Annotated in this window: 42 protein-coding genes and 1 rRNA gene (1 of these 43 only partly in view); 17 read left to right on the forward strand and 26 right to left on the reverse strand. The window is 34.3% G+C overall.

The window, feature by feature from the left end:
- The 11 genes from CGC48_RS02900 to CGC48_RS02955 form a co-directional block, all read right to left on the reverse strand.
- Positions 1-1,381 (reverse strand): 16S ribosomal RNA (locus CGC48_RS02900); it reaches 135 nt to the left of the window's first position.
- A 604-nt stretch (positions 1,382-1,985) separates the two neighbouring features.
- Positions 1,986-3,584, reverse strand: coding sequence for a lipocalin-like domain-containing protein (locus CGC48_RS02905; RefSeq protein ID WP_098028405.1), 1,599 nt, complete (start codon positions 3,582-3,584; stop codon positions 1,986-1,988).
- A gap of 28 nt (positions 3,585-3,612) precedes the next feature.
- Positions 3,613-4,050, reverse strand: coding sequence for a hypothetical protein (locus CGC48_RS02910; RefSeq protein ID WP_098028406.1), 438 nt, complete (start codon positions 4,048-4,050; stop codon positions 3,613-3,615).
- Positions 4,051-4,422: 372 nt separating this feature from the next.
- The gene (locus CGC48_RS02915; RefSeq protein ID WP_098028407.1) at positions 4,423-4,983 is read right to left on the reverse strand and encodes a hypothetical protein; all 561 of its coding nucleotides are present in this window, start codon (positions 4,981-4,983) and stop codon (positions 4,423-4,425) included.
- Positions 4,984-5,671: 688 nt separating this feature from the next.
- Positions 5,672-8,371 carry a TonB-dependent receptor gene (locus CGC48_RS02925; RefSeq protein ID WP_098028408.1) on the reverse strand — a complete coding sequence of 900 codons (2,700 nt, stop codon included), beginning with the start codon at positions 8,369-8,371 and terminating at the stop codon, positions 5,672-5,674.
- Between the two features lie 264 nt (positions 8,372-8,635).
- A complete protein-coding gene (locus CGC48_RS02930; protein ID WP_098028409.1) occupies positions 8,636-11,551 on the reverse strand; it encodes a TonB-dependent receptor in 2,916 nt (971 codons plus the stop codon).
- Positions 11,552-11,774: 223 nt separating this feature from the next.
- Positions 11,775-12,839 (reverse strand): lactonase family protein, encoded by a 1,065-nt coding sequence (locus CGC48_RS02935; protein WP_098028410.1) that lies wholly within the window; start codon positions 12,837-12,839, stop codon positions 11,775-11,777.
- Positions 12,840-12,920: 81 nt separating this feature from the next.
- Entirely contained in the window at positions 12,921-13,664 is a 744-nt protein-coding gene (locus CGC48_RS02940; protein ID WP_018279740.1) for a succinate dehydrogenase/fumarate reductase iron-sulfur subunit, read from the reverse strand.
- A gap of 34 nt (positions 13,665-13,698) precedes the next feature.
- Complete coding sequence (locus tag CGC48_RS02945) at positions 13,699-14,070, reverse strand: four helix bundle protein (protein WP_198537150.1); 372 nt, start codon at positions 14,068-14,070, stop codon at positions 13,699-13,701.
- Between the two features lie 37 nt (positions 14,071-14,107).
- Complete coding sequence (locus CGC48_RS02950; RefSeq protein WP_098028411.1) at positions 14,108-16,138, reverse strand: fumarate reductase/succinate dehydrogenase flavoprotein subunit; 2,031 nt, start codon at positions 16,136-16,138, stop codon at positions 14,108-14,110.
- Between the two features lie 2 nt (positions 16,139-16,140).
- Positions 16,141-16,830, reverse strand: coding sequence for a succinate dehydrogenase cytochrome b subunit (locus CGC48_RS02955; RefSeq protein ID WP_098028412.1), 690 nt, complete (start codon positions 16,828-16,830; stop codon positions 16,141-16,143).
- 384 nt (positions 16,831-17,214) lie between these two features.
- On the opposite strand from CGC48_RS02955, the gene CGC48_RS02960 reads away from it, so the two are divergent.
- Together CGC48_RS02960 and CGC48_RS02965 are read left to right on the forward strand one after the other, a co-directional pair.
- On the forward strand, positions 17,215-17,586 hold the full coding sequence (locus tag CGC48_RS02960) for a BlaI/MecI/CopY family transcriptional regulator (RefSeq protein ID WP_098028413.1): 372 nt from the start codon (positions 17,215-17,217) through the stop codon (positions 17,584-17,586).
- 5 nt (positions 17,587-17,591) lie between these two features.
- Positions 17,592-18,989, forward strand: coding sequence for a M56 family metallopeptidase (locus tag CGC48_RS02965; protein WP_098028414.1), 1,398 nt, complete (start codon positions 17,592-17,594; stop codon positions 18,987-18,989).
- Between the two features lie 73 nt (positions 18,990-19,062).
- Here CGC48_RS02965 and CGC48_RS02970 read toward each other — a convergent pair whose 3' ends face one another.
- Positions 19,063-19,863, reverse strand: coding sequence for an MbnP family protein (locus CGC48_RS02970; protein ID WP_157909859.1), 801 nt, complete (start codon positions 19,861-19,863; stop codon positions 19,063-19,065).
- Between the two features lie 1,174 nt (positions 19,864-21,037).
- On the opposite strand from CGC48_RS02970, the gene yiaA reads away from it, so the two are divergent.
- The 3 genes from yiaA (at position 21,038) to hemN (ending at position 24,801) form a co-directional block, all read left to right on the forward strand.
- The gene (gene yiaA, locus CGC48_RS02975) at positions 21,038-21,496 is read left to right on the forward strand and encodes an inner membrane protein YiaA (protein ID WP_098028416.1); all 459 of its coding nucleotides are present in this window, start codon (positions 21,038-21,040) and stop codon (positions 21,494-21,496) included.
- 189 nt (positions 21,497-21,685) lie between these two features.
- Positions 21,686-23,152, forward strand: a complete 1,467-nt coding sequence (cysS, locus tag CGC48_RS02980; protein ID WP_098028417.1) for a cysteine--tRNA ligase — start codon at positions 21,686-21,688, stop codon at positions 23,150-23,152.
- 284 nt (positions 23,153-23,436) lie between these two features.
- Positions 23,437-24,801 (forward strand): oxygen-independent coproporphyrinogen III oxidase, encoded by a 1,365-nt coding sequence (gene hemN, locus CGC48_RS02985; protein WP_098028418.1) that lies wholly within the window; start codon positions 23,437-23,439, stop codon positions 24,799-24,801.
- Between the two features lie 240 nt (positions 24,802-25,041).
- On the opposite strand, the gene CGC48_RS02990 is transcribed toward hemN, so the two are convergent.
- The 4 genes from CGC48_RS02990 to CGC48_RS03005 all read right to left on the reverse strand — a co-directional run bounded on the left by CGC48_RS02990 (position 25,042) and on the right by CGC48_RS03005 (position 31,300).
- On the reverse strand, positions 25,042-27,690 hold the full coding sequence (locus CGC48_RS02990; protein WP_098028419.1) for an MGH1-like glycoside hydrolase domain-containing protein: 2,649 nt from the start codon (positions 27,688-27,690) through the stop codon (positions 25,042-25,044).
- Between the two features lie 65 nt (positions 27,691-27,755).
- The gene (locus tag CGC48_RS02995) at positions 27,756-29,777 is read right to left on the reverse strand and encodes a M3 family metallopeptidase (protein ID WP_098028420.1); all 2,022 of its coding nucleotides are present in this window, start codon (positions 29,775-29,777) and stop codon (positions 27,756-27,758) included.
- Between the two features lie 87 nt (positions 29,778-29,864).
- Positions 29,865-30,566 (reverse strand): DUF4197 domain-containing protein, encoded by a 702-nt coding sequence (locus CGC48_RS03000; RefSeq protein WP_041994180.1) that lies wholly within the window; start codon positions 30,564-30,566, stop codon positions 29,865-29,867.
- Positions 30,567-30,583: 17 nt separating this feature from the next.
- Complete coding sequence (locus CGC48_RS03005; RefSeq protein ID WP_098028421.1) at positions 30,584-31,300, reverse strand: hypothetical protein; 717 nt, start codon at positions 31,298-31,300, stop codon at positions 30,584-30,586.
- 227 nt (positions 31,301-31,527) lie between these two features.
- Between CGC48_RS03005 and CGC48_RS03010 the strand changes: the two genes are divergently transcribed.
- Positions 31,528-32,844, forward strand: coding sequence for a DNA recombination protein RmuC (locus tag CGC48_RS03010; RefSeq protein WP_098028422.1), 1,317 nt, complete (start codon positions 31,528-31,530; stop codon positions 32,842-32,844).
- Positions 32,845-32,862: 18 nt separating this feature from the next.
- Here the strand turns inward: CGC48_RS03010 and CGC48_RS03015 are convergent, their stop codons facing one another.
- Both CGC48_RS03015 and CGC48_RS03020 read right to left on the reverse strand, forming a co-directional pair.
- Entirely contained in the window at positions 32,863-33,726 is an 864-nt protein-coding gene (locus CGC48_RS03015; RefSeq protein ID WP_394336560.1) for a DUF3822 family protein, read from the reverse strand.
- Positions 33,680-34,336: a hypothetical protein gene (locus tag CGC48_RS03020; protein WP_018279725.1), complete on the reverse strand. Its 657-nt coding sequence runs from the start codon at positions 34,334-34,336 to the stop codon at positions 33,680-33,682. Before CGC48_RS03020 ends, CGC48_RS03015 begins: the two co-directional genes overlap by 47 nt.
- Before the next feature lie 114 nt (positions 34,337-34,450).
- Here CGC48_RS03020 and CGC48_RS03025 point away from each other — a divergent pair, with 114 nt between their 5' ends.
- Positions 34,451-35,869: an ATP-dependent DNA helicase gene (locus CGC48_RS03025; RefSeq protein WP_098028423.1), complete on the forward strand. Its 1,419-nt coding sequence runs from the start codon at positions 34,451-34,453 to the stop codon at positions 35,867-35,869.
- A gap of 3 nt (positions 35,870-35,872) precedes the next feature.
- On the opposite strand, the gene CGC48_RS03030 is transcribed toward CGC48_RS03025, so the two are convergent.
- The 5 genes from CGC48_RS03030 to recR form a co-directional block, all read right to left on the reverse strand.
- Positions 35,873-36,619 carry a metallophosphoesterase gene (locus CGC48_RS03030; RefSeq protein ID WP_018279723.1) on the reverse strand — a complete coding sequence of 249 codons (747 nt, stop codon included), beginning with the start codon at positions 36,617-36,619 and terminating at the stop codon, positions 35,873-35,875.
- Positions 36,619-37,758 (reverse strand): ATP-binding protein, encoded by a 1,140-nt coding sequence (locus tag CGC48_RS03035; protein WP_098028424.1) that lies wholly within the window; start codon positions 37,756-37,758, stop codon positions 36,619-36,621. The genes CGC48_RS03030 and CGC48_RS03035 overlap by 1 nt, the downstream gene beginning before the upstream one ends.
- A gap of 171 nt (positions 37,759-37,929) precedes the next feature.
- Entirely contained in the window at positions 37,930-38,283 is a 354-nt protein-coding gene (locus CGC48_RS03040) for a 4Fe-4S binding protein (protein WP_018279721.1), read from the reverse strand.
- 114 nt (positions 38,284-38,397) lie between these two features.
- Complete coding sequence (locus tag CGC48_RS03045) at positions 38,398-39,708, reverse strand: dihydrolipoamide acetyltransferase family protein (protein ID WP_098028425.1); 1,311 nt, start codon at positions 39,706-39,708, stop codon at positions 38,398-38,400.
- Between the two features lie 155 nt (positions 39,709-39,863).
- Positions 39,864-40,481, reverse strand: a complete 618-nt coding sequence (recR, locus tag CGC48_RS03050; RefSeq protein ID WP_098028426.1) for a recombination mediator RecR — start codon at positions 40,479-40,481, stop codon at positions 39,864-39,866.
- A gap of 471 nt (positions 40,482-40,952) precedes the next feature.
- On the opposite strand from recR, the gene CGC48_RS03055 reads away from it, so the two are divergent.
- The 5 genes from CGC48_RS03055 to CGC48_RS03075 all read left to right on the forward strand — a co-directional run bounded on the left by CGC48_RS03055 (position 40,953) and on the right by CGC48_RS03075 (position 44,909).
- Positions 40,953-42,743 carry a DUF4091 domain-containing protein gene (locus tag CGC48_RS03055; protein ID WP_098028427.1) on the forward strand — a complete coding sequence of 597 codons (1,791 nt, stop codon included), beginning with the start codon at positions 40,953-40,955 and terminating at the stop codon, positions 42,741-42,743.
- A 15-nt stretch (positions 42,744-42,758) separates the two neighbouring features.
- Positions 42,759-43,304, forward strand: coding sequence for a glutathione peroxidase (locus CGC48_RS03060; protein ID WP_098028428.1), 546 nt, complete (start codon positions 42,759-42,761; stop codon positions 43,302-43,304).
- Between the two features lie 98 nt (positions 43,305-43,402).
- On the forward strand, positions 43,403-44,125 hold the full coding sequence (gene bshB1 / locus CGC48_RS03065) for a bacillithiol biosynthesis deacetylase BshB1 (RefSeq protein ID WP_098028429.1): 723 nt from the start codon (positions 43,403-43,405) through the stop codon (positions 44,123-44,125).
- 28 nt (positions 44,126-44,153) lie between these two features.
- Positions 44,154-44,342, forward strand: a complete 189-nt coding sequence (locus tag CGC48_RS03070; protein WP_013997672.1) for a hypothetical protein — start codon at positions 44,154-44,156, stop codon at positions 44,340-44,342.
- A 12-nt stretch (positions 44,343-44,354) separates the two neighbouring features.
- Positions 44,355-44,909, forward strand: coding sequence for an RNA polymerase sigma factor (locus CGC48_RS03075; protein ID WP_098028430.1), 555 nt, complete (start codon positions 44,355-44,357; stop codon positions 44,907-44,909).
- A gap of 155 nt (positions 44,910-45,064) precedes the next feature.
- Here the strand turns inward: CGC48_RS03075 and hemE are convergent, their stop codons facing one another.
- A complete protein-coding gene (hemE, locus tag CGC48_RS03080; protein WP_098028431.1) occupies positions 45,065-46,093 on the reverse strand; it encodes a uroporphyrinogen decarboxylase in 1,029 nt (342 codons plus the stop codon).
- A gap of 149 nt (positions 46,094-46,242) precedes the next feature.
- A complete protein-coding gene (gene tpiA / locus CGC48_RS03085; protein WP_013998166.1) occupies positions 46,243-46,992 on the reverse strand; it encodes a triose-phosphate isomerase in 750 nt (249 codons plus the stop codon).
- A 234-nt stretch (positions 46,993-47,226) separates the two neighbouring features.
- On the opposite strand from tpiA, the gene CGC48_RS03090 reads away from it, so the two are divergent.
- The 5 genes from CGC48_RS03090 (at position 47,227) to CGC48_RS03110 (ending at position 54,868) form a co-directional block, all read left to right on the forward strand.
- On the forward strand, positions 47,227-49,452 hold the full coding sequence (locus tag CGC48_RS03090; protein ID WP_098028432.1) for a S9 family peptidase: 2,226 nt from the start codon (positions 47,227-47,229) through the stop codon (positions 49,450-49,452).
- A 36-nt stretch (positions 49,453-49,488) separates the two neighbouring features.
- Entirely contained in the window at positions 49,489-50,082 is a 594-nt protein-coding gene (locus tag CGC48_RS03095) for an SMI1/KNR4 family protein (RefSeq protein WP_098028433.1), read from the forward strand.
- Positions 50,083-50,418: 336 nt separating this feature from the next.
- A complete protein-coding gene (locus CGC48_RS03100) occupies positions 50,419-51,084 on the forward strand; it encodes a DUF6261 family protein (RefSeq protein ID WP_098028434.1) in 666 nt (221 codons plus the stop codon).
- 122 nt (positions 51,085-51,206) lie between these two features.
- Positions 51,207-52,868: a peptide MFS transporter gene (locus CGC48_RS03105; RefSeq protein WP_098028435.1), complete on the forward strand. Its 1,662-nt coding sequence runs from the start codon at positions 51,207-51,209 to the stop codon at positions 52,866-52,868.
- Positions 52,869-52,960: 92 nt separating this feature from the next.
- Positions 52,961-54,868, forward strand: coding sequence for a peptide MFS transporter (locus CGC48_RS03110; protein ID WP_098028436.1), 1,908 nt, complete (start codon positions 52,961-52,963; stop codon positions 54,866-54,868).
- 321 nt (positions 54,869-55,189) lie between these two features.
- On the opposite strand, the gene CGC48_RS03115 is transcribed toward CGC48_RS03110, so the two are convergent.
- On the reverse strand, positions 55,190-57,430 hold the full coding sequence (locus CGC48_RS03115; RefSeq protein WP_111995080.1) for a formylglycine-generating enzyme family protein: 2,241 nt from the start codon (positions 57,428-57,430) through the stop codon (positions 55,190-55,192).
- Positions 57,431-57,671 lie beyond the last annotated feature (241 nt).

A 57,671-nucleotide genomic window follows, 5' to 3' on the forward strand; every position in this document is an offset into this window, starting at 1 on the left:
TGTGTACAAGGCCCGGGAACGTATTCACCGGATCATGGCTGATATCCGATTACTAGCGATTCCAGCTTCACGGAGTCGAGTTGCAGACTCCGATCCGAACTGTGACCGGCTTTATAGATTCGCTCCTGCTCACGCAGTGGCTGCTCTCTGTACCGGCCATTGTAGCACGTGTGTAGCCCAAGATGTAAGGGCCGTGATGATTTGACGTCATCCCCACCTTCCTCACGGTTTGCACCGGCAGTCCCGTTAGAGTGCTCGACTTAACTCGCTAGCAACTAACAGCAGGGGTTGCGCTCGTTATAGGACTTAACCTGACACCTCACGGCACGAGCTGACGACAACCATGCAGCACCTTGAAAAACGTCCGAAGAAATATCTATCTCTAGATACGTCGTTTCCCATTTAAACCTTGGTAAGGTTCCTCGCGTATCATCGAATTAAACCACATGCTCCACCGCTTGTGCGGGCCCCCGTCAATTCCTTTGAGTTTCACACTTGCGTGCGTACTCCCCAGGTGGGATACTTATCACTTTCGCTTAGCCACTCAAAATTACTTCCAAACAGCTAGTATCCATCGTTTACAGCGTGGACTACCAGGGTATCTAATCCTGTTCGCTCCCCACGCTTTCGTCCATCAGCGTCAATAATTTGTTAGTAACATGCCTTCGCAATCGGTGTTCTGTGTAATATCTATGCATTTCACCGCTACACTACACATTCCAGCTACTTCACAAACATTCAAGACCTACAGTTTCAAAGGCAGTTACTCAGTTGAGCTCAGTGCTTTCACCTCTGACTTATAAGCCCGCCTACGGACCCTTTAAACCCAATGATTCCGGATAACGCTCGCATCCTCCGTATTACCGCGGCTGCTGGCACGGAGTTAGCCGATGCTTATTCGTATGGTACCGTCATCAATCTACACGTAGACCTTATTCTTCCCATACAAAAGCAGTTTACAACCCATAAGGCCGTCATCCTGCACGCGGCATGGCTGGATCAGTCTTCCGACCATTGTCCAATATTCCTCACTGCTGCCTCCCGTAGGAGTCTGGTCCGTGTCTCAGTACCAGTGTGGGGGACATCCCTCTCAGAACCCCTACCCATCGCAGCCTTGGTGTGCCGTTACCACTCCAACTAGCTAATGGGACGCGTACTCATCTTTTGCCACCGTAGCTTTAATTATTTAATGATGCCACCAAATAATACTATAAGGTATTAATCCAAATTTCTTCGGGCTATCCCTTAGCAAAAGGTAGATTGTACACGCGTTACGCACCCGTACGCCGGTCTCAAGTGCCGAAGCACTCTACCCCTCGACTTGCATGTGTTAGGCCTGCCGCTAGCGTTCATCCTGAGCCAGGATCAAACTCTTCATCGTTAAAATCTTTAATATTATAACCAAAGAAAGTAATTGACTCTAGGATAATTCTTTAAATCTTTTTTTTGTGCTGTCAACAATATATCAATGAACTATTTCGTCTATTCCAAAATTCACAACCTTATCTCAAGTTGCGGATGCAAAAGTAATACTTTTTTTAAAACTACCAAAACTTTTTGAACTTTTTTTCAAAAATATTTTTTTTGAACTTTTCACTTTATTGCTAATCACTAACCCCTATTGACTAATGATTCTCTCAAAGCGGGTGCAAAAGTAATACTTTTTTCTAAACTACCAAAATTTTTTAAACTTTTTTTTTAAAATATTTTTTTTTGAACTTTTCACTTTATTACTAATCACTAATCCCTATCGACTAATAACTTTCTCAAAGCGGGTGCAAAAGTAATACCTTTTTTGATATATCCAAAATATTTGATGAAATTTTTTACAAAATCATTGCCAATAAAAACAAAAAAACTAAAAAACAGATAATTAATCTTTGACAATCTTACTAAAAAATATTCTGTTATTTTACTTAACCATCAAAACTGCCACAAATATACAAAAAAAGCCTCTTTTTTTATAGAGGCTTTTTTTAATATTGTTATGAAAAACTTACTTTTATTGTTTTGTTTTCACAAGTTGGAGAAACTTTTTTACTTCCTGTAGTAGGATAAATCAAGTACCCGCTGATCTGTTTCCATTCCACTTTGTATTCTTTTCCTACTTTTACTTTCACATTTAACGTTTTTCCAGCTTCCAAACGCCAACTTTTATCTCCTACTTTTATTGTATATGGATTACCTCCATTAGAATTATTAGTTATAGAGATTGTCCCTTCCTGAGATTGGAATTTTACTAACTCTTGATGATAGACAATCGATGTTTCTATTGTTCCTGTTTTCACATCACCACATTCAGTAGTTATTTTATAACTGTAAGTAGAATTTGGTTGTCCTTGGAATTCAACAAAGCCTTTTTCATCTGTTTTTATTGTCACTCCACCTATTTCAACTGTAGCATTTGATATTTTATTAAAATCTGTATCAACTACAAAAAACATCACTTGGATTTTACTACTTGTTCCTCCTCCTTGATTGTTTCCTCCTTGATTATTACTTCCTGAAAGTGAAATAGTACCTGCCTGAGCTGTCCCATTCATATTAAGTTGTACCGATTTATAATAAGGAGCTGTTCTGGTTAATACAACAAAGGTATATTGTCCTGATTTTAAATTCTCAAAAGTTGCAATACCTTGTGCATTGGTTGTTGCTTTTGTTTTATAGAGTTCTTCAACGGACTGAACAAATGTATCATAAACACTACCTGAAAAAGTAGCCATAGAAGCAAATGAGCTAAACTCAACTCCTGATAATGCATACACTTTTTGGTTTGCCAAGGGTGCATTATTCTGAGTTACCGTGATATTAGCCGTATATACTTTGGAAGCATATACAAGTGCCACTATATTCTTTCCTTCAGTGATGGTAATTTTCACTCGTTCAGAAACCTCTTCGTCTGTATTTTTATTTTTCAAAACGAAATACAATTCAGAACCTATATATTTCTTTACATCAAGAGAAACTTTTCCTCCGACCAAATTGCCTTCATCAACTTCTTCAAAAACGCGTTCCTGTCTTTGTCGCAACACCTCTACTTTTACATTATCCAGAGAAGAACCTGTTACGGTAACCTCAACTGTGGCTTGTTTTTCAACGGGAGCAGTAGGTTGTACGTTGCTTGATTTTTTATAAAACAATTTATCTTTGTTACCATCTTCACTTAATGTTAATTGGTCGCCAGTAATAGAAACCGTGAAGAGATAAACTTCTTTATTATTCTCATCAAGCCCATATATTTTACTATTCTTAACCACATATTTGTTGTACAATTCAGCTTTCTCGCATAAATCATCATCGTTTAATGCATATCGAGTAACTTTAATAATGGTTGAAGAGAAGGCAATTGTACCTTGTTTACCACATTGCCAAGCTTTTTTGTCATCAGCATCTGTTGATTGTGATATTTTTCTGCCTTCAGTTTCCAATTCCACCAATTGCCAAGTTCCTAAAAGTGTTTCTGCAGTCACAGCAACATTTTGAGGTGCTGAAGGAGCTTGAGGAATGTCACTTCCGTTATCGGACTTACCACAATTTGTAAGTACCAATATGAAAATCGCTAAAATAGATACTATCTTTTTCATTCTTACTTTATATTTATATGCAATATTTTTAATCCAATTTTATTTCTACTGTTTTGTTTTCACCTTGTTTTAAGGTTACAGGCACTACCTTTTTAAGACTTTCTTTTGTGATTTCTTGTCCAAAAATATTCTTTTTAGATTTTGTGTAATACACTACAAAACGATATACTTCTTGTTGATCTTTTATATCAAGGTCATCTAATAAGAAAATAGCTTTTCCTTCGTTTTCAGTAGCAGATTGTTTTGCGTGAAAAGTTGATTCATTTTTCCAAGCAAATTCATTAAACCCATAAACCACCCAACCATTTAGGGACGTTCCGTCAGTATCTTTTAGATACACTGAAACTTCGGTTTTCTTTCCTTCGAGTGCTTCTTTAATCTCTTCTTTTGAGCAAGACACACTAATGATTGTTGTTACAAAGGCTACCAATAGCCACATTCCCTTTTTTAAAGAACTTTTTGTCATTATAAAAAAATTAAAATTACCCCTACTCTATTACAGGCTTTTCAGGTTACGCCTTATTTATTATCTGTTTTATCTTTTACATCCCCGCTCTACGAGCTGCCCCTTCAAAGGGGCAATAGCAGTGCAAACGGCATTTATAATTGTTAATTATTCTTTAGGTCGTGTTATAAAAAGTATGATGACGGTTTTGGTTGTCAGGCTGAGCGTAGTCGAAGCCTTATAATAGTAGAGCTTCGACTACGCTAAGCCTGACAAGAATACCCTCTTTTTAAAGATATCATACTTTTTACATCACCTCTATTCTTTATTCAAATTCAGTGTCCACCCAAGCTCTACCCAAGGTGTATCCAAGCTATGCTTTTCGTTCTTATTTTATATATTTTTAACACTTTCAGTTGTGTTAGCGGGTAGGTCTGTGGCACGTACTACAATCTTGTCTCCCGAAAGGTCTGCATTGGTTTGCGTAGCGGTATAGACCCAATCCAACCCATTATCCACTGCATTGCCTTCTTCCACCAACGAACCATCGGAATTGTAAATATGTACCGTTACAGATGCTACTTTGAAATCATCATAGGCTCTAACTTTGATGGTATCGCCTATCTGACCTGTATAGCCTGAAAGGTCAATCTGTTCAATCTTTGGTGCTTGTAACATATCAGCAACTGCCACGTTATAGGCTGTAACTCCTTGCTTTTTATCGGCTACTGATTGATATTGCTCTTTAACCTCAGGATTTTTGAGCGCCGTTTTGGCATAGATAGTTGCTTGTTGAAATTTTGCTATCTGCTCCTTTACTTTTTCAGAAGTGATGGTTTTCTTAGTAGGTTTTTGAGAAACAATCGTTTTTCCATTACGCTGACTGAACACCAGCATATTACCTACTTTTCCACTTAGTCCGTGTGTAATGATGTTATTTTTAGATTCTGCCATTGCTTTATGTTTTTTTATTAATTTCAGGAAGTTAGGAGATTAGGAGGTTAGAGGTTAAGAATTTTAGGAACTAATAGAAAACGTCCCTTTAAAGGAAATAAAAAATCCACTTAATGGAAATTGACTCCCATCAAGCGGATTTATATCATAGGGTGTAGTAACTACACTATTTCGGCTGTTTAAGTGCTGTGCTGTGCTGTGCTGTGCTGTGCTGTGCTGTGCTGTGCTGTGCTGTGCTGTGCTGTGCTGTGCTGTGCTGTGCTGTGCTGTGCTGTGCTGTGCTGTGCTGTGCTGTGCTGTGCTGTGCTGTGCTGTGCTGTGCTAAGGCACGTACAAATATACTGATTTTATGTGAATTACACAAGTTTTTCATAGTATTTTTATGCTATTTTAGTACGTTGAGTTAATTGTATGCGGAGCAAATGTATAAAAATTTCTATTATAACAAAATCACAACGTTAATTTTAACATAAAAAAACGTAAATATAGAGATAATATAGCTAACTTCATATAAATTGTCACACCCTAAAATCCTCCTTTGAAGGAGGTGTCCGAAGGACGGAGGATGTTTCTTAGATTATACATCCCCCTACCCCATCAGTACGACAAACTATTCTGGATTAGCTATGAAACCAAAATATTAAAAAAATCCGTTTAAAGTTAATAATAAACGGATTCTCTATTATGATTAAAAAGAATACTTCATTGAAAAATTCCAAGTGCGTCCAAAACCAAAATACACACGATTCCGTGTATCTATTCCTTTATAAACTTCACTATTAGCAGTTGTATGGATATTATCCTGTGATTCAGCAATGTAGTACGTATCAAATAGATTGTGTACGTTAATACCGAAAGTCACTGTATGCCTTTTAAACAAAGGTAATTTGTAAGATGCTGAAAAATCAAACAAGTTATAACTTGGAAGCCTTAAAACTCCTTTGGAAGCAGTGTCATTACTACTGAATGTATAGATATCAAAATCTGAATACAACTGATTGACATAATGCCAATCAACATTAATATTCAATTGCTTGAGCGGAGTAACAATCATACCAATATTAGCTGTCATCTGTGCGGTACCTCCCACTTTCACTTTATCTAGCAAAAGAGGTAATCTGTTTGATTTAGCTCCTGAAAGAATATGAGGTTTTCTATCTGCTATTCTGTACGTTTGTGCTTCTGCATTTCCCTCATAGTACCAGTTACCTAAGGAAGCCATTCCACTGAACTTCAAATATTTATTGTATTTATATAGCAATTCTAATTCAACTCCCTGATGAAGCTCATCCAAATTTGAAATTTCAGCGTAATAGCGTGTTTTGTTAGGGTCAATATCTGTGAGGTTATCTTTCCTTATGTATCTATCGTTCCAAGTTGTTCTGTAGATATTAACCTTTGCATTAAGTTTTTTCAGCCTAAGTCCGTATCCTAATTCAATTCCTAATACCTTTTCATTCACATTGTTGAAAGCAGCATAATTGAGACCTCCTCTATAAACCGCATTGAAGTTTGGTTGTTTTTCATAATATCCAACATTCGTAAATACGTTGTGATTTCCTATGTTATGATTAACCCCTACTTTAAGATTATATCCTAAAAATGTTTCGTAGTTCGTTTTCTGTGGAAGATAGATATTCGTTCCTTCAAGCAATGTCCCTTCAGCTAAAAATTTATCTGTTCTTCTATAACCTTTATTCGATATAGAACCTTGAACAAAGGCAGATAAATTTTCTTTGGAATACTCCAACCTGCCAAAAGTTCCTGCCCAAAATATCTGTCCCACATTGTTGTAAAAAACAGTATTCGCCACATCATCTACTTTGGAGAAAAAGGGATTATAAGTAGGATAATTAGCATTTACAACAGAAACATAATTATCCAATTTCAAATTTTTATTTGAATCATCTTTGTAGAATTTAGCTCCAAGTAAGTCGCTTAACATCGCATAATGGTAACCTTTGTAATATCGACCATCAATTCCTATGTCAAATATTAAATTATCAGAAAGTTTGTGATTAAAATTTGTTAAGATGCCGTACCAATCGTGTGAATTTATTCGTGCTGTGCGAATAAGAGTGCTTTCATTAATATTTGCATCTTTGTTTACTTCTGCAATAGCATCAAAATCATACAAACCTGTTTCAACATTTCTGAAAGATTCCAAATCTCTTCCCTGAACAGAACTATAATTCAATGTTCCAGAACCTCTACCAAATGAAGTATATGCAGTGGTATTGATTGTTGTCTTGTCTGACAGATTCCAATCCCAATTTAGCATTATCATTGGTTTATGATACACATTTCTGTACACATTGTAATCTTTTCCCATTAAGTTTCCCATATCAGGATTATATTTTCTATCGGGATTTCCGTTAGTTCCATAATGTAGAGCATCTGATATTTTCACGTAGGAAAGTCGCTGATTGTGCCACTGAGGAGAGCCTGTCATCATCAACTGAAAATTATGTTTGGTTGAAGGAGCATATCCAAAAGCTAAATAATAGTTATAGCCTTCAAATTCAGTACCTCTTACATATTTATTGCCTGATGTTCTTCCTATAAGAATAGACGTCGAAAAACCTTTTTCATTTTTCCCTGTATTATACATTGCAGAAGTTTTAACTGCATAATCATTTCCTACGGAACTTAGTATCGCTCCCCCTTCATTCAAATTAGGCGAACGTGTAGCAATATTAAGAGTCCCTCCTACAGAAGCTATGGCTAATTTGGAAGCTCCCAATCCTCTTTGCACTTGCAAAACCGAGGTTACATCGGCAATACCTGTCCAATTACTCCAATAAACTTTGTCGTTTTCCATATCATTGATAGGCACTCCATTTACCATCACAGCAATATTTTCACTTGTAAAGCCACGAATACTGGTTTTGGAATCTCCAAAGCCCCCTCCCGATTTCGTAGCATAAACCGAAGGTACTTTGTTTAGTATTTCTGATAGTTCTTGATTGCCTAATTTCTCAGTTATTTCCTGAGAGAAGATTGTTGAAAGTGCAACAGGCGTTTTTCTTTCCTGTGCCATATCTAACAGATTATTGTTCACAATAACATTTGTGAGTAAACAAGCATCTGTTTCTAATTCTATTACTATTGGTTGTGTTTTTCTTAAAATTCGGAATTGTACTTCTTGAGAAATAAAACCCGCATATGACACCTCAAGTATTCCTAACCGAGAAGGAACCTCCAATGAAAATTCTCCTTTTTCATCTGTTGAAACTCCCATAATATTGCCCTTCAGAAGTACACTGGCACCTGATAATGGTTGTTTGCTTTCCTCATCAATTACTTTTCCTTTTACAAAATTCTGAGCATAAGCTATGCTTGTGACTATTAAAAATAGCACTAACGAGTGTAGTAGTCTGTCTCTCATCTCTCTTAATTCATTATATCTTTCCCGTTACAAATTTTCAACTTTTATTAAGATATTCACGTTAAAAAATAGTTAATATTTTAGTAAACTATAACTTTTTATGGATAAAACACCTTTACAAATGAAAAATATTTCATAAAAAGAAGAGAAACAATATTTTACAAAAAACTCATAATCAAACGGATTATGTTAAACGTTTATCATTTTAACAATAAAAAAGCCACTTTTAAAAAGTGGCTTTTTCTTGAAAAATTCATCTTTTTTCTAGAAAGTATATCTAAGTCCAAAACTCCAAGTTCTTCCAGAACCGAAATAAACTCGATTTGATGTATCAATTCCTTTATAAAGATTATTAGACTGATAATCACTGAACTGTTTTTGTGCTGTTCCTTTAACTGCATCATCTTTAAAATCTGCTAACGTTTTAGCATGTCTGTTATCATAAGACTCTGCAATGTAGAGCTTATCCAATACATTGTCTACATTAACTGAGAATGTAATAGATTGTTTATCAGCTAAAGGTAATTTGTAAGAAGCATTCAAATCAAACAAATTAAAACTTGGTAATTGCAATGCACCTCTGTCCGCTGCTGCCTGAGTTGTAAAATCAGCTACATTTAAGTTAGCATACAAATTATTTACATATCTCCAATCAACATTGAAGTTTAATCCTTCAATAGGTGTAATGGTGGCACCTAAAGAAGCCGTTTGCTGTGCAGAATCACCCACTTTCACTTTATCCAAAAACAAAGTGATTGATTCAGCACTACCAGCAGGAACTACGTTTCCTTGTCCGTCAATAGGCTCGTTACTTTCATTATACAAACTTCCTAAAGCATTTCCTTGATAGAACCAATTTCCTAAAGATAATGAACCTTTGAACCGCAAATAATCTGTTACTCTAACATCTGTTTCTAATTCAATTCCTTGGTGAATTTCCTCCACACCAAGTATGTTAGCGTAAGCACGAACACCATTAACGTCATTTGATTTTCTTACAAAGCGATCTTTCCAAGAAGTTCTATACACATTCAAGTTTACATTTGCAAAACTTGATTTAAATCCGTATCCAGCCTCAACACCAAAAATCTTCTCATTAGTTAAATTAGGATTTAAGAAATTTCTGTTGTTTGTATATACAGCATTGAAAAAAGGTTGTTTTGAATAGTAACCAATGTTAGCAAAAACATTATGTTGCTCATTGATGTTGTAATTCGCTCCTGCTTTGATATTGTATCCCAAAAGATCTCTGAAACCTGTTTTTCTTTCCATTTTTGTCATAGGATTCCCTCTAACAGCCTCAGTACCTGGTTTTAAAAATTCGTCAATACGTTGAAATTCTTGCAAGGAAGAAGAACCTTGTACAAAAGCAGAGAAATTATCATCAGAATATTCCAATTGAGCAAAAAGACCAGCCCAACGTACCTCACCATCATTGCTATAAGCTACACGATTTTCTATTGGCTCTATTTTTCCTCCAAAAGGATTGTAACTTGGTTTATCATTTACAACTCTTGATACAGTATTAGCTCCAGTCAAATTTTTATTTGAAGAATCTGCATAAGAAGAAGCTCCCCATAAGTTTGTAAGAACCTGATAATGATACCCGTAGTAATATCTTCCATCAAGTCCAATATTTACAGTAAATCTGTCGTTAATTTTATGATTGAAATTTGTCAAAACACCATACCAATCGTGTGAATTTACACTTGCTCTCCTTACAAACCCTTCATAAACATTATGTTTTCTATTATCTGGATCTGTCACCTCTCTGGCTAAACCTAACTTGTTTGGTGTATTAATCTGTTTTATCTTATGCTTTGAAGAAATATCCTCCCCTTTGTTATAACTACTAATAGCATCAAAATCAATAAGTCCTTCTGATGTTCTTATATTTGAAACTCTTGTTGTCTCAGGGCTATATCGTCCTGTCCTTCTATCTTGTCTAAAACCACCTGTCCAAGCAGATCCTAAATCACCCGTTCCAAAACCACGTCCGAAAGAAGCATAAACCACAGTACTCAAAGTAGATTGTTGAGTTATATTCCAATCCCAGTTAAGCATCATCACTGGTTTGTGATATGCATTACGACGATTTGAATGTACCTCTCCATTCAAATATCCCCAATCAGAATTATATTTTCGATTTGGTTTTTCAGGTGAGCCTCCGTATTTTATTGCATCGGCAATTGACACTGATGACGAACGTTGATCGTGCCATTGAGGAGCTCCTGTTATCACAAATTGTAAATTGTGCTTTTCAGATGGTGTATACCCTAATGCGAAAAAGTAATTATATCCTTCAAATTTTGTAGCATCTGCATATTTCTCACCCCAACTACGGCTGAACAAAACAGATGAAGACCAACCTTTTTCACTTTTTCCCGTATTATAAGCAACAAGCCCCTTATACTCATTATTTCCACCATTGTTTCCATAACCTGCATAAGCAACGCCTCCCTCAGGCATATCAGATGCACGAGTAACCACATTAATAGTACCACCAACTGAAGCGATTGCCAATTTTGAAGCTCCTAAACCTCGTTGTACTTGCATTGCTGAAGTTACATCTGAAAGACCAGCCCAGTTACTCCAATACACACGACCATTCTCCATATCATTCACAGGAACACCATTAACCATTACAGCAATATTCTCATTGGCAAAACCTCGAATGTTAATTTTGGCATCACCAAAACCTCCTCCACCTTTGGTAGCATATACAGACGGAGTTCTGTTCAAGATTTCTGGAAATTCTTTGTTACCTAATCTTTCAACAATTTCCGCTGCCTTGATGGTTGAAACTGCTACAGGTGTTTTTCGCTCTTTAGCAATATCTAATAAAGAACTTCCCATAACCACAACCTCACCTAAATTCTGAGCATCAGGTTGTAAGACGATTCTCACATTAGCTTTTCCTCCTGATAATGTATAATTTACCCTTTGAGTTACAAATCCTATGTAAGAAATTTCCAAAGTTCCCGAATTAGATTCTACTTGTAAGGAAAATTTTCCGTCCATATCGGAAGAAGTTCCTTTTGTAGTCCCTTTTATTAACACGTTCGCTCCCGGAAGAGGTGTGTTAAGTTCCCCATCAATGACTGTACCAGTTACAACTCCTTGTGCGTAAGTCATTGCTGATAATAAAATTAAGGCTAAATTTAAAACCCAGTTTTTCATTTTTCTATGTGATATAAAAGTTAGTTTATTAGGTTGCAAATTTGCAATTTTTTCAAACAAGATTTGTTAAGTAATTGTTAAATGATTATTGTTTAAAGAAAGAATACAGCTTTTTAGGAATAATATTTCAAAAAACACATCACATTCAAGAATAAAAATTAAATATTATCATTTTTTTAACAAAATAATTATATAAAAACAAAATTGAGTTTCATAATACTATTTATTGTAGAAACTGAATACAAACAGGTTTGGGAACATTCAATTCTGTTTTTAACTCAAGTAACCCATTCGATTGAATTTCAAATACTTGAATAATGTTTTCATCTCGTGACGCAACAAACATATATTTCCCATCTGAAGTTATCGCAAAGTTTCTTGGATGCTTTTTTGTTGTTTGATAGCCAATCTTTTTCAATTTTCCTGATTTTTGGATAAAAAAAATAGCAATTCCATCATTCACAAGCCGATTGGAAGCGTACAAGAACTTTCCATCAGGACTAATATGAATATCAGCTGCTCCTTTTCCGCTCGTAAATTCATCAGTAGCAATAGCTTGTAATTTTATAAATTGATTTTTCTTTTGTTTAAGTACAATTATCTCACGTGAAAGCTCTCCCAAAACATACAAATATTTTCCATCAGCAGAAAATGTAAAATGACGTGGTCCCATTCCTTTCGGTAATGTTATATCTTCATTTTGAATACGTTGTAATTGATTATCCTTTAATTTAAAGGAATAAACTTTATCTGTTCCAAAATCTGTTGCCAGAACTCGTTTTTTATCAGGTGAAAACTGTACAGAATGCAGATGAGAATGTTTATCAAAAGTAATATTTTGTGAAATTTCTTGTAAAACTCCATTTTTTGTTATGGTAAATACAGAAATATTTCCTCCCATATAATTCGCTGTTATAACATTCTTGTTATCAGAATCATACACAACATAACAAGGAGCTCCTCCTTTAGTGTTTTGTGCATTAATTAGATTTATCTTACCTACTTTTTTATCTAAAGAGAAAGACAAAACCTCGCTGTTCTCTTGATCATTTTCACTTACCGAAAACAGGAATTTTTCATCAGGAGACAAAGCCAAATATGAAGGATTTTTAACAAAAACAGAAGTTATTTTTTCAAATTTGAGGTTCACTTTATCAAAATTGTACAGATAAATTCCTTCACTATCAGAATCCGTATAAGTACCCACTAAAAATTGAATATTTTTTCCATTTTGAGCCAAAGAAATACCACTAAATAATAATGTGATTACAGAAAAAAGTTTTTTCATACAATTGAAAATAAAAAAACCGAAAGTAAGACATTTAATTTCAAAATCTACTTTCGGTTATATAAGTTTATAATTATCTAATTATCTACAACTTGCTTTCAAATACTCACGGTTCATACGTGCGATATTTTCCAAAGAAATACCTTTCGGACATTCTACCTCACAAGCTCCAGTGTTGGTACAGTTTCCGAAACCTTCCAAATCCATTTGATGTACCATATTCATCACACGGTCAGCAGCCTCTACACGTCCTTGAGGAAGCAATGCAAATTGTGACACTTTTGCCGCTACAAACAACATCGCAGATGAGTTTTTACACGTTGCCACACAAGCTCCACAACCGATGCAAGAAGCAGCATCCATTGAGCGGTCAGCATCGTATTTCGGGATTGGAATCGCATTGGCATCTTGAGTGTTTCCAGAAGTATTTACCGAAATATATCCTCCTGCTTGTTGGATACGCTCAAAAGCAGTTCTATCAACAATTAAATCCTTGATTACTGGAAAAGCGGTTGCTCTCCAAGGCTCAATAGTGATAGTGTCACCGTCGTTGAACATACGCATATGTAACTGACACGTAGTAATTCCACGGTCAGGTCCGTGAGCTTCTCCGTTGATGAAAAGCGAACACATACCACAAATTCCCTCACGACAATCGTGGTCAAACGCCACAGGTTCTTCACCTTTGGCTACCAAACTTTCATTAAGTACGTCCATCATTTCCAAAAACGACATATGCTCGGAAATATCGGTTACTTTATATTCTACCATACGACCTTTATCGTTGGCGTTCTTCTGTCTCCAAATTTTTAATGTTAAATTCATTGTGCTTAGGATTTTAGTTTTTAGTAGTTAGCGGTTAGTGGTTAGAATTTTTAAGTTTTAGTTTTTGTATCATTGAATTGAGCATTTTTCCTATTTCAGAAACTAGATTTTCAATTTCTTGATTATCGGAGATAAAATTCAACTCTTTGGCGATATATAACTGCGTTTCTAATTCATACAGAGAGCCTCTTGATACATACAGAAATTGCAAAAAACTCTTAGAACTCCCTCTTCCGAAACCCTCTGCAATATTTGAAGGAATGGATATCGCACTTCGGCGAATTTGGCTTGTTAATCCAAATTTTTCTTCCTCAGGAAATAAGCGAGTTACTTCATACACTCCCTTGACTAAATCCATTGATTTTTGCCAAACAACCAATTCTTTATATGAACTTATTTGATTCACTATCAAAATCTAATCACTGACCACTAATCTCTAATCACTATTTATAACTACGTTGTACTAATTTAATATCTTTAAACTCTAATTGTTCTTTATGTACGATTTCTTCGCTCGGATTGTACGTACATTTGATTTCGTTCGGATTTCCTGTGTACTGCCAAGCAGCTACGTATGCATAGTTTTCATCATCACGAAGAGCCTCTCCATCAGGAGTTTGATACTCTTCACGGAAATGTCCTCCACACGATTCGTTTCTTTCCAAAGCATCTTTGGCAAACAACTCACCAAGTTCCAAGAAATCGGCTACACGTCCTGCTTTTTCAAGTTCTACGTTCATTTCGTACATTTCTCCTGGAACTTTTACATTTTTCCAGAAATCTTCACGAATTTCACGAATTTCCTGAATAGCCTCTTTCAATCCTTGTGCATTACGTGCCATTCCTACTTTATCCCACATTACTTTTCCGAGTTTTTTGTGGAAATAATCTACTGAATGTGTACCTTTATTGTTGATAAAAAATTTCAATCGCTCAGTTACTACTCTTTCGGCTTCTTCAAATTCAGGTAAATCGGTTGAAATTTTTCCTGTGCGAATGTCCGCCGCCAAGTAATCTCCAATAGTATAAGGAAGAACGAAATATCCATCTGCCAAACCTTGCATCAAAGCGGAAGCCCCCAATCGGTTTGCTCCGTGGTCAGAGAAGTTTGCCTCGCCAATACAGTAACAACCTGGAATTGTAGTCATTAAGTTGTAATCTACCCAAATTCCACCCATTGTGTAGTGCGTTGCAGGGTAAATCATCATTGGGGTTTTATACGGATTTTCATCAACGATTTTCTCGTACATTTGGAAAAGGTTTCCATATTTAGCCTCAACGATTTTCTCTCCTCGTCTGATGATTTCTTCTTTAGAAGGATTTTCAATTCCGTGGATTTTACATTGCTCTCTTCCATAACGCTCAATAGCAGAAGAGAAATCCAAGTACACAGCCTCGCCTGTTGCATTTACGCCATAACCAGCGTCACAACGCTCTTTGGCAGCACGTGAAGCAATATCACGCGGTGCTAAGTTTCCATAAGCAGGATAACGTCTTTCCAAGTAGTAATCGCGGTCTTCCTCAGCAATTTCAGTTGGTTTTTTACGTCCTTCACGAATAGCATACACATCGTCCATTTTCTTCGGAACCCAAATACGTCCGTCGTTACGAAGTGATTCAGACATCAATGTCAATTTTGATTGATAATCTCCTGAACGCGGAATACAAGTTGGGTGAATTTGCGTAAAACAAGGATTTGCGAAAAATGCTCCTCGCTTGTGTGTTTTCCAAGCTGCCGTTCCGTTACAGCCCATCGCATTGGTAGAAAGGAAATATACGTTTCCATAACCTCCTGTTGCAATTACCACAGCGTGAGCCGAATGGCGTTCTATTTTTCCTGTTATCAAATCACGAGCGATAATCCCACGAGCTTTTCCATCAACAACAACGATGTCCAACATTTCGTGACGATTGTACATATCAATCTTTCCACGAGCGATTTGTCGATTCATTGCTGAATAGCAACCCAACAACAATTGTTGCCCTGTTTGACCTTTTGCGTAGAATGTACGAGAAACTTGCGTACCTCCAAAGGAACGGTTGTCCAACAATCCACCGTAATCACGAGCCAATGGAACTCCTTGAGCCACACATTGGTCAATAATGTTTGCAGAAACTTCCGCCAAACGATACACATTCGCTTCTCTGGCACGGAAATCACCTCCTTTTACCGTATCGTAGAAAAGTCGATAGTCGGAATCTCCATCACCCATATAGTTTTTAGCGGCGTTGATACCTCCTTGTGCTGCAATGGAGTGAGCTCGACGTGGCGAATCCTGATAAGCAAAAGCCTTTACGTTATAGCCCAATTCCGCCAAAGTTGCCGCAGCCGAACCTCCCGCAAGTCCTGTTCCCACAACGATAACATCAATGTTACGTTTGTTAGCAGGATTTACAAGATTGATATGATTTTTATGTTTTGTCCACTTCTCTGCAATAGGACCTTCTGGAATTTTAGAATCTAATTTCTTCATAGTTATTTCCCTAATAAATGATTAAAATAATGGAACAAAGCAACGAAAACGAATCCGCCACAAATCACAAATGAATAAATACACCCTACTGTACTGATGAATTTTTTGCGTTTGTCATCTTTCCAGCCCATTGATTGGAATGACGACTGAAAGCCGTGAATTAAGTGGAGGAAAAGGAATACGAAACCAGCACAATAAGCAATTACTCGCCAAGTTTCTGACATTTTTTCAACCAAATCGGCATAATAGCGGTACTCCCCGTTAATCATTCCACTCATATCTCCTTCTACGTACTTCACTGTCATTTCGTGAACCCAGAAATCTACCAAGTGAATTCCTAAAAAGATGAGAATGAACATTCCACTGTAAATCATATTACGTGACATCCAAGTGGAATTTGCCGCTCCGTTGTAACGGGCATAAGCGTTAGCTCCACGGGCTTTGCGGTTTTGAATTTCCAAAACAAAACCCATCACGAAGTGGAAAATAACTCCCAACATCAGAATGGGTTGCATTAAGCCTTGAACCAGTGGATTTGTTCCCATAAAATGTGATAACTCGTTGAATAAATCAGCGCTGAAAACCGACGTAAAATTCACAGCCAAGTGTATCACCAAAAAGACAATCAGGAAAAGTGCCGATAACGCCATCGCCACCTTTCGAGCAATAGATGTTTTAAATAGTGCTGCCATTATATTTGTTAATTGTTATTTAAAAATTTCACACAAAGTTAAATACTTTTAATGGTTTGGACAACTAAAAAAGACTTTTCTACCCTAATTTATAATGAATTTAATTTAGATGAAAAATCAAAAGTAAGAAATAAAGCACTTTATGAGAAAATTATCATCTTAATAATCGTAAAGACATAAAAATACATACTTAATAATTTATAAGTAAAAATAAGTACTTAAATTACAAAAATGATTTTAAAATTAAGCAATTGTAGAAGTATCAGTTGTGGAACTATTTTTACTTTTTTAAACAAAACTATAAAAAATAGTTGTTCAACTAAGAAATATAGTTTACATTTGCATCATAATTAAAAGTAAGAAAAAGTCATAATAAATAAAATAATGAATATAAAAGAATTAACATCTAAAGAAGAAGAAATAATGTCTTTCTTCTGGGAAGAAGGAAAACTTTTTGTAAAGCAGATTGTAGAAAAGTACGACGACCCAAAACCTCACTTTAACACAATTTCAACCTATGTTAGAACTTTGGAGGAAAAAGGATTCTTATCACACGAATCGTTTGGTAGTTCATATCAGTATTTTCCCGTCATTTCAAAAGAAGATTATCACAATCGTACACTCAAAAATGTTATAAAAAAATACTTTGGAAATTCATACCTCAATGTAGTAAATACATTCATTAAGTCGGAAAATTTATCAGTAGATGAAATTCGTAAATTATTGGACGATATTGACAGAAACAACAAAAATTAACATCTATGGAAAATTTATTCTCATTTATCGTTAAAAACTTAACCTTTATAGGACTTTCATTCATATTATATCAAATTTTTATAAAAGGAAATACATTTCATCAAACGAATAGAATTACGATTTTATTAATATTTATTGGTGGTTTAGTCCTTCCTTTTATAGAGGTCCCTATACCTAATTTTTACTTGAATGATAATCAAACCTTTTCAAAAAACACAATAACTTTGATTTTTGATAATAATGCCAATGAAATCCCTAAAGAAGAAAGCAACAAATGGTTCTATAACGGAATTATATCTGTTTACTTCATTGGAATGTCAATATTCTTAGTAAGGTACATCTTCGGAATTATATCTCTTAGGAGAATCATTCGCAGTTCAAAGAAAATGAAGCTAACCAATTGTGGAACAATACATATAACTTCTGAAGATATTTCTCCTTTCAGCTGGTTTAGTTATATCGTTCTATCGGAAAAAGACATTAAAAACGATTTTAAAAATGTAGTAAACCACGAAAAAGCTCACGTTCAACTTGGGCACTCTTGGGACTTACTTTTTGTAGAATTTTACAATCTAATTTTCTGGTGGAATCCTTTTGTGTGGCTACTAAAAAAGCAATTGATGACTATCCACGAATTTCAGGCAGATGAAAAAGCTATAAACCAAATAAACGATGCAAATCAGTATCGTAGAGAACTAATAGACAGATGTGTGGGAAGCAAAAAAATAGCTTTAGCTCACAATTTTGAAACAAGTAATTTAAAAACTCGTATTTATATGTCACTGAAAGAAAAATCAACAGGAAAAGCAAAATGGGGGTACACAACTCTTGTTTTAGCTGTAGGTGCTACAATGATTTTGTTTTCAAATCAAACATTACAAGCACAAGAAAAAGAAACAAAAAACGAAACACCAAACATCAAAATTATTGGTTATCAGGAGCAAGTAAAGGACCCTATAAAGGCAAAAGTTCAATACTTACACGAACCTAAGCCAACTGTTATTATAGATGGTAAGGAGATAGATTTTTCTGAATTACAACAAATGAATCCTGACGAAATTGAGAACATTACTGTGCTAAAAGATGAAAGAGCTATTGAGCTTTATGGTGAGAAAGGAAAGAATGGAGTCATTATCGTCAGCAAAAAAACATCTAATAAAGATGCTTATATAAGTGCGATAATTGCAGACTTAAAAGGGGAGGCTGTGAAAGTAATTGCGCCAAAACAGAGTAACGTAACTGTTGAAGGAGACTCTTCTGATGTTGACTTTTATATCAACGGAAAAAAAGCTACAATTTCCGAAGTAAAAGCCTTACCAAGTTCGAAAATTAGTAGCGTTACAGTGAGAAAACCAGAAAAAGAAAAAAATAACAAAAAAATAGTAGAAATATTTTTGAAGTAAATATAGTCGTTTTCATCAAAAAAAGTCCCCAGAAATAAATCTGAGGACTTTTTTTTAAAATTTCTTTTAATTATTAATACACAGATGCTGCTTTGAATACACTGGTTGTAAAGTTCTCTATTATTTTAGAGAATATTTCATTACTTTCATCTTGAACGATTGCATTTTCTTTGGTAATAGTTATTTTATTCTTACCCCCAAACACAGCACTAACATTCACTTCAAAACGGATATTTTTCGTTTCACCTTTTTTAACAACCAAATTTTCGGGTAACGACAACGTCAATTCAATTGACCTTTCTTTATTTTCAGAAGGAATATTTCCTATTTGTACACTAAACGCTTGTGCTTCTTCTCCCCAATTTCCTTCGATATTGAAATGCTTATAACCCTTCGACCAACTATCCCAAGTCATACCTACTGCTTTTGATGCATTCCAAAAAGTTTGTTGCTGATTTTCTCCAAGTTTCCACGCTGCGTTGGAAAGCCCTACTCTAAGTTTAACCTTAGTGTAAGTTCCTATCGGAATTTGCTTTAATTCAATTTCCTTAGGCGTAGTATTTTCGTGGTGAACCAGCAAAAAAGCTCCTTTATCAGGATTTGTATGATAATACTTTACTTCCTCTCCTTTATCATTTACCAATGAAATATCGCTAATCATATACGTAAATCGCGAATAATTAATTTTTTGCTTCATTGGGGGAGGAGTTGTGTTATCTTGATGCAATCCAAACGGACTATCTTGATAAACATTCTGAAATTCTAATGCAACTTTCCCTGTTGGTTCCTCTATAATCTGATTAGGTTCATCTTTTTTACAAGAAACAACCAAAGTAATCATCAAAACCAACAATACACTTTTTAATTCTTTCATTTCTTTTATTTTTATATTTATAAACCATTTAGTAACAGAAAACAAAGTGGATAAAAAACACAATATTTAACTCGTTACCCAAGTGCAAAACTAATTCTTATTTTGCTGTAAAAAAATTTTTTCTGCTTTTTTAGTTTCATTAACACAAAATAATTCAATACATTTAATTCTTTGTGAAATATTTAAGCCTTCTGTACAAAAAATCTCCCTTTACTAGCTATTCCTAAAAATATTATAAGCAATTGTTTTCTTATCGAATATTATGTTTATTGCATATATTATTTTAATCATAATAAGCTTACAAGAGGCATAAACAATTAAAACATGAAACTACGCACAAAAATAGATAACAAAGTACGATCAAAATATGTCTTTACAATAAAAATATACGTTCCGTAATTTTTTTCCGTTTTTTTCAGTTTTTTCCTATCTCTGTCGCTCAGATTTAAAAGGAATAAAAATGTTAGCAAAATTCAAAGTGTCCAACTTTGAAATTTTTGGAGAAAATGTGGTTTCCCTGAAATTCCATTAGCGATTTTTATTTCCTGAAGTGAATTTTACGTTAGTAGATTCCATTGAAAAAAAATAAAAGTAGTTAAATAGGTTGCGAAAGAAATTGGTTTAAAGAACGTTACCCCATAAAATCCCGTGTAGAACTGATCGATGAAAAATTCGACTTTATCGTGAGCCGAACTGTGACCCAAATGCCTGAATTTGTAAAATGGATCAAAGGTAACGTTAAAAAAAGGCAAACGTGAACTTCCAAATGGAATTTTATACCTAAAAGGAGGATTTAAGCGAAGAATTAGCTACATTCACAAACGTTCAACTAATAACACATCCAACTTTTTACCGAAGATTTTTTTTGAAACTAAAAAGATTGTGTATTTGAGAATCAAATAAATCAAAAGATTTTGTGCTTTCACTAAAGTCCCATCTAATACACTAAATCATTCCATATGTCATAGTTTGGAAGAGAGACGTTTTTTATTAAAAATCACGCTATTTAAATTCACTATCAAAACGAAAAAAAATTAAAAATAAAATATTAAATTTCAAAAAGTTAATGTTTCAATTTATATCTTTTAAAAATTTTACGCCTTGCATTTTACAAAATAAGTTTGTTTAATTTGAGAAAAATTATACATTTGCCGTAATATAAAATGAATTTATTATGAATCAAAAACCTTCAAGTGCCTTCATTGGGGCATCGTGGATTGCATTAGGAATTGGTTTTTTAGGCTATATGATTGGTCTTTGGAGAGCTGAAATGCTTTTAAGTGAAAAGGGCTACTACTTTACGGTACTGATGTACGGACTATTTTCCGTAATTTCAGTACAAAAAAGTGTTCGCGACCGATTGGAAGGCATTCCTGTAACCGATATTTACTACGGAATAAGTTGGTTTTCAACTATTTTATCAATTGTTTTATTAGTTGTAGGGTTATGGAATGCCGATACATTATTGCCTAGCGAAAAAGGATTTTATGTATTTTCGTTTATATTGGCCATTTTTAGTGCAATTGCCGTTCAAAAAAACACCAGAGATAGTAAAAATTTTGATCTGGATTTCTCATCTCATTCCTCAAAGAAAGATGATGATTTTCACATTAAAAACGAAAGTAATTCCTAATAGTAAACAAAAACACTTTCGCCAATAGGCGAAAGTGTTTTTTTAAACTTTATTTACGATATAGTTAGTAGCTTTTCTATCCTAAGTTTTTCGTTTTTGACAATCCCAAAAACTGATTTTTCTTAAGGTATCGTACACTTTTGTACCAAACTTCAAAATAGATAAAAAAACGAACAAGAATTTACAAAAATGCAAAAACTTAACATATACAACTCCCTTACGGGCGAAAAAGAAAACTTTGTTCCTTTGAAGGAAGGACACGTCGGGATGTACGTCTGCGGGCCTACCGTTTACAGCAATGTACATTTGGGAAATTGCCGAACCTTTATGTCGTTCGACCTAATTTTCAGATACTTGAAACACATCGGATATAAGGTTCGATACGTTAGAAACATCACAGATGCTGGGCATCTTACCGACGATGGCAACGTTGAAAACGACCGCTTCGTAAAACAATCTCGATTGGAGAAACTCGAACCAATGGAAATCGTACAGAAATATACGGTGGATTTTCATAAAGTATTGGAAATGTTCAACAATTTGCCTCCGACTATCGAACCCACTGCTACGGGGCATATTCTCGAACAAATACAACTCACCGAAAAACTCGTCAAAGAGGGTTTTGCATACGAAAGTAATGGTTCGGTATATTTTGACGTGCAAGAGTACAATCGGCGCGGACTAAATTACGGAGAGCTTTCACGCAGAAATATAGAGGAGCTATTCGCCAACACTCGCGATTTGGACGGACAAGGCGAAAAGAAAAATCCGCAGGACTTCGCCCTCTGGAAGAAAGCCTCACCTGCTCATATTATGCGATGGGCATCGCCTTGGGGAGATGGTTTTCCGGGCTGGCATTTGGAGTGTACCGTAATGAGCACTAAGTACTTAGGTGAAGAGTTTGACATTCACGGAGGCGGAATGGACTTGAAATTCCCACATCACGAATGCGAAATCGCTCAAGGCAAAGCCAGACACGGACACTCACCCGTACGCTATTGGCTACACGCCAATATGCTGACAATGAACGGGCAACGAATGAGCAAATCCACAGGAAATTACATTTTACCAATGCAGCTTATTTCAGGAGAAAATAACTTCTTCGAGAAACCCTTTAAGCCTTCGGTGGTGCGTTTCTGCTTTATGCAAGCTCATTACCGCAGCGTTTTGGATATTTCCAATGAGGCAATGCTCGCAGCCGAAAAGGGCTTTAACCGACTTATGGAGGCGGGGAAAATCCTTTCGTCTTTACCAATTTCAAAAAACTCTTCGTTCGATGTACAAAATTGGAAGCAACAATGCTACAATGCTATGAATGATGACTTCAATAGCCCTATACTTATTGCTCAACTCTTTGAGGGCGTTCGCATCATAAACTTAGTGAAAGAAGGCAAAGAAACCCTAACCGAAGCCGACCTTCGTGAGTTGGAAGCCACTTTCAACTCCTTTGTTTTTGAGGTATTGGGACTAAAAGACGAACAACAAGCCACTGAAAACAATGATAAATTGGACGGCGTAATGCAGATGCTCATTCAGATGCGTATGGAAGCTCGTGCTAATAAAGACTGGGCGTTGTCCGACAAAATCCGCGACGAGCTGAAAGCCATCGGTATTCAACTCAAAGACGGAAAAGACGGAACAACCTATTCAATATAATTAAAGTAATAATAAACAATTATTCGTAAGGACTTTCTTTCCATACAAAGGAATATAGGAAACTGATTATAAATGTTGAAGGAAAAATTTCCTCCAGTAACACTAAATATTTTCACGAATGGAAGTAAATTTTTACCTTTGCAGGTCGTTATTTTTCAAGTTTTAACTTTAGAAAACTAATTATCAAAAACACGAAAAATCAACATACAATAAACTTACTGACATATATCATTTTTTATTCACTAAAAGTCAGCTACCTTTGTGCGGCTGTTTGAATTATAATAATGGCAATATCGCTCATACAAAAATACAATGTTGCAGGACCGCGTTATACAAGTTATCCGACGGTTCCGTATTGGGATAATCTTTCATTTTCCAATGAAAAATGGATTGAGAGTCTCCGAAAATCTTTTGCTGAAAGCAATCATTCTGAAGGAATTAGTATTTATATACATCTTCCTTTTTGCGAGAGTTTGTGTACATTCTGTGGTTGCCACAAACGAATTACAAAGCGCCACGAGGTGGAAATACCCTATGTAGATGCAGTGTTGAAAGAATGGAAATTGTATCTTGATATTTTAGGAGAGCGACCACTCATTAAAGAAGTTCACTTAGGAGGAGGAACGCCGACATTCTTCAAACCCAAAGAATTAAAGCGTTTGCTTGAGGGAATTTTTGAAACTACTGACATTGCTGAAAATAAAGCCTTTAGTTTTGAAGGTCACCCAAATAACACTACAAGAGAACATTTACAAACCTTGTTTGATTTAGGATTCGATCGTGTTAGTTATGGTGTTCAGGATTATTCTCTAAAGGTGCAAAAAGCGATACATCGTATTCAACCTTTTAGCAACGTGGAAAAAGTAACTGAGTGGGCGAGAGAAATTGAGTATAAATCAATTAGCCACGATTTAGTTTTCGGATTGCCTTTTCAAACGCTTGAAGATGTTCTTTTTACTATTGATAAGACTAATCAGCTTCGTCCTGATCGCATTGCTTTCTATAGCTACGCACACGTACCTTGGATTAAAGGAAACGGACAAAGAGGATTCGATGAGAGTAATTTGCCATCGGGAGATGAAAAGAGGTTGTTGTACGAAACAGGAAAGAAACATTTGCTTGGTGCAGGATATGCCGAAATTGGTATGGACCATTTCTCGTTACCTTCCGACTCAATGTATAAATCATTTGAAAACAACAACCTACATCGAAATTTTATGGGCTATACGGCTTCCAAAACTCAGGTGATGATTGGCTTGGGAATGTCGGCAATAAGTGACAGTTGGTATGGCTTCGCTCAGAATGAGAAAGATTTAGATGCTTATTATGCTCGGATAGAACGCAATGAAATTCCTGTTTTCAGAGGGCATATCCTAAACGAAGAGGATTTGATAATTCGTAAGCACATTTTGAATTTGATGTGTCATTTCAATACATCTTGGGAAGAAAACTCTATGCATTTTTCTGAAATAGAGAATGTAACAAAGCGATTATCTGAAATGGTTAGCGATGATTTAATACGAATAGTTGATAAAAAGATTGAAGTAACCAATGCAGGAAAACCTTTTGTGAGGAACGTGTGTATGGCATTCGATTTACGGTTACAACGCAATATCCCAAACACAAAAATATTTAGTATGACGGTGTAGAGTTGGGATACTGATAAATGGAAGAATAAGATTTTGTGGTTTCCGTTTATTATTCAAAATTTTAGAATTAAGAATCATAGTGATTGAGTTTTTTTAGTTAGTGATTGAAAAGGGACAATGTTGTGAAACAAGTCCCTTTTCTTTTTTACTACCATCAAAAAAAGAAAAAAGTTTTATGAATTAACCAAAAATCTTGCCTTCATAAAACTTTTATAATTTAGAAAAATCTGCTAAATTGAATTAGCAAGGTGGTTGTTCACTAAAAGTTTCGACTATCAAATTAGCGACTAAGGCTGTCCAACCTGTTTGATGTGAAGCTCCAACTCCCCTACCATTATCTCCGTGGAAATATTCATAAAATAGAATCAAATTCTTAAACTCAGGACGTTGATACAATTCGCAATGTAAACGATTAACTGGGCGATTGCCTTCTGGATTTTCTCGAAAAATATTTATCAGTCGTTTACTGAGTTCATCTGCTATTTGGTCTAAACTCAACAGATTATCTTCATTTCCTGTTGGAAATTCAAAGCGAGTGTCTTCAAAAAATTTATGTAATTCCCTCAAAGCATCTATCAAAATATAATTTATTGGAAACCAAATTGGTCCTCTCCAGTTACTATTTCCACCGAACAAATTGCTTGTAGATTCTGCTGGGTCGTAAGCAATCTGATAGTTATTCCCTTCCAATGGGACTGAAAAAGGAGTTTCGTATATTTTTGACAGAGAACGAATTCCATATTCACTTAAAAACTCTTTTTCGTCAATAAGGGCTCTCATCAATCTACGAATGCGGTTTTTAGGAACTAATGATAATAAAATACCTTCATCTTTTTCAGAAGTTTGAATAATTGGGTGTCTCAGCTTACTCATTCTATATTTATCAAACCACGAAAAACTTCTTTTCAATCTTGGTAATTTGTTCAACGTTTCACCGTCAATATGAAGTACCGCCATCAAAGCAAGCATTCCTACCACAGAACGAACCTTGATAAGTTTGGAACCTCCATCTTCAAAAATGATTTTATCGTAAAAGAAGCCTTCATTCTCATCCCAAATTCCCTTATTTTCCTGATTCATATGGTTTAAGGCTTTCGCAATATGAACAAAATGTCCAAAAAATTTGATAGCCATTTCTTCATATGTTTCATCTTCTTTGGAAATTTCCAAACTGATTTTCAGCATACAAAGGCAATACAATGCCATCCAAGCTGTACCATCAACTTGTTCTAAAAGTTTTACTCCCGGAATGCCTTGACTACGGTCAAAAACACCAATGTTATCCAACCCCAAGAATCCACCTTCAAAAACATTGTTATCTGTGCTATCCAAACGATTTACCCACCAAGTAAAATTCACAGTCAATTTATTGAACATACGCTTGAGAAAACTTATATCAGGCTTTCCTGTTCTCTCTTTATCAATATTGTAAACCATAAGCGTTGCCCAAGGCTGTACTGGTGGATTAACATCACTGAAATTCCATTCGTATGCTGGAATTTGCCCATTAGGACGCATATACCACTCTTTATTAAACAACAAAAGTTGTTCCTTAGCGAACTGAGTATCAATTACTGCCATACTAACACAATGGAATGCAGAATCCCAAGAAGCATACCAAGGATACTCCCATTTATCGGGCATAAGCAAAATATCGTTATTGCGTAACGTTAGCCATTCAGCATTTCGTCCATTCCAACGTTGCTGAGGAGGTTTAGGTTGTTTAGGGTCGCCTTCCAACCATTGTTCAATATCATAATAGTAATATTGTTTGTTCCACAATAATCCTGAAAATGCCTGTTTTTGAATTAAATATAATTCTTCATTAGGACATTTGAGAAGATTTCTGTAAAATATTTCACATTCTTGTTCACGTTGTTCAAATAACTTTTCAGCGTCTGAAAAAGGATTTTCTTGTTGCTGATTCGTAAGTCGTAAAAAAACTACTTTTTGTGCCTTGGGAGCTATCTCAAAATGATACATCGGGGAGAACTTTGTACCTTCTTGATTATGAGTTGCCAAAGAAAAATCTCCAGAAATTACTGTTTCGTGAAACAAATCTTTCTTGAAAGGATGGTCATTCTTGTGTTGATGTATTTTCTCGTCATTAGTCTCATTTTCAGTAAAAAGATGTTTGTCCGCTTCATCAAAATACAAAAGGAAAGTTCCAACAGATTTATTATCTACTTCTGCAAAATAGCCATTTTCATTTTTTAACAAACTAATTTTTGGTTTTTGCTCTACTTCAATGAAACTCCAATAATTTCTCATCAACAACGTAGGTAACAACGTTAAAGGAGCTATTTCTTCTCCTTGATTTGTTACAGTTATTTTCATAAAAATGTCATTTTCATTATATTTTGCATACTCCACCTGTACATCAAAATAAGCATTTTCATCAAAAATACCTGTTTCAGGAAGTTCAAACTCTGTATCCTGCAATCCTCTCTCAGCATTAACTCTTTCTAAAGTTTCGTACGGGAAAGCATTTTGCGGATATTTATATAGATACTTCATATAGGAATGTGTGGGCGTATTGTCCAAATAGTAGTACAATTCTTTGACGTCTTCGCCGTGATTTCCCTGATTGTTACTAAGCCCGTAAAGTCGTTCCTTCAAAATGGTATCTTTACCATTCCACAAAGCTACAGAAAGGCAAACATTGCAAGAATTATCAGAAATTCCAGCCAGTCCGTCCTCTCCCCAACGATAGGTACGACTACGAGCATTATCGTGAGAAATGTAATTCCAAGCATCACCATTTGCACTATAATCCTCACGTACAGTTCCCCATTGGCGTTCACTGAGATAAGGACCCCAACGCAACCATTCTTTTTCTTTCTTATCCTTTTCTCTAATTCGTTTATCTTCCGCTGACTCTGAAATCATTTCGTATCTTACTTTTTATGCTTTTTTCGTTTTATCAAATAGTATTTTACCTTTAAAGCTGAATACTACATAAGTCCAGCACGTTTTAGCAATGCATCTGGAGAAGGTTCTTTTCCTCTGAAACGCTTGTAAAGTTCCATCGGTTTTTCACTTCCTCCTTTGCTTAATACATTATCTTTGAAACTTTTAGCTGTATTCTTATCGAAAATACCATTTGTAGAAAACACTTCAAAAGCATCAGCATCTAACACTTCCGACCATTTATAACTATAATATCCTGCTGCATAACCTCCTTGAAAGATGTGAGAAAATGCTGTTGAGAAACAAGATTCAGCAATCATAGGATATAATTCAGTAACCGCAACGGCTTTATCTTCAAACTCTTTTACACTCTTAATTGTTTTAGGGTCAGCAGTATGCCAAGCCATATCCAATATTCCAAAACTAAGTTGACGCATTGTTTGTAGTCCTTCCATAAAAGAAGAAGATTCTTTTATTTTTTCAACCAATTCCATAGGAATCAACTCATTAGTTTGATAATGTGTAGCGAACAACGACAAAGCCTCTTTTTCATAGCACCAATTTTCCAGAACTTGACTTGGCAATTCAACAAAATCACGAGAAACGCTAGTTCCGCTTAAGTTAGGATACGTTGTATTGGCAAGAATTCCGTGTAAAGCATGTCCAAATTCGTGAAAAAGTGTACGAACTTCGTAAAAGCTCAGCAACGAAGGCTGGGTTTTGGTCGGGCGTGTGAAATTACAAACAATGGTTATATGCGGACGTGAATTTTCGCCATTGCGTTTGTGTTGATTTTTAAATGATGACATCCAAGCTCCTGCTCTTTTACCTGGTCTGGGGAAAAAATCAGTGTAGAACAATGAAATATACTCACCTTTCTCGTCTGTAACTAAATAAGTATCAACTTCTTCGTGGTACTTTTCAATAGTATCTATCTTTTTAAAATTCAAGCCATAAAGCTTATTTGCTACTTGAAACATTCCGTTTACTGCATTTTCTAATTTGAAATATGGCTTTAATTTTTCGTCGTCCAAACTGAATTTTTCTTGTTTCAATTTTTCACTATAAAAAGTAAAATCCCATTTCTGAAAATCAGTAACTCCATCGCGTTTCTGAGCAAATGCTTTTAATTCTTCCAACTCTCGTTGAGCTGCGGGTTTAGCTTTTTTCAATAAGTCGTTAAGAAAATTATTTACTATTCCAGGAGTATCCGCCATTCTTTCTTCCAAAACAAAAGCAGCATAATTGTTGTATCCCAACAGTTTAGCACGATCGTCGCGTAATTTAACAATCTCTAAAATGTTTTTCTCATTGTTATTAACATTTTTGTTAAAGCCACGACTTGCGAAGGCTACAAACATCTTCTTACGCAAATCTCTGTTTTCAGCATATTTTACAAAAGCACTATAACTCGGAAAATCCAAAGTGAATATCCAACCTTTTTTATTTCGGTCTGAAGCGGTTTGTGCCGCTGCCTCAACAGCAAATTCAGGTAGTCCTTTTAAATCCTTTTCATCGGTAATATGTAGTTCAAAAGCTTGTGTTTCAGCTAATACATTTTCTCCAAAACGAAGACTTAAAGTTGATAGTTGCTTATCTATTTCTCGCAAACGTTGCTTCTGGCTTTCAGATAAATTAGCCCCATTACGTGTAAATCCTTTATAAGTCTTGTCCAACAATGTAGTTTCTTCGGGAGATAATTTTAGTTTTTCACGATTGTTGTATACTTCTTTTACTCGAGCAAAAAGTTTGGAATTCAATCGAATATCATTTTCATAATCACTTAACATTGGAGAAATGCTTTGTGCTTCTTTTTGTAATTCTTTGCTGGTTTCTGCACTATTCAAGTTGAAAAACATCATTGTAAGTCGCCCCAACTTTTCCCCATTAAAAGCCAAAGCTTCAATAGTATTTTTAAAAGTTGGTTTGGTTTTTGAATTAGCAATTTTATCAATTTCTTTCAAACTTTCAGAAATTGCTTGTTCGATAGCTGATTTAAAATCTTCTACCTTATAATCACCAAAAGGCGTTGATTGATAAGGCGTTGTAAAAATAGGTTTATTCATAGTTTGCTGTGCTTTGAGACTACCACAAAAAGCGATAGCACATAATGTTATAAATTTTATCCTCATTTTGTTATAATTTTATGGTCATTAATCTTGCAGAGCAAAAACGGATTTCAATAGTGATGTTGTTCTTGCTGATACATTGGTTCTGATTTCTTTTTCTTTGTCTCCGACCTTTACAAATAATCCGTTAATTGCCTGTGTTGTAACATATGAAGTAAGATTTGGTTCAACCTTTTTCACAAACGGAATTTGATTGTATTTATTGATGATATTGCTCCAAATTTCATCAGCCCCTACTTGACTAAGTGAAGCCTGTATTTTGGGAGCAAATGCTTCTTGCAAAGCAGAAAATGTATTATTTTTGAGATATGTTGTTGCGGCTTGTGAATCTCCTTTCAATATTGCCATTGCATCGTTAAAGGTCATTCCTTTTATAGCCGAAATGAAGATAGGTTTAGCCTCATTTACAGCATTTTCAGCAGCTTTGTTTAATATTTTCAAACCTTCATCAGCTAGTGATGCTAATCCGATGCTTCGTAAGGCAGAATCCACCTTTTTCAACTCATCAGGAAGTAAAATCCGAACAGCTTGGTCTTTAAAATATCCTCCGTCTTTACTAAGTATGTCTACTCCGTTTGACACTCCAAATTCCAACGCTTGTTTCAATCCATCAGCGACATTAAATCCTGTGTTTGAATATGTTGAATTGATAACTTGCTGTAGCTCCCCACAACTATTTAGAGTTAATGAAGCTACTAAAAGTAGTGGAAAAATTGTTTTTCTCATCGTTTTATTTTTATTTCTTAATTAATTTGTTGATTTATATGTCGATACAGACTATAATTTATAGCGTAAAGTAGAGGTAATGTCAATACAATACCAAAACCAAATAACAAAACTCCTGAAAATCCTAAAACTACACCTACAAGCAAAGCAATCAAGGCAGTGAACATTTGTAGAGACACACTCGCCGAACTTTGCTTCATTGAACTTTTAAGTGACTTATTTTCAAAAATAATAATTGGTATTGTTAAAGTAAATAACAAAGACAATATTACTGACAAAGAGAAACTTATAGTTCCAAGTCCTAATTTTAGGAGAAGAAATTCTATGAGCAACTTCACCGCCATAAGTCCAATTACGAAACCTAAAATCCTCGCTGTAAAAGAGGAATTATAATACGAAAAAAGTATTTTGTAGTTTATTTCCTCCCCTCTTTCTCTCATATCGAAAATCTTATAAAATCCTGCTGACATCGGGGCTATAATACATTTAATCAACACTATAAACAAATTGAATTTTATTTGAAATTGCGGTGTTGAAATTATATCTTGAACTATCTGAGGATTTTCAATTACATTTTTCATTAAATATTCCTGTGATACACCGAAAAGTGTCGAAAAAATCAGCATATATATTCCTAATATAATTGAAATCACAGAAATTGAACCCAAAATAATATCTAAGAAAGATTTACGATATATTTTGAAAGCGTCTTTTAAAATATCCAATAAAAGCATTTTATATGAATTATAATTTAATTCTTGTTAAAAAAGAGTATAAAATATCTAATTTTCGTATTAAATATTAACAAATTATTTTTATATCCCGCAAATATATAAAAATATCGTCATACCAAGAAAAAAACTAAATTATTTTCCTATAAAGTGAATATCATTGTTATTTTTCATTATTTTAATACCTTTGTACCTTTGCTTTTTTCTATAACTCTCAAAAAAATTAAACTATGCTTTCATACATTATTATAAGTATTATTTGTTTAGCGATTGGCTTTTTTTTAGGAACTTACATAAACAAAATAAAAACTGAAAACTTAATTTCATCAAATAAAAGCCGAGAAGAGCTGCAACAACGCTCTTTGGAAGAATTACAGCAACTTTTAGCCATCGAAAAGCAAGAAAAAGAGGATTTCAGAGACCAAAAAGATGAACTAAACCTGCTTTTAACCAGAAATGAATCCGAAAAAGAGTTTTTACTAACAAAATTGAAAGAAAAATCAAAAGAAACTGAACTTTTGCAAGAGAAATTTACAAAAGAATTTGAGAATTTAGCTAACAAAATTCTGGAAGAAAAATCTTCAAAATTCACAGAGCAAAACAAAGAAAATCTGAAAAACATTTTAAGCCCATTACAAGAAAAAATCAAAGATTTTGAACAAAAAGTAGAACATAGTCAAAAAGAGAACATAAGCATTCACTCTGCTCTAAAACAACAACTTATCGACCTACAGAATCAAAATTTACGCATCACTAAAGAAGCTGAAAACCTAACCAAAGCTCTCAAAGGAGATAGCAAAATACAAGGAAACTGGGGGGAATTGGTATTGGAAAAAGTATTGGAAAAATCAAATTTGGAAAAAGGAAGAGAATACACCATTCAGGAATCTTTTGTCAGAGAAGATGGTTCAAGGGTTATTCCTGATGTAATAATTCATCTGCCTGACGGAAAAAAAATGATTATTGACTCAAAAGTATCTTTAACTGATTATGAACGCTTTGTTAATGCTGAAGATGAAGAAAAACCTATCTTTTTGAAGCAGCATATCAATTCAATCAAAAGGCATATCGATCAACTTTCAGGAAAAAAGTACGAGGATTTGTACACCAATAGCCCTGATTTTGTATTGATGTTCATTCCTATAGAACCTGCTTTTGCGATTGCTCTGCAAAATGATGATTCGTTATATACAAAGGCCTTTGCTCAGAATATCGTTATTGTGACTCCAACTACATTATTAGCGACACTTCGTACCATTGATTCGATGTGGACAAATCAAAAACAGCAGGAAAATGCGTACGAAATTTCACGTCAGGCGGGAGCTTTGTACGATAAATTTGAAGGTTTCATCACTGATTTGATAAAGATAGGCAAAAAAATGGACGAAGCCAAGTCCGAATATGGTAATGCTATGAATAAATTGGTTGAAGGAAAGGGAAATATTGTTCGTAGCATCGAAAAATTGAAAATAATGGGAGTAAAATCAAAGAAATCAATCCCAGAAGCCATCCTAAAAAGAGCAATACCTGAAGATGATGATAAATAAAAAATTGACTTATTTCTATTAAAAAGATTGCGTAAGCACAAAATTTCGGTGAATTAACCCCTCGTCCATCCCTTCAGAGTAGTAATTTTTATTGTGTTTCATTAGGTAGATATACTTTATGTATTTCCTTACTCGCTCACTCATTAAGGAGTTAATATTCATATCTCCAATGAAATACAACGGAACTCTTTCCGTATTTATATTCAGCTGTTCAACAGAAAAAAGAATATAATAGAGAAAATCGTCCATTGTTTGATATTCAAATCGGTTGAAATAATACAATTTCTTATCTCTGAAAACTACAAAATAAAACGAGCTTTGTTCTGCATACACATACATAATCTCATAAGCGTGTGAGGCATAATGCTTTAGTAGCATTCGTAATAATGATGATGCAAAATGCTGAGATTCAAATGCACCATAATAATCAACCAGAATGTTATTTATGAAAACATCTGGCACAAAAACATTAACCGTTTCGATAGAAATAATTCTGTCATATTCAACGAAATTTTCCTTCAAAGAGGAAACATCAATGCTATATTTTAAGTATTCTATCGCTTCCTTCTTGCCCATAAAAAGAGCCTGTGGAATAAATGTAAATATGGGTGTGTTATGGAATACTTTAATGTTGTTGAAATCCTGTCGCAAATCTTCTTCAGAATCCAAAACACTACAGACTTCTCTTTCAATATCTTGCTTGTTTTTATAGTTGAAGTTTATAGGAAAATTATAAATCGATTCAACATAATTTAGCACAGGATTGAAAACACAAAAAGAAAGTCCATCCAAGTTAATTTGAATGGACAATTCCTTGAAATAAGTTCTGAATATACTATTTTCTTGCTGTCTTTGCATCGTATGACGTAGGCCAGTTACCATTTGTACTTAGTTCTTCCAAAGAACCTACTTTGATATCCGCACCTTTAACATCTTCTACTGAATTTTTTACAACTTCCTTTTCTACCTCGTTTTTATCAAGTCCCCAAAGCACCTTAATTTTAGGCACAGAAACCTCAAAAACTGAAGCCGAATACCCATTTTTGTCAAGAGAAGCTGTTTTCAAAACAAACTCTTCTTTCGGATTTTCAGCAAAAGGAACATATCTTAGGTTTTTGTAACGATCCGAGTTTTTAAACAAAGAATCTTTAACTGACACATATCCCAAAGTATCAACTACAACACCTTGTTTTAGAACATCAATTTTGAACGTTTTATCGTATTCTGTCCAGCTCGTGTCACGTTGAGAAGTAATAGTGAACTTCTCATTTTCAATAAACTTAGTCAGGTCATCGAAACTATTTGCGTATTTTCCTGTCACAACCCGATGTGCCTCTTGAGCATCGCGAATATCTTTTAATTTCCCAATTACTGCTGTGTAACGCTCTGTTTTAATTTTGTTAAACTCAATAGGACCGGTAACTGATTTGTAAATCATAAAACAAAAAAATAAGCCAACAGCCCAAAGCGCAATTTGTAAAATTTTTTTCATCTTTTAAAAATATTTTTTTTCTTGACTGGTTTACTGCAAAGCTACAATTTTTTTTTATTCAAAAAAGCTTTTTGAGAAAAAAAATTATATTTTTGGGTCCATATAAATTCATCAATGGACAAAAATACCTTTTTAAACAATCTTTTAAATGCTTTCCCTTACAATCCTACAACATCTCAAAACATTGCTTTGCAATTAATTACAGAATTTTTATTAGATAAGAATTCTTCTGAAAAATTGTTTTTACTTAAAGGATTTGCGGGAACAGGAAAAACTTCAATTATCAATTGTTTGATTAAAAACCTGCCTTCTATTGGGCATAAAGCTGTTCTTCTTGCTCCAACTGGGCGGGCTTCAAAGGTAATGTCCAATTTTGCTAAACAACAAGCTTTTACCATCCACAAACATATTTATTTTCCGAAAACGAACGGAGGAGAATTTTCTTTTACATTGAAAATCAACAAATTTAAAAACACACTATTCATTGTAGATGAAGCCTCGATGATTACAGATAATAATGAACATTTTTTTGACCAAAATTCTCTTTTGGATAATCTCATAACGTATGTCTATTCTGGACAAGGTTGTAAATTACTATTGATGGGAGATTCTGCTCAGTTGCCTCCTGTTAATTCTGATTATAGTCCTGCTTTAGATATCCGAAATTTAGAAATTCGCTATAATAAGGAAGTATCTCATATTGAACTTAATGAAGTCGTAAGACAAGAAAAAAAATCTGGTATTTTGTACAATGCGACAAAACTTAGAGAAATCCTTTTTGAATTTTCTATTCAGAAAAAATTTAATTTTAAGACTAGAAATTTCAGAGACATAGTTCAATTGACTGAAGGAACTGAAATTCAGGAAGCCATAGAAAGCTCATACTCAAACTATGGATTGGAACAAACAGCAATTATTGTCCGCTCAAATAAAAGAGCTGTACTTTATAACAGGCAAATCCGAAAAGTAATTTTGGATAATGAAAATGACCTTTCTGCAGGAGATTTACTTATGGTTGTGAAAAATAATTATTACTGGTTAAAAGATTCTCCTAAAGTGAGTTTTATCGCCAATGGTGACACTCTGGAAGTACTTCAAATCTATGCTTTTCGTGAGTTATACGGATTTCGATTTGCTGAAGTTCAAGTACAACTTATTGATTATCCAGACTTTCCTCCTTTTGACACGATTCTTTTGTTAGATACTCTCGAAACTGAAAATCCGTCACTTACACATCAAGAAAGCAACCGCCTTTACGAAGAAGTCTTACTTGATTATCAAGATGAAACCTCGGCATATAAAAAGTATCTGAAAGTTAAAGAAAATCCTTTTTTTAACGCCTTACAAGTCAAATTTTCATATGCTATTACCTGTCATAAAAGTCAGGGTGGGCAATGGGATGTTGTTTTTATTGAAAAACCCTATCTTCCCAATGGTATTGATGATAATTATCTGCGGTGGCTTTATACAGCTCTGACTCGTGCGGTTAAAAAAGTATATCTAATTAATTTTCAGACAGAAGATTTTGAATAAACTCTATTTATTCCTTCCTTTTTCATCAGGATAAAGCTCAAAAACAGGGTCACTTTGCCAGTATTCTTTGGTATCAATATCCATAATTGAAACTCTACCTTTGAATGCTGCACCTGTATCTACATTCCATACATTATTGGCTGTCATTGGTTTATCACACCCTAAACGAGTGGTAGGTGTATGCCCTATAAATGTTTCTGAATATAGCAATAATCTACTTGGATATTTACTATGTTCAGGTGAAGTTTTTACCGATGTTGCTAATTCCCAAAGAGTTCTATCCCAATAGAACATTTCTGGAAAATACTCAAAATCAACTCCTCTGAGATTGGTAAATCCTGCGTGAACAAACAATCGGTTATTGCTATCTAAATAATAATTTTCTAATTCAGATAAAAATTTGATGTGCCTTTGTTTCACTTCCTCAGAAGCATTTTGATAGGCTTTTTCCGTTGCATCTCCCCCGTGATAATACCACATTTTATCCATTGAAGCTCCTTGCAAAAATTCCAGACAAAGAGCATCGTGATTTCCTCTGATGAACAGGCAACTATAATGTTTTCTAAATTGCAGTAAAAAATCAAGAACTTCAGGAGTTTGACTCCAACCATCTGAATAATCTCCTAAAAATATGAAAAAATCATTTTTTCTTATTTTTACTCTTTGAATTACTTGAACCAGAGCCTTGTACGCTCCGTGAATATCTCCAACGACTAAAGTACGTCGAGGGTTAGTAGTTAGTCTATTCATCAACGATTATATTTTAATTTTCGCAATATTCTTAATGCTTCTTTTAATGATTTATAAGCCTCTATATCAATCTCTTTCAGCTTTGGCCGTGACACTTCCAACAATTCTTTTACCTCCAAATGTCCATTCAAATAACATTCTAAACATATTGAAGGTAATGTTGGAATTTGCCTTAATTCTTGTTCGGTTAAAAGCTGATTATCAATTATTTTTTCTAAAATAACTCGTTTTTCACTCCATATACCACATATTTTCTTTTCATCGTAAATAGGAGGAGAAAATATGAGTTTCTGTTCTATTTTATAGCTTCCGTTGTTAAAAAAATGAATCTGAACAAGTTCCAAAGGATAGTAATCTTTCTGATTTTCAATCCCTAAATAAATATACTCCGTTACAGAAAACGTATTTTCTTCAACACGAATTTCAACTTTATCAAGGTTAGAAAAAAACAAACGTACTTGTTCGTTAATAAGCTCAATATCAACTCTGGAGTACATTTTCTTATCTTCAACGATCTTGGGTTTACCTGCCCAACAAAGCACAAATTGTTCTCTAAAAACCAGATAATGTGATTCTAAATCCTTATGACGATGATTTATAAAATTAATAACCCCGTCCAAAGTGTGCTGTATGTTATTGCTTGAAATTTTCTCAATTTGCTGAACTATTTCAGAATTAAAATCTTCCAGCGGAAAATCATCATTTTGTATTTTGCTATTACTTCCTTCTCTTTTAAAAATTGTATCTTTAGCGTACTTCCATATCCCTTTTGAAAGGGAACAAACTTGCTTTGATGAAGTAACTGTTACCAGTCCTACAACCTTATCATTGGGTAAATCTGGAAAAATAATATTTTCATAAGTGATTGAAGGAGCATTGTTTAAATAAGAATTTATCAGATTTTGAATACGACTATCATCAAAAAAATCGACTCCCACTATTTCTCGAGACTCATCTTCTACACCTATGACGATGAATGCTTTATTATACGGATTAGAATTTGCTAAAGCACAAATTATCTTCAGAAACTTTGCTTTTCCTTCTCTTGTATTCAGGTCAATAAATCGCTTCCGGTCATAGAAACTATTTTCATCACTATGTCCTAATAAATTTTTTATTAACAAACGTTTATTAACCACTGACTCAAAAATTATTTATGAATTCTACTTCAAAACCAATAAGTTCTGCATCACAAAGATATAATTTATTTTTTGAAAAGCAATTTTAGTAATATTTCGGATTTCTTTTTATATAGCAAAACCCCCAACCTTTGAATTTCAAAAATTGGAGGTTTAACCTTTGTTTTTGCTTTATTCCTCGTTGTGCAAAAATCTTTTCTTTGCCTGAAGCTCCTCTGTTGTTTCTTGATTATCTTCGTCAGGAATACAACAATCAACAGGGCAAACAGCTGCACATTGTGGCTCTTCGTGAAACCCTATGCATTCTGTACATTTATCAGTTACAATAAAATAGAAATCATCACTAACGGGTTCTTGTACTTGATCTGCATTGAGCTGTTTCCCATTGGGTAAAACTATTTCGCCTTTCAAAGCTGTTCCGTCGCTATAACGCCAATCGTCAGCTCCTTCATAAATAGCGTTGTTAGGACATTCAGGTTCACAGGCTCCACAATTTATACAATCATCAGTAATCTTTATTGCCATAAATTTATAGTTTTCTCGTTTAAAAAATTATGGGGGCAAAGATACGTTATTTTTTAAATATAACGATTGTATCAGAAGGCTTAAAAGTACAATAAAATCAATAATTTAGAATGATTATAATTGTCTATTTATATCCCAATTTTCAAGATATTTAGCTATAAATTGAATAAACATTCCCCCTAAAGCACCATTTACAACACGATGATCATAGCTATGTGATAGAATCATTTTATGACGGATTCCTATTACATCTCCTTCGGGAGTTTCAATAACAGCAGGAACTTTTTGAATTGCACCAACCGCTAAAATACCAACTTGTGGCTGATTGATAATAGGGGTACCGAATAACGTACCAAATGAACCAATATTTGTGACTGTATAAGTTCCGTCCTTTACTTCATCAGGAGCTAGTTGACTTGCTCTGGCACGTGTAGCTAAATCATTTACAGCTTTTGCCATACCTCTCAAACTCAATTGGTCAGCATTTTTAATTACAGGAACAATAAGGTTACCATCAGGCAAAGCTGTAGCCATACCAACATTTATATTTTTCTTTTTGATTATGGTTGACCCTTCAACTGATATATTCATCATTGGATACTCAATAAGAGCTTTAGCTACCGCCTCCATAAATATAGGAGTAAAGGTAAACTTTTCTCTTTCACGCTCTTCAAATGCCTTTTTAACTTTGTTACGCCAGTTCCAAACTCGAGTCATATCCACTTCAATAAAACTCTGAACGTGAGGTGAAGTATGTTTGCTATATGTCATATGTTCTGCAATGAGTTTCCCCATTCGTGACATTGGAATCAACTCGTTACCTTTTCCTATCAATTCAGATTTTCTTTCAGCAGAAATTTCAGTTTGAATTACAGGAGTTTGAATCATCGTATTTTGTTGTAGCCCAGATGAAGCCTCTGCTCTGTTCTCCAAATAATCGAGCATATCTTGTTTCGTTACTCGATTATCAGCTCCAGTACCTGCAATTTTTTCTAATTCTTGCAATGAAATCCCTTCCTTTTTAGCAATACTTTTAACCAAAGGAGAGTAGAATCGCTCTGAGCTTGAACCTTCAAAGTTTAAGGACTCAGTCTGTAATGTTGTTTCTTTTATTTCGGTAATCTCTTTTTCAATTTCTTTGGCAGCAACCACAGTTTTTGTTTCCTGTTTTGCTTCTTGTTCTCCCTCTATTTCAAGAATAGCCATCACTTCACCAACTTTAACTACTTGGTCAGTCTGACAACGAATCTCAACAAGTACTCCTGAAACCTCTGAAATAACTTCCGTATCTACCTTATCTGTAGCTACTTCAACAACACCTTCTTCTGCCTCAATAGTCTCTCCTACTTTCTTTAACCAATTTGTAATTGTTGCTTCTGCAACACTTTCTCCCATTTTGGGTAATTTTAATTCGTATTTAGCCATTTTCTTAATTATAGTGGTTAGAGATTAGTTATTACACCAATCATTTTAAACATATGTAAAACAAGCCCAAAGGTATAAAAAAAAACCGAACTAACTATCTTCAAGTGTTAAATAATCTTGAAATTTTCATTGCTAAAAATTATCTTTTTTCATTTTCAGCTTTTTAAAGAATGTTCAAAAGGAATTCTTTGTGTGATACTTCTGCCTAAAGTAACTTCATCGGCATATTCCAGCTCACCTCCCACAGAAATACCTCTTGCTATAGTCGAAATGGTAATGTTGAATTTTTCTATTTGCCTGAAAATATAGAAGTTTGTCGTATCTCCTTCCATAGTATTGCTTAATGCAAAAATAAGTTCCTTAACATTTCCTGTTTCTACTTTTTTAACTAAAGAACTGATATTCAAATTTGAAGGACCTATTCCATCAATAGGCGAAATTTTCCCGCCTAAAACGTGATACTGACCAAAAAATTGCCCTGTATTTTCAATAGCCATCACATCACGAAAATCCTCTACTACACAAATAATCCCTGTTTCTCGACTGGGACTGCTACAAATTTCACAAATATCAACATCTGAAATATTATGACAATTATTACAATACTGAATATTTGTACGTAAATTCAGTATCGCATTTGCCATTCTAACAGACTGTTCTTCAGGTTGTTTTAAAAGATGTAATGCAAGACGCAATGCAGTTCTTTTCCCGATACCAGGCAATTGTGCTATTTCATAAACTGCATTTTCTAAGAGTTTTGATGAAAATTCCATTGTGCAAAGGTAAACAAAACTCAAGTTTTCTTTCAACAGAAATATCTAAAAATCAAAAATACATTCATTAGTCAAGCATATTTTCTACTTATTCTTGTCGATTATATAAATACACAATTAACTGGAAATAAACAACTAAAATATTTTATTTAAAATAAATCTAAATTAATTTTGTAAGAATAAAAAACTTACATACCTTTGCAGTGTTGTTAGTAATATTGTTCGTCATCGCAAAGTGATATATTTTTTATATTCCGTTTGCAATCCATTATGAAGATTACTTTTTCATATTCATTTCGAAATAGTTGTTGTTTCTCTTCATAACGAATTAGTTAGTTTTAAGCTTGAGAGCCCATTTTTTAATGGGCTTTTTTCTTTTCACATAAACTTAGATAGTAATCGTATCCGAATGATTCTTGTTTCTTTTGTTTTTTTACTTAAATTTGCAGTCGATTAAGAACTTGAAAAAGAATGAAATCAAAGATATTCATCTTGTTATACTTAACAGGATTGATAGGTTTTTCACAAAACCAAGAAGAAATCACAGATTTAGGCTTAAATACTAAGCAAGAGATACTTACTACTGAAAAATATATGGAATTGCCTAATCCTGTGGCTACTAATTTACAAAATTGGAGTTCAATAAAAGGAATCCATATAGGTTGGGGAACAACAGATATTCGCTATAAAAAAGAGGAACCTATTCTTCATCTGGAAACAACCAAACGCCTAAAAGCTTGGAAAGGAGAACGTATTTCTGCTCAAATAGGTATTTCAAATGCAGATAAGAATATAGAAATATCCGTAGAGGTTTCAGATTTAAAAAGCGGTAAAAACAAAATTAGCAAAGAGCATTTTCAAACGGCTTTTGTGCGTTATGTAATGACCGACGAACTCAACAAAGATGGTAAAGGAGGTTGCGGATATCGTAAACCCACTGATTTTGATTCTACCCTCATCGCTGATGCTCTTGATCATCACACAAAAAAAATAGAAATTGCAAAACACTCATCTCGTGGTATTTGGCTAAAACTGCAAATACCTCAAAATACGAAGACAGGTAATTATAAAGGTTTTGTAACTCTGAAAAACAAAACAAAAATTCTCAAAAAATTACCTTTTGAAGTTCAGGTTTTACAACGTACTTTACCACAACCGAAAGACTGGAAATTTCATTTGGATTTATGGCAAAATCCGTATGCTGTGGCTCGTTATTTTGGCGTAACGCCTTGGTCAGAAGCTCATTTCGAACATCTGAAAAGAGAAATGAAACCATATGCCGATGCAGGTGGAAAATCCATAACAGCTTCCATAATGTACGAACCTTGGGGCGGACAAACACAAGACCCTTTCAATTCTATGGTAATGTGGATGAAGAAGTTAGATGGCTCGTGGCACTTTGATTTTGCAGTATTTGACAAATGGGTTGAATTTATGCGCGAAATGGGAATAACCAAGCAAATCAATTGTTATTCAATGGTTCCTTGGAAATTGTCATTTCAATACTTCAACCAAACTACAAATCAATTACAAGTCATTAAAACACAACCAGGAGAGCCTGAATATGAAACAATGTGGACAGCAATGCTCACCGCCTTTGCGAAACATCTGAAAACAAAAGGTTGGTTTGAAAAAACGTACATTTCAATGGACGAACGCCCCAAAGAAGTAATGCAGAAAGTATTGAAAATCATCAAGAACGCTGACCCTAACTTCAAAATATCTCTGGCGGGTGATTGGCATCAGGAGTTAGAGCCTTACCTCGACGATTATTGCGTTCCGTTAAGCACCAAATACGAACAAAAAGTCCTCGAAAAAAGGCAACAACAGGGCAAAGTAACCACCTATTATACTTGTTGTACAGAACCTTACCCAAATACTTTTACTTTTAGTAAACCCGCTGAAAGTGAATGGTTAGCGTGGTATGCCGCGAAAGATAATCTGGACGGATATTTGCGTTGGGCATTAAACAGCTGGACGTCAGAACCTTTGTTAGACAGCCGTTTTAGAGCTTGGGCGGCAGGAGATACTTATCTGATTTATCCAATGGGAAGAAGTTCTGTACGTTTTGAGCGAATGGTAGAAGGTATCCAATTTTATGAAAAAGTAAATATTTTACGTGAGGAATTTCACCAAAAACAGAACACTGAAGCACTCAAAAAAATAGAGAATGTTTTGCAACTTTTCGATGAAAATACCTTACCTCAAAATCCTGCATCGGAAGTTACAAAAAAAGCAAGAGAAGTTATTAATTCACTATAAATCAATAAAATAAATATGAATAAATTAGTTACAATATTGGCTTTGTGCATATTCGGATTTTCAAATGCACAACAAAAAACAGAAAATACTATATATCAATTTGTTGTGAAAGATATATACGGAGATGATTTTGCTCTTTCTCAATTGAAAGGCAAAAAGGTAATGATTGTGAACACCGCTTCGAAGTGTGGGCTGACTCCTCAGTACGAAGGATTGGAGGCTTTGTATCAAAAATATAAAGATAACAACTTCATTATCATTGGATTTCCTGCTAATAATTTTAAATCGCAAGAGCCTGGTAGCAATAATGAAATTGCAGAATTTTGTAAAATTAACTATGGTGTAAGCTTTCCAATGATGGAAAAAATTTCTGTAAAAGGAGAAGATACACATCCTTTATATAAATTCTTGACTTCTAAAAAATTAAATGGATTTGAAGATTCTGAGGTACAATGGAATTTTCAAAAATATCTTATCGGAGCAGACGGAAAATTGGAAAAAATAATCGCTCCAAAAACCTCACCTCAAGGTAAAGAAATTATTGATTGGATTGAAAAATAAAGAAGTGGCTCAAAAAAGTATGATAATTTTTTTTCAAATTGAGCGAAGTCGAAGCCTGACATTAAAAACATACTTTTCATAACACAACCAAAAATAATATGAGTTTAAAATTAGATATTTTAGCCTTTGGAGCTCACCCCGATGACGTGGAATTAGGTTGTTCGGGAACAATTGCAAAAGAAGTGGCTTCGGGCAAAAAAGTAGGAATTATTGACCTGACACAGGGCGAATTAGGTACGCGAGGCACTGCCGAAACCCGAAAAGAAGAAGCCCGAGAAGGAGCCAAAATTTTGGGTGTTGAGGTTCGTGAAAATTTAAAATTTGCTGACGGATTTTTTGTAAATGATAAGACTCATCAGTTGGAAATCATTAAAGTAATCAGAAAATATCGTCCTGATATTGTGCTTTGTAACACTATTGACGACCGCCATATCGACCACGCAAAAGGAAGTAAATTGGTCAGTGATGCCTGTTTTTTAAGCGGACTTCGAAAAATCGAAACTGAATTAAAAGGAGAAAAGCAAAAAGCGTGGCGTCCTAAAGTTGTTTACCACTATATCCAATGGAAAAATATTCAACCTGATTTTGTGGTAGATATTTCTGAGTTTATGGATAAAAAGCTGGCTTCGGTTTTGGCATACAAAACCCAGTTTTACGACGCAAACAGCAACGAGCCAAACACCCCAATTTCTGACAAAAACTTTCTGGATAGTGTAACTTATCGAGCGAGGGACTTGGGTCGACTAATTGGCGTGGATTTTGCAGAAGGATTTACGGTAGAACGTGTCGTGGCGGTAAATTCGCTTTATGACTTGAAATAATTCACTAAAAATCAATGAGTAAGATATAATGAAATTAGTATTATTAACCATCGGAATTTTGGCCTTATGTTTTATAGGAATTGCCATTAAAATTTGGGCTAAAAAAGGAGGAAAATTTGCAGGAACTTGTGCTAGTCAAAGTCCACATTTGAATAAAACGGGCGAACCTTGTGGTTTCTGTGGGAAAATGCCTGATGAGCAAGATTGTAAGAAATAAAGTCAGAGAATTTTGAACAATCAGGAAATATTATCCAAAAAAATTAAGGAAGCAAAAGAAGGCAATCAGAAGGCTTTCAGCTACTTACTTGATGAATTTTGGACAGATGTTTACAACTTTCAGCAAAAGCGTATCGGAGACGAAAATGATGTAGAAGATGTTGTTATTCAAACATTTGCGAAGGCTTTTGATAAAATCAATACATACAATGAAGAGTTCTCTTTCAAAACGTGGATCATAGCTATTTCCAAAAATGTTCACGTTGATATGATTAGAAGCCAACAACAAAAAGTTACGCATTCATCATCTGAGGAAAAGGAAGCCAACACCATTGCAGATGAATCGCCTACTGCTGAGGACAACCTAATTATGGAGCAAAACTTAAACCGATTGCTCTTATGTATCAAAAAGTTAAAAGAACCTTATCGAACAACTATTCAATTGCGATATTTGCAGGAAAAATCTTACAAAGAAATTGCTGAAACTACGGGTATGTCTCATAGTAATGTAAAAGTAACTTTGCTTAGAGCAAGGAAAATGCTTTTTGAAGTATTGAAGAAACAATAAAAATTAGCCAAAAATTCTCTAAAAAAATAGAGCTTTTTGGCTTTTTTCTACAAAATTTCCAACTTTATTGATTTGATTCTAATTAAGTAATATAAAAATATTTCAATATTCCAAACTTCAAATCATTTTCAAAGTAGATATAGTAAAAAATTATTCTAAAAAGACTTGTAACTTTTTACCGTCTCTACAAAAGCTTTTGCATTTTCAACAGGAATGTTTGGTGGAATTCCGTGTCCTAAATTGACGATGTAATTGTCTTTCCCAAAATCGTCAATCATTTGATGTACCATTCTTTTGATTTCTGAAGGCGGAGAGAGTAATCGTGAAGGGTCAAAATTTCCTTGCAACGTAATTTTTCCTCCCGTAAGTTCTCGAGCTATTTTCGGAGTACACGTCCAATCCACACCAAGGGCAGAAGCTTTCGATTTTGCCATTTCAGGAAGGGCAAACCAACAGCCTTTTCCAAAAACAATCACTTTAGTAAGTGGTGCTAACGCTTCCACAATCTGGTTGATATATTTCCACGAAAACTCCTGATAATCAATAGGAGAAAGTACACCTCCCCAACTATCGAAAATTTGTACCGCATCAACCCCTGCTTTCACTTTTTCTTTCAGATACAAAATGGTCGTATCCGTAATTTTTTGCAACAATTTGTGTGCCGTTTGTGAATCTGTAAAACATAACTCCTTGGCAATGTTGAAGTCACGCGAACCTTTCCCTTCTACGGCATAACAGAAAATCGTCCAAGGAGACCCTGCAAACCCAATAAGAGGCACACGATTGTCAAGCATTTGTTTGGTAAGCTTAATGCCCTCCATCACGTATCCTAAAGTTTCGTGAATATCAGGAACTATAACATTTTCAACATCTTTAGCAGAACGAATCGGATTAGGAAGCCAAGGTCCTACCCCTGATTTCATCTCCACTTCAATATTCATCGCTTGTGGAACAACCAAAATATCTGAAAACAAAATAGCAGCATCAGTTCCCACAATATCAATGGGTTGCACTGTGATTTCCGCCGCTAATTCAGGAACTCGGCAACGCGTAAAGAAATCATATTTATCGCGTAAAGCCCTAAATTCTGGCAAATATCTACCCGCTTGACGCATCATCCAAACTGGCGGACGCTCCACAGTTTCGCCATTCAAGGCTCTTAAAAATAAATCGTTTTGTAACATATTTAGGCAATAGGCAATAGGCAATAGGCTTTCCAAAATATTAAGATTTCAAATCCCAAAATCCAAGTATTTGAAAACTTAGCACTTGTATCTTGGTCTTGTTAACTTAAAACTATTGCCTATTACCTGATTACTTCTCTCTCAAAAAATTAAATTCCGTTAATAATTGCGATAAAATCATCGGCTTTGAGTGATGCTCCTCCAATAAGTCCGCCATCAACGTCTGCTTTTGCAAAAATTTCTTTGGCATTATCAGGTTTTACGCTACCTCCGTAAAGAATTGAAACGCTGTCGGCTACTTCTTTTCCGTATTTATCAGCGAGTGTTTTACGAATAAACGCGTGCATTTCCTGAGCTTGTTCAGGTGAAGCAGTTTCGCCCGTTCCAATTGCCCAAACAGGTTCGTAGGCTAAAACGATATTTTTCCACGCATCAGCAGACAAATGGAACAATCCATTTTTAATCTGATTTTCAACTACTTTAAAATGATTATTTGCTTTTCTGTCCGCCAATTCTTCTCCGATACAAAATACCATTCGGATATTATGTTTCAAGGCTGTGTCTGCCTTTTTAGCCAAAGACTCGTCAGTTTCGTTAAAATAAGCACGACGCTCAGAATGTCCTAAAATTACAGTTTTTACGCCTATGCTTTTTAACATTTCAGCTGAAATTTCACCTGTGTAAGCTCCGTTTTCAGCAAAATGCATATTTTGAGCAATCACTTCAACAGCAGTTCCTTTTGCTGCTTCAGTTGCGGGAATTAAATTCACAAAAGTAGGAGCTACCATCACTTCTGCTTCTGTTTTAGGTAATTTTTTTAATAAATCAGCTATCAATTCTGTTGATTTTTTCAGGTCATTGTTCATTTTCCAATTTCCTGCTACAATTTTTTTTCTCATATTGAAATTATTTTTCTATTTCGATTACATATTCTCGGAAGTCACAAAGATACATTTTTTTTATAAAAGCTAAATCTAAAAAAATCAAAATATTTTTTTAATTTATTTAACAATTCATAAACAATTAAATATCAACACAAAACACAAATAATGTTATATTTATAACTAAAAAAATTAGAATAGAATTAAAAAAATTAGTATTATTGACCGATTAATTCGTTAATATAAAATAAAATGAAAAATTATTCTAGTTTTATACTATTATTTCTATTGATATTTTCAACTGCTTTGGTTGCTCAAAACAAATCCATTACTTTGGAAGACATTTGGGCAAAGGGCGTGTTTTATCCCGAGCAGATATCTCACCTATCGGCGATGAAGAATACAAATCAGTATACAACACTAAATTACAACCGAGAAGCAGGTTCACAGCAAATTGATTTATATGATTTCACTACACTCAAAAAGGTAAAAACACTATTCGACACTTCAAATGAGAGCGAGTTTTCGTTGTTCATCAATGATTATACATTCAGTCCTGATGAGAAATGGTTACTTATCGCTTCGGAGTCTGAACAAATTTACCGACATTCGTTTGTAGCAAACTATTATCTTTACAATTTACAAACAAACAAAGGAATCCGAATTAGCACAAATAAAATTCAAGAACCAACCTTTTCACCAGACGGAAACAAAATCGCATACGCCTACGATAACAATTTATACATCTACGAGATAAATACCAACAAAACCACGCAAATTACTTTTGATGGAAAGAAAAACAAAATCATCAATGGGATAACTGATTGGGTGTACGAAGAAGAATTCGGCTTTGTGAGAGCATTTGATTGGAACGCTGATGGAACAAAATTAGCTTACATTCGATTTGATGAAAGCCAAGTTCCAGAGTTTTCAATGGACATTTATGGAATAGGACTCTACCCTACACAACAAGTTTTCAAATATCCAAAAGCTGGACAGACAAATTCAGAAGTTTCAGTGCACATTTATGATATTTCGACCCAAAAGATATTCAACACACCCGTTGCAACGAATAAAAAACAATTCAGTAAACAAACTTCACCCAATGCACAAGATAATTTATACTATTATATACCTCGCATTCGGTGGACAAATGATAAAAACACCCTAAGTGTACAAACCCTCAACAGACATCAAAATAATTTCAACCTAAATTTAATAAACTCACAGACGCATCAAGTTCATTCAGTAGTAAATGAACAAAACAACACTTATGTAGAAATTACAGATAACCTAATTTTCTTAAAAGACAATAGTTTTTTAATTACATCAGAGAAAGATGGATTTAATCACATCTATCATTATGATAAAAATGGCAAATTGAAAAAACAAATTACAAAAGGTAATTGGGAAGTTACTAAATTCTATGGATATGATTTTAAAACTGAACGTATTTTCTACCAATCTACTGAAAATGGTTCGATAAATAGAGGTGTTTATAGCATTTCAATCAACGGAAAAAACAAAAAACAGCTTTCTGCTGATAAAGGAACTAACGCTGCTATATTTAGTCCTGACTTTTCGTTATATATTAATGAATTTTCAAGTGTAACAAAACCAACACACTATACACTTAATAATAGCAAGGACGGGAAAATCATAAAAGACATCTTAGATAATTCAGAATATGAAAAAGTTATTTCAGAATATCGTCTTGCTAAAAAAGAATTCTTTGAATTGGATTCTCCTAATGGAAAATTAAATGCTTACATCATCAAACCTAATGATTTTGACCCTAATAAAAAATATCCGTTACTGATGTATCAATATTCAGGACCAGGTTCACAAGAAGTCAGCAACAAATGGCTTGATACTAACGACTTTTGGCATTTTCTTTTAGTGCAACAAGGTTATTTAGTAGCTTGTGTGGACGGACGCGGAACGGGATATAAAGGTAGTGACTTCAAGAAATGTACTTACAAGGAATTGGGAAAATATGAAGTGGAAGACCAAATAGTTGCAGCACGTTTTTTTGCAAATCAATCGTACGTTGATGCAAATCGCATCGGAATTTGGGGTTGGAGCTTTGGCGGATTTATGTCTTCGAACTGTTTGTTTCAAGCTGGTGACGTATTTAAAACAGCCATTGCAGTTGCTCCAGTAACTTCGTGGCGTTTCTATGATACTATTTATACAGAACGATTTATGCAGACTCCGCAAGAAAACCCTTACGGATATGATGATAATTCACCCCTTACACACGCTAAAAATCTTAAAGGAAACTATTTACTTATTCACGGAACAGCTGATGACAATGTACACGTTCAAAACGCAATGGTGTTGATTAACAAACTCGTTCAACTGAATAAGAATTTTGATTGGTTGATATATCCAGACAGAGACCACGGCATTTATGGTGGATACACAAGATTACAACTTTACCAAAAGATGACGGAATATCTGCTTGAAAAGTTATAAAATTTTAGAGGAATTGAATAGATAAAACAGCATATTATGTTTGAAATTACCAAAAAGGAAGATGTTATCATTCCGTTTGATAAAATCGGAGATGAAAATTGGGAGAATAATACGCGTTTTATTCTGACCGCCGACGGAGATGAACTTCCTGAAGTAGTTACCGAAGAAGAAATCCAAGAAGTTGAAAAGCGTTTGAGAGCAAAACTCCCTGACAGCTTAAAACTTTTTTACAAAACATTCGGAGTAGCTGATATCGGTGAAGAACTTATTGATTTGGACAGTATAAGTTATTTAGTTGAATATTTGGGAGAAGATAATGAGTACGATTCTGAATTTTCCGAAGAAGACAAAGAAGCTCTTCCTTACTTAGTGTGGTTCGGCGATTATTTAGGTAATGGAAATAAGTTCTGTTTCCATACAAAAACGCACGAAATTTATTATTTCGACCACGACACGTATCCTTATTTAGCTAAATTGTTTGACGATTTCAGTGATTACTTAAAAGGATGCTTAATTTTCAAGCAAATGGATTATGTTTCCGATGAAAAGTGGGAAAAATTTGAACCTATTCTTGAAGAAATCGTTTCAGAATTTATTAGCGATGAAGTTATTGAAAAGTGGAGATATTAAAACATTTTAAAATTTGAATATATCTAAATTAAAACTATTATTCTAAAAAATATTTTAAACAGAAATAAATTCAAATAAACTTATTACACAAAAGAAATTAATTTATAATTGTAGTTTAAACTAAATACACTTAATGCAATAAACAAAAATAAACTATTTAAACTAATTTCACTAGAAGAAACATTATAAAACATAAAATTAAATTAAAATTATAAGATGAATTTAGTTTAAAATAGCAAATTAAACTTATAACACTCTATGAAATAAACATAAAAAGTTCCATATCAACAAACAAATTTAAACAATTAACTAAATAATAACTAAAATATTTACAAAATGAAAGTCAATTACAGAAAATTATCAACAAAAGATTTGGCTGCTCTTACAGAAAGAGTAATTGAATGTGTAGAAAAATCAAACATTGATGAAGCAAAAACACATTTGTTTATGAATAAATTAAAAATTTCATATCAAAAATATTACGATGTTGTTTCAAAGAAAACATTTAGCGGAAAAGGAAACACTGTAGCTCAAGCAAACAGAGAGCGTGAAAAGGCTTTTTCAGATATGAAAATATTTCTTTCAGGTTACGTGCGTGTTTCTTCTGCTCCTAATGTTAATGATGCTATTGCACTCTACAATCATTTTCAAATAAATAAACTTAAAAAAGAGCAACTCTCGTACGGAGAACAAACCATCAGGATAGGAAAAATCATCGAAGCACTTTCATCTGATGACAATCAAAAGTACATAAAAAACTTATCGCTTGAAATTGCTTTTGAGAATTTAAAAACAAAACAAGAAGCGTTTAAATTACTTTATAACGAACAAGCTCAAGCCAATGCGGAACTTCGTAAACAAACCTCTGCTACAAAACAACGCAAGGAATTGGAAGGAGATTTACGCAGATTTTTAAGTTTCGTCACATTGATGTTTGATGCTGGGGAGTGGATTTCTTTATACAATAACCTGAATGAATTTGCAAAGGCTGCTAAAAGTTAAAAAATTTAATGCAATCTATTTATAGAAGTCATATAAATTGAATCACTATAAGAAAAGAATTGAAACTTACTCAGTTTACTAAAAAATAAAGAATAATTAAATAAAAATGAATATTATATACTATGACGAATAACAGAAAACACCCTAGGGGACTATTTTATTTATTTTTCACAGAAATGTGGGAACGTTTTGGGTATTATTTAATGCTCGGAATTTTTGTTTTATATATGATTGACCCTAAAAATACAGGAGGTCTTGCCATAGATGATAAAAATGCCTATGATATTTTTGGAACATTCATTGCACTTACGTATCTTACTCCCTTTTTAGGAGGATTTTTAGCTGATAGAATTTTAGGATATGTAAAAGCTATTTACATTGGAGGAAGTTTAATGGGATTGGGATACATAGGTTTAGGACTCTTCCAAGACCTTGCAATGTTTTACACCTCAATGGGATTAATCATCGTAGGTAATGGATTCTTCAAACCAAGTATTTCTACACTCTTAGGAAATCTTTATTCTGAAGAGCCATACCGAGAAAACAAAGATGCAGGATACAATATATTCTATATGGGAATTAATATTGGTGCATTTATTTGTAATATCATTGCTGCCTTTATGCGTAACAAATTTGGGTGGAGTGAAGCATTCATAACTGCAGGTGTTGGAATGTTCTTAGGATTGATTATCTTCACCTTAGGAAGAAAACACATCATTCACGCAAACGTTTTAAAACCAGTACAGGAAGGCGATACAACCATTACTTCAGTTCTTGTAAAGGTATTTTTACCAGCTATTATAACGGGTGTGATTGGTTGGGTAATTCCAGGAAACATTTTGGGAAGTGATAGTACAGATGCTTTCATTTTTGCTTGTATTCCAGTAATTTTCTTTTATTTCTCATTATATGCACGTGCCAGTCAGAGCGATAAAAAACCTATTGGTGCATTATTAGCAATCTTTGCAGTAAGTTTGATGTTTTGGGCGGTTTTCAAACAAAACGGAACTGTACTTACCACGTGGGCGAAATATTATACTGACCGAAGTGTGCCAACCTCTATAGAGAAACCTATGGAAAGTATTTATCTTGTTGAAGTGAAAGATTTTCAAGACAAGGAAATAACTATGTACGATTCGGAATATAGAATTGTGAAAGATGAAAACGATAAGCCTAAGAAAGAAATAGGAAAAGACATCTATTTCCGAAATATTCCAGAGGAACAAAAAGCTAAACTAACTGAGAACCCTAATCAGAAAGTGTTTTTATATAATCCGGAGTTGTTTCAATCAATTAATCCATTTTGGGTAATTGTTTTCACACCTTTAGTAGTAGGTTTATTTATGTTTTTACGTAAAAGAGGAAGCGAACCAACTACTCCTGCAAAAATTGTATTAGGAATGTTCATTTCTGCATTGAGTTGCCTTGTGATGGTAGCAGCTGTATATGCTTCTGACAACGGAATGGTGAAAGCTTCAGCATTATGGTTAGTTGTTGCCTATGGTGTTATTACTTTGGGAGAACTTTGCCTATCACCTATGGGGCTTTCATTAGTGTCAAAACTTTCTCCGCCTCGTATTACAGCTCTTATGATGGGAGGATTTTTCTTGTCGACAGCCATTGGAAATAAACTTTCGGGTGTACTTGCCGGAATGTGGTACGGATACGAACACAAATCTACATTCTTTTGGGTAAACTTCGGTTTATTATTAATAGCCACGCTGATAGGTCTTTCTATATTGAAGTCTCTCAATCGAGCTTTGAAAGAAAAAGGAGTAAAATAATGAATAATAAAATGATTTATTCTATATTTTTTTTACATTTACTCCGTAAATATAAAACCACAATAATGAATTAATATAATAATAAATATACTATGTTAAATCCAGATTATCAATTGATGTTAATAGCGTGGCTTGGAGTCGCGCTGTGGGTAGGGTTTGTTATTTTCTCCAACCGGAAAATTCACCCTAAAGCCCTTTTTACCCTTTTTATGGTGGAACTATGGGAACGCTTCAGCTACTATGGTATGCGGGCACTCCTTATCCTTTATATGACTGCGAACTTAATTGATGGCGGGTTCCAGTTTGATGATGCAAAAGCTTTCGGAATTTACGGAGCTTATGGGGCATTAGTTTACCTCACGCCAATACTTGGTGGATACTTCGCTGATAAACTCATCGGTTTTCGCAAAGCAATTGTTATCGGAGCTATATTAATGGCAGCGGGACAATTTACTTTGTTTATGAATAATCAAACTACTTTCTTCATCGGGTTAGCTTTACTTGTGGTAGGAAATGGTTTCTTCAAGCCGAATATCTCTTCAATGATTGGTCGTTTTTATGCTGACGGAGACAAAAGACGTGACGGAGCCTTCACTTTATTTTATATGGGAATCAATATGGGTGCATTCTTAGCTCCTTTAACTTGTGGTGCTATTGGGGAGAATGAAGGTTGGCAATATGGATTCTTAACAGCTGGTATTGGAATGTTATTGGGATACATTATATTCTTCTTCGCCAGCAGAACAAGTATTTTTGAGAATGTAGGATTAGCTCCTGATGAAAAACCAACTAAAAATGTTGTAAGTTTCGTCCCCAATAGTATGCTTCCTTATGCTACTATTGTAGTTCTAATTATAATTTCGTGGATTTTAATTCAATATAATGATGTTGTAGATGTTTTATTAGCGAGTTTAGCTGCTATTATCATCGGTTATTTATTATATCAAGCAAGTAAAATGGAAGTGGTTGCCAAACAACGTATTTGGGTTGTGGTGTTATTACTTTTGTTTACGACTATATTTTGGACATTCTTCGAGTTGGCGGGTTCAGCACTTAACTTATTTACAGCACGTAACGTACATAAAGAAATTTTTGGTACAGAAATTAAAACAACTTTCTTCCAATCATTCAATCCATTGTTTATAATGCTTTTTGCTCCCGTTTTCTCTTGGATATGGATAAAACTATCTAATTTGAATAAAGAGCCAGCAGCTCCATACAAATTTGGAACAGGATTGCTATTGCTTGGGCTTGGTTTCTTAGTGCTTAAATTTGGTGGCAGTTACGCCAAATTAGGAATGGTACCAGCTATATTTATGGTTTTCTTATATTTATTACACACTCTTGGGGAACTAACGCTTTCACCAGTAGGTTTGTCATTAGTAACGAAACTTTCACCTAAGCATATGGTGGCTTTTATGATGGGAATTTGGTTTTTGTCTTCATCCATTGCACATCAAGGAGGAAAACACATCTCTAAACTTACTACAGTAAACGAAAAAACAATAGTTGAAAGTAGTGCATTCCAAAATTCGGATATTGACCAAGATTTAAAGGCAGTTTTATCTGAGAATAAATTTAAAACAAAACTTGAAGACCAATCTGTTGAAGCTATTTTAGTGTCAGATGATTTTATAAATGAAATTAACAAAAGAAATCCTCAAAAACAATATGCTAAGTCAGTAGTTACAATCAAAGAGGCACTAGAAGAGGCTGAAAACTACAGCGGTATGAAAAAACAAAAGATGATTAAATCTGCCTCACAAGAATTTCTTTCTTTCAAAGGAAGCGAAGTTAATACTCAAGTGGCTACTTTTGCTGACTACGAGAGCTTAGTTGAAAAATCTCCTGAAATGGCAATTGTTAACGTCATCAAAGGGGAGTCTCTTAATAAAGGACTTTCTGTATTCACAATGTTAGGCTTTATTGCCATTGGTTGTGGTATAGTGTTATTCCTAATGGGGCCATTCATTACCCGTTGGATGCACGGTGTGAAATAAGAATTAGAAATATATTTCAAAAAGGGTTGTTTAAATAACAACCCTTTTTTATGTCACAATTGGAAGATGGTTTACAAAAGGTGAAGAAAAATACAATTAAATTTCAAATCTACAATTAGACACTTTATACACAATTAGAATAAAGAATTATTTTATTACGTTAATATAACCTCTCCTTAAATTTATGGTTGGATTGTAAATCATATAAATTCAAATTAAATTGCTCAAACCTCTGAGAAATAACAAAACTCAAAAAGCCTATAAATAAAAAACATCTTTCATAATGAAAGATGTTTTTTATTTAATGAAAATATTCAAATGCTATTTAAACACAACTCTAAATCCAAGATTATGACGAATTCCGTTAGGTGCACGATTGCTTCGGTTTGTAGCACGATTGGTATTAGGAGTACAGAAAGCACTAGCCCCTCGTCTCACACGATTTGTTCCTGTAGTTGCTCCAGTTGGATCTGTTTGTGGCGTTGTAGGATACCTTCCATACAAATCAGCTGTCCATTCCCAAACATTACCACTCATATCATATATTCCTAATTCATTTGGTTTTTTAGTTCCAACTTCATGAAGTCTTTCTCCCGAGTTATTCAAATACCAAGCCACTTCTCCAATATTATTACTTCCTGAATAAGTATATCCTTTGCTTTTGTTTCCTCCACGAGCTGCATACTCCCATTGTGCTTCGGTTGGAAGACTTCCACCAACCCATTCTGCATAGGCTTTTGCTCCATGCCAAGTAACAAACACGACAGGATAATTTTCTCTACCAGCCCTAGCTTTGAAACTATTTCCTTCTTTAACAATATCTTTTCCTTGATACCATATTGCACCATTCTCTCTTTGATTACCTTTAGCGGTCAAAAACTTTGCATATTGAGCATTTGTAATTTCGTGTTTACTTATTTTAAAGCTACTCAAAGTTACTGTATGTAAGATTTCATCTCCATCTCCTCTTGAAGGTGTACCCATCTGAAAAGTTCCTCCTTCAACAAAAGCTAACTCACCCAAATCTTTCTCCTTAGAAGTAGGTGGAACAGCAGGAGCTGGAGCTACTACCTTTACACTCAAAACAGCAGGGTTGTCTACACCATTTGAAATTGTTATATTTGTATTCCCAGACTTAATACCCTTAACAATCAACACATTCCCCGAAATATTTGCCGTTACTACTCCAGTATTTCCAGAAACTGCAACATAATTACCACTTCCTGAGCTAATTACCACATTTCTAGTGACACCTACCTTTATTTCTGTAGTCGTTTGAGCCAATTTTATGTTATTTTTTGCAGATACACTTACATTAATAACTGCTACTTTACCTGTAATTTTATCTTTAACAGTAACCTTTGTTGATCCAATAGCCTTACCTGTGATAACTACTTTATTACCACTAACAGAAGTAGTAGCAACTGCAATACTACTTGATGTTGCTTCGTAGCTACCACTACCTGTCAAAACATTTATATTTGTAGTCTCTGTTGCTCTTAATGTGGTAGACAAAGATGATAAGGTAATATTTGCCACGGTCACCACCACCCTTACTTCTGCTACTTTTCCTGTTTTACTATCTTTCACGAGGATTTGTGTTGTTCCTTGAGAAGCACCTCTAATAACCAATTTTCCTCCAGAGATAGATGCTGTTGCTACATTTGAATTAGCTGAAGAAATAGAATATTCTCCACTACCAGAACTAATTACTACGTCTTGATTATTTTTACCTCTTTCAATAGTAACTTCTCTTTTTGAAAGAGATATATCTGCAATAACAATAACCTTAACGTCGGCAGCTCTTCCTGTTTTTACATCGGTCACACTGATTGTAGTAGTTCCTGCTTTTCCTGTTTTAATTGTAAGTTTATTTGCGGAAAAAGTCGCCTTGGCAATTGCCTCATCACTACTCTTTATAGTATAGTGACCACTTCCCATAACAGACAAAACCTCTTCTCCATTTGACTTTATTAGCAATTCTGACTTGCTCAAAGCCAATTTCTCTACTACGGAAATTTTTACTTGAGCAGTTTTATTTGATTCTTTATCTTTAATAGTTAAAGTTGTTGAACCAATAGCTACCGCAGATATTGTTATTTTTGAACCAGAAATATTAGCCTTTGCAATATTTGTATTTGCTACAGCTAGCTCATACGTACCATTTCCTGTCTTAACATTCAAGATTCCAGACTCTTTGGGTGCTACATTAATTTCTGATTTATCAAGTAAAAGATCTTCCAAAGCCTTGTGTACAGTTACTTTTACTCCCATTTTTTGCCCAGTAACTTTATCCTCTACACTAACTGTTGTCTCACCTTTGCTAATTCCTGTTAGTGTTACTTCAGTTTCTGTTTTTGAGACCTTTACAACGTTTTCCTGAGCACTCATCACATCATACTCTCCACTACCAGAGGTAATCTTGAAAGTTACCTTCTCTCCCACTCTAAGTGAGCCTTTTTCTGTACTCAACCTAAGGTCATCATACTCAATCCCTTTCACACAATTTGTGCTTGTGACTAATGCAAAAAAAGCCACAAAATAAGTAATAATTTTTCTCATGCTAAAATTTAAAATTTAATTAAACTATTATTTTCTCTCCAAATTTTGGGGGCAAAATTAAATCATTATATTTATTCTGCAAACAAAAAAGGAAAAACTTAACATTAAATTTAAATAAAAATTTATTTTAAAATACTAAAACAAAGCTAATTACACAAAACTAAAGAATGATTTTTCCTCAACTTTTTCACACTTATAATAAATATTTTTCAACAAACAGAAACATACTCAAAAATACTGA

It is taken from the genome of Capnocytophaga cynodegmi, assembly GCF_002302475.1.
Classification (GTDB): domain Bacteria; phylum Bacteroidota; class Bacteroidia; order Flavobacteriales; family Flavobacteriaceae; genus Capnocytophaga; species Capnocytophaga cynodegmi.

What these genes read in the sequence shown, in the direction of transcription:
- CGC48_RS03095 (WP_098028433.1), top strand. Translation starts at nt 49,489, where the DNA reads ATGTTTGAAATTACCAAAAAGGAAGATGTTATCATTCCGTTTGATAAA.
- CGC48_RS03060 (WP_098028428.1), top strand. Translation starts at nt 42,759, where the DNA reads ATGAATAAATTAGTTACAATATTGGCTTTGTGCATATTCGGATTTTCA.
- CGC48_RS02910 (WP_098028406.1), bottom strand. Translation starts at nt 4,050, where the DNA reads ATGACAAAAAGTTCTTTAAAAAAGGGAATGTGGCTATTGGTAGCCTTT.
- CGC48_RS02990 (WP_098028419.1), bottom strand. Translation starts at nt 27,690, where the DNA reads ATGATTTCAGAGTCAGCGGAAGATAAACGAATTAGAGAAAAGGATAAG.
- CGC48_RS02935 (WP_098028410.1), bottom strand. Translation starts at nt 12,839, where the DNA reads ATGAAAAAACTTTTTTCTGTAATCACATTATTATTTAGTGGTATTTCT.
- CGC48_RS03040 (WP_018279721.1), bottom strand. Translation starts at nt 38,283, where the DNA reads ATGGCAATAAAGATTACTGATGATTGTATAAATTGTGGAGCCTGTGAA.
- bshB1 (WP_098028429.1), top strand. Translation starts at nt 43,403, where the DNA reads ATGAGTTTAAAATTAGATATTTTAGCCTTTGGAGCTCACCCCGATGAC.
- CGC48_RS02940 (WP_018279740.1), bottom strand. Translation starts at nt 13,664, where the DNA reads ATGAATTTAACATTAAAAATTTGGAGACAGAAGAACGCCAACGATAAA.
- CGC48_RS03100 (WP_098028434.1), top strand. Translation starts at nt 50,419, where the DNA reads ATGAAAGTCAATTACAGAAAATTATCAACAAAAGATTTGGCTGCTCTT.
- CGC48_RS03030 (WP_018279723.1), bottom strand. Translation starts at nt 36,619, where the DNA reads ATGAATAGACTAACTACTAACCCTCGACGTACTTTAGTCGTTGGAGAT.
- CGC48_RS02915 (WP_098028407.1), bottom strand. Translation starts at nt 4,983, where the DNA reads ATGGCAGAATCTAAAAATAACATCATTACACACGGACTAAGTGGAAAA.
- CGC48_RS03090 (WP_098028432.1), top strand. Translation starts at nt 47,227, where the DNA reads ATGAAAAATTATTCTAGTTTTATACTATTATTTCTATTGATATTTTCA.
- tpiA (WP_013998166.1), bottom strand. Translation starts at nt 46,992, where the DNA reads ATGAGAAAAAAAATTGTAGCAGGAAATTGGAAAATGAACAATGACCTG.
- CGC48_RS03110 (WP_098028436.1), top strand. Translation starts at nt 52,961, where the DNA reads ATGTTAAATCCAGATTATCAATTGATGTTAATAGCGTGGCTTGGAGTC.
- CGC48_RS02965 (WP_098028414.1), top strand. Translation starts at nt 17,592, where the DNA reads ATGGAAAATTTATTCTCATTTATCGTTAAAAACTTAACCTTTATAGGA.
- recR (WP_098028426.1), bottom strand. Translation starts at nt 40,481, where the DNA reads ATGGAATTTTCATCAAAACTCTTAGAAAATGCAGTTTATGAAATAGCA.
- CGC48_RS03015 (WP_394336560.1), bottom strand. Translation starts at nt 33,726, where the DNA reads ATGGTAACTGGCCTACGTCATACGATGCAAAGACAGCAAGAAAATAGT.
- CGC48_RS03005 (WP_098028421.1), bottom strand. Translation starts at nt 31,300, where the DNA reads ATGCTTTTATTGGATATTTTAAAAGACGCTTTCAAAATATATCGTAAA.
- CGC48_RS03045 (WP_098028425.1), bottom strand. Translation starts at nt 39,708, where the DNA reads ATGGCTAAATACGAATTAAAATTACCCAAAATGGGAGAAAGTGTTGCA.
- hemE (WP_098028431.1), bottom strand. Translation starts at nt 46,093, where the DNA reads ATGTTACAAAACGATTTATTTTTAAGAGCCTTGAATGGCGAAACTGTG.
- CGC48_RS03055 (WP_098028427.1), top strand. Translation starts at nt 40,953, where the DNA reads ATGAAATCAAAGATATTCATCTTGTTATACTTAACAGGATTGATAGGT.
- cysS (WP_098028417.1), top strand. Translation starts at nt 21,686, where the DNA reads ATGCAAAAACTTAACATATACAACTCCCTTACGGGCGAAAAAGAAAAC.
- CGC48_RS02970 (WP_157909859.1), bottom strand. Translation starts at nt 19,863, where the DNA reads ATGAAAGAATTAAAAAGTGTATTGTTGGTTTTGATGATTACTTTGGTT.
- CGC48_RS02950 (WP_098028411.1), bottom strand. Translation starts at nt 16,138, where the DNA reads ATGAAGAAATTAGATTCTAAAATTCCAGAAGGTCCTATTGCAGAGAAG.
- CGC48_RS02995 (WP_098028420.1), bottom strand. Translation starts at nt 29,777, where the DNA reads ATGAATAAACCTATTTTTACAACGCCTTATCAATCAACGCCTTTTGGT.
- CGC48_RS03070 (WP_013997672.1), top strand. Translation starts at nt 44,154, where the DNA reads ATGAAATTAGTATTATTAACCATCGGAATTTTGGCCTTATGTTTTATA.
- hemN (WP_098028418.1), top strand. Translation starts at nt 23,437, where the DNA reads ATGGCAATATCGCTCATACAAAAATACAATGTTGCAGGACCGCGTTAT.
- CGC48_RS03105 (WP_098028435.1), top strand. Translation starts at nt 51,207, where the DNA reads ATGACGAATAACAGAAAACACCCTAGGGGACTATTTTATTTATTTTTC.
- CGC48_RS03025 (WP_098028423.1), top strand. Translation starts at nt 34,451, where the DNA reads ATGGACAAAAATACCTTTTTAAACAATCTTTTAAATGCTTTCCCTTAC.
- CGC48_RS03000 (WP_041994180.1), bottom strand. Translation starts at nt 30,566, where the DNA reads ATGAGAAAAACAATTTTTCCACTACTTTTAGTAGCTTCATTAACTCTA.
- CGC48_RS02955 (WP_098028412.1), bottom strand. Translation starts at nt 16,830, where the DNA reads ATGGCAGCACTATTTAAAACATCTATTGCTCGAAAGGTGGCGATGGCG.
- CGC48_RS02930 (WP_098028409.1), bottom strand. Translation starts at nt 11,551, where the DNA reads ATGAAAAACTGGGTTTTAAATTTAGCCTTAATTTTATTATCAGCAATG.
- CGC48_RS02960 (WP_098028413.1), top strand. Translation starts at nt 17,215, where the DNA reads ATGAATATAAAAGAATTAACATCTAAAGAAGAAGAAATAATGTCTTTC.
- CGC48_RS02925 (WP_098028408.1), bottom strand. Translation starts at nt 8,371, where the DNA reads ATGAGAGACAGACTACTACACTCGTTAGTGCTATTTTTAATAGTCACA.
- CGC48_RS02905 (WP_098028405.1), bottom strand. Translation starts at nt 3,584, where the DNA reads ATGAAAAAGATAGTATCTATTTTAGCGATTTTCATATTGGTACTTACA.
- CGC48_RS03020 (WP_018279725.1), bottom strand. Translation starts at nt 34,336, where the DNA reads ATGAAAAAAATTTTACAAATTGCGCTTTGGGCTGTTGGCTTATTTTTT.
- yiaA (WP_098028416.1), top strand. Translation starts at nt 21,038, where the DNA reads ATGAATCAAAAACCTTCAAGTGCCTTCATTGGGGCATCGTGGATTGCA.
- CGC48_RS03115 (WP_111995080.1), bottom strand. Translation starts at nt 57,430, where the DNA reads ATGAGAAAAATTATTACTTATTTTGTGGCTTTTTTTGCATTAGTCACA.
- CGC48_RS03010 (WP_098028422.1), top strand. Translation starts at nt 31,528, where the DNA reads ATGCTTTCATACATTATTATAAGTATTATTTGTTTAGCGATTGGCTTT.